General features: G+C 71.9%; 51 protein-coding genes (2 of these 51 only partly in view). 34 read left to right on the top strand and 17 right to left on the bottom strand.

Going from position 1 to position 57671, the window contains the following annotated elements; translation table 11 throughout:
* The 5 genes from pucD to AB0E14_RS06275 all read left to right on the top strand — a co-directional run.
* Positions 1-1453, top strand: the 3' portion of a protein-coding gene (gene pucD, locus AB0E14_RS06295; RefSeq protein WP_362412866.1) for a xanthine dehydrogenase subunit D. It extends 950 nt beyond the left edge of the window; 1453 of the gene's 2403 nt are visible here — the last part of the coding sequence; the start codon falls outside the window, past its left edge; it ends in the stop codon at positions 1451-1453.
* A gap of 286 nt (positions 1454-1739) precedes the next feature.
* Complete coding sequence (locus AB0E14_RS06290; protein ID WP_362412862.1) at positions 1740-3215, top strand: NCS2 family permease; 1476 nt, start codon at positions 1740-1742, stop codon at positions 3213-3215.
* Positions 3216-3258: 43 nt separating this feature from the next.
* Positions 3259-4395 (top strand): XdhC/CoxI family protein, encoded by a 1137-nt coding sequence (locus AB0E14_RS06285; protein ID WP_362412859.1) that lies wholly within the window; start codon positions 3259-3261, stop codon positions 4393-4395.
* Positions 4396-4501: 106 nt separating this feature from the next.
* Positions 4502-5887, top strand: a complete 1386-nt coding sequence (locus AB0E14_RS06280) for a glycoside hydrolase family 6 protein (protein WP_362412855.1) — start codon at positions 4502-4504, stop codon at positions 5885-5887.
* Positions 5888-5922: 35 nt separating this feature from the next.
* Complete coding sequence (locus AB0E14_RS06275; RefSeq protein ID WP_362412852.1) at positions 5923-7140, top strand: GNAT family N-acetyltransferase; 1218 nt, start codon at positions 5923-5925, stop codon at positions 7138-7140.
* Positions 7141-7153: 13 nt separating this feature from the next.
* On the opposite strand, the gene AB0E14_RS06270 is transcribed toward AB0E14_RS06275, so the two are convergent.
* The 3 genes from AB0E14_RS06270 to AB0E14_RS06260 all read right to left on the bottom strand — a co-directional run bounded on the left by AB0E14_RS06270 (position 7154) and on the right by AB0E14_RS06260 (position 8825).
* The gene (locus AB0E14_RS06270) at positions 7154-7384 is read right to left on the bottom strand and encodes a hypothetical protein (RefSeq protein ID WP_362412849.1); all 231 of its coding nucleotides are present in this window, start codon (positions 7382-7384) and stop codon (positions 7154-7156) included.
* On the bottom strand, positions 7381-8046 hold the full coding sequence (locus AB0E14_RS06265; protein WP_362412911.1) for a TNT domain-containing protein: 666 nt from the start codon (positions 8044-8046) through the stop codon (positions 7381-7383). The genes AB0E14_RS06270 and AB0E14_RS06265 overlap by 4 nt, the downstream gene beginning before the upstream one ends.
* Before the next feature lie 173 nt (positions 8047-8219).
* Entirely contained in the window at positions 8220-8825 is a 606-nt protein-coding gene (locus tag AB0E14_RS06260) for a TetR/AcrR family transcriptional regulator (protein WP_362412846.1), read from the bottom strand.
* A gap of 131 nt (positions 8826-8956) precedes the next feature.
* On the opposite strand from AB0E14_RS06260, the gene AB0E14_RS06255 reads away from it, so the two are divergent.
* The 7 genes from AB0E14_RS06255 to AB0E14_RS06225 all read left to right on the top strand — a co-directional run bounded on the left by AB0E14_RS06255 (position 8957) and on the right by AB0E14_RS06225 (position 19280).
* On the top strand, positions 8957-10111 hold the full coding sequence (locus AB0E14_RS06255) for an acyl-CoA dehydrogenase family protein (protein ID WP_362412843.1): 1155 nt from the start codon (positions 8957-8959) through the stop codon (positions 10109-10111).
* 266 nt (positions 10112-10377) lie between these two features.
* Positions 10378-16488: a DNRLRE domain-containing protein gene (locus AB0E14_RS06250; RefSeq protein ID WP_362412908.1), complete on the top strand. Its 6111-nt coding sequence runs from the start codon at positions 10378-10380 to the stop codon at positions 16486-16488.
* 67 nt (positions 16489-16555) lie between these two features.
* Positions 16556-16789 (top strand): hypothetical protein, encoded by a 234-nt coding sequence (locus AB0E14_RS06245; RefSeq protein ID WP_362412840.1) that lies wholly within the window; start codon positions 16556-16558, stop codon positions 16787-16789.
* Positions 16786-16992, top strand: a complete 207-nt coding sequence (locus AB0E14_RS06240; RefSeq protein WP_362412837.1) for a hypothetical protein — start codon at positions 16786-16788, stop codon at positions 16990-16992. The genes AB0E14_RS06245 and AB0E14_RS06240 overlap by 4 nt, the downstream gene beginning before the upstream one ends.
* Before the next feature lie 180 nt (positions 16993-17172).
* Positions 17173-17934 carry an SDR family NAD(P)-dependent oxidoreductase gene (locus AB0E14_RS06235; protein ID WP_362412834.1) on the top strand — a complete coding sequence of 254 codons (762 nt, stop codon included), beginning with the start codon at positions 17173-17175 and terminating at the stop codon, positions 17932-17934.
* A gap of 89 nt (positions 17935-18023) precedes the next feature.
* On the top strand, positions 18024-18740 hold the full coding sequence (locus tag AB0E14_RS06230) for a TetR family transcriptional regulator (protein WP_362412831.1): 717 nt from the start codon (positions 18024-18026) through the stop codon (positions 18738-18740).
* Between the two features lie 141 nt (positions 18741-18881).
* Positions 18882-19280 carry a hypothetical protein gene (locus tag AB0E14_RS06225; RefSeq protein WP_362412828.1) on the top strand — a complete coding sequence of 133 codons (399 nt, stop codon included), beginning with the start codon at positions 18882-18884 and terminating at the stop codon, positions 19278-19280.
* Between the two features lie 83 nt (positions 19281-19363).
* On the opposite strand, the gene AB0E14_RS06220 is transcribed toward AB0E14_RS06225, so the two are convergent.
* From AB0E14_RS06220 to AB0E14_RS06170, 11 genes are all read right to left on the bottom strand, one after another.
* On the bottom strand, positions 19364-20320 hold the full coding sequence (locus AB0E14_RS06220; protein WP_362412825.1) for an electron transfer flavoprotein subunit alpha/FixB family protein: 957 nt from the start codon (positions 20318-20320) through the stop codon (positions 19364-19366).
* Between the two features lie 33 nt (positions 20321-20353).
* The gene (locus AB0E14_RS06215) at positions 20354-21139 is read right to left on the bottom strand and encodes an electron transfer flavoprotein subunit beta/FixA family protein (protein ID WP_362412822.1); all 786 of its coding nucleotides are present in this window, start codon (positions 21137-21139) and stop codon (positions 20354-20356) included.
* 28 nt (positions 21140-21167) lie between these two features.
* Positions 21168-22319, bottom strand: a complete 1152-nt coding sequence (locus tag AB0E14_RS06210; RefSeq protein WP_362412819.1) for an acyl-CoA dehydrogenase family protein — start codon at positions 22317-22319, stop codon at positions 21168-21170.
* Positions 22320-22429: 110 nt separating this feature from the next.
* Entirely contained in the window at positions 22430-22822 is a 393-nt protein-coding gene (locus tag AB0E14_RS06205; protein ID WP_362412816.1) for a helix-turn-helix transcriptional regulator, read from the bottom strand.
* An 81-nt stretch (positions 22823-22903) separates the two neighbouring features.
* Positions 22904-23362, bottom strand: coding sequence for a molybdopterin-dependent oxidoreductase (locus AB0E14_RS06200; RefSeq protein ID WP_362412813.1), 459 nt, complete (start codon positions 23360-23362; stop codon positions 22904-22906).
* A gap of 157 nt (positions 23363-23519) precedes the next feature.
* Positions 23520-26273 carry a molybdopterin-dependent oxidoreductase gene (locus AB0E14_RS06195; protein WP_362412810.1) on the bottom strand — a complete coding sequence of 918 codons (2754 nt, stop codon included), beginning with the start codon at positions 26271-26273 and terminating at the stop codon, positions 23520-23522.
* Complete coding sequence (locus AB0E14_RS06190; protein ID WP_362412807.1) at positions 26270-27115, bottom strand: FAD binding domain-containing protein; 846 nt, start codon at positions 27113-27115, stop codon at positions 26270-26272. The genes AB0E14_RS06195 and AB0E14_RS06190 overlap by 4 nt, the downstream gene beginning before the upstream one ends.
* 134 nt (positions 27116-27249) lie before the next feature.
* A complete protein-coding gene (locus AB0E14_RS06185; protein WP_362412804.1) occupies positions 27250-28350 on the bottom strand; it encodes an aliphatic sulfonate ABC transporter substrate-binding protein in 1101 nt (366 codons plus the stop codon).
* Between the two features lie 160 nt (positions 28351-28510).
* Complete coding sequence (locus AB0E14_RS06180; protein ID WP_362412800.1) at positions 28511-28606, bottom strand: putative leader peptide; 96 nt, start codon at positions 28604-28606, stop codon at positions 28511-28513.
* A 165-nt stretch (positions 28607-28771) separates the two neighbouring features.
* The gene (locus tag AB0E14_RS06175; RefSeq protein WP_362412797.1) at positions 28772-29230 is read right to left on the bottom strand and encodes an Rrf2 family transcriptional regulator; all 459 of its coding nucleotides are present in this window, start codon (positions 29228-29230) and stop codon (positions 28772-28774) included.
* Positions 29231-29235: 5 nt separating this feature from the next.
* A complete protein-coding gene (locus AB0E14_RS06170) occupies positions 29236-30225 on the bottom strand; it encodes an amino acid ABC transporter permease (RefSeq protein ID WP_362412794.1) in 990 nt (329 codons plus the stop codon).
* Between the two features lie 642 nt (positions 30226-30867).
* On the opposite strand from AB0E14_RS06170, the gene AB0E14_RS06165 reads away from it, so the two are divergent.
* The 14 genes from AB0E14_RS06165 to allB all read left to right on the top strand — a co-directional run bounded on the left by AB0E14_RS06165 (position 30868) and on the right by allB (position 45912).
* Positions 30868-32031, top strand: coding sequence for an LLM class flavin-dependent oxidoreductase (locus AB0E14_RS06165; RefSeq protein WP_362412791.1), 1164 nt, complete (start codon positions 30868-30870; stop codon positions 32029-32031).
* Positions 32028-32618, top strand: coding sequence for a GNAT family N-acetyltransferase (locus tag AB0E14_RS06160; protein WP_362412788.1), 591 nt, complete (start codon positions 32028-32030; stop codon positions 32616-32618). Before AB0E14_RS06165 ends, AB0E14_RS06160 begins: the two co-directional genes overlap by 4 nt.
* 11 nt (positions 32619-32629) lie before the next feature.
* Positions 32630-33583, top strand: a complete 954-nt coding sequence (locus AB0E14_RS06155; RefSeq protein ID WP_362412905.1) for an ABC transporter substrate-binding protein — start codon at positions 32630-32632, stop codon at positions 33581-33583.
* 13 nt (positions 33584-33596) lie between these two features.
* A complete protein-coding gene (locus tag AB0E14_RS06150) occupies positions 33597-34649 on the top strand; it encodes an amino acid ABC transporter permease (protein WP_362412902.1) in 1053 nt (350 codons plus the stop codon).
* Positions 34646-35410, top strand: coding sequence for an amino acid ABC transporter ATP-binding protein (locus AB0E14_RS06145; protein WP_362412785.1), 765 nt, complete (start codon positions 34646-34648; stop codon positions 35408-35410). Before AB0E14_RS06150 ends, AB0E14_RS06145 begins: the two co-directional genes overlap by 4 nt.
* Before the next feature lie 38 nt (positions 35411-35448).
* Positions 35449-36438, top strand: a complete 990-nt coding sequence (locus AB0E14_RS06140; RefSeq protein WP_362412782.1) for an ABC transporter substrate-binding protein — start codon at positions 35449-35451, stop codon at positions 36436-36438.
* Positions 36439-36475: 37 nt separating this feature from the next.
* Positions 36476-37033: an NADPH-dependent FMN reductase gene (gene ssuE, locus AB0E14_RS06135; protein WP_362412779.1), complete on the top strand. Its 558-nt coding sequence runs from the start codon at positions 36476-36478 to the stop codon at positions 37031-37033.
* 56 nt (positions 37034-37089) lie between these two features.
* Positions 37090-38346 (top strand): LLM class flavin-dependent oxidoreductase, encoded by a 1257-nt coding sequence (locus AB0E14_RS06130; protein WP_362412776.1) that lies wholly within the window; start codon positions 37090-37092, stop codon positions 38344-38346.
* On the top strand, positions 38343-39776 hold the full coding sequence (locus AB0E14_RS06125) for an NtaA/DmoA family FMN-dependent monooxygenase (protein ID WP_362412773.1): 1434 nt from the start codon (positions 38343-38345) through the stop codon (positions 39774-39776). Before AB0E14_RS06130 ends, AB0E14_RS06125 begins: the two co-directional genes overlap by 4 nt.
* A complete protein-coding gene (locus AB0E14_RS06120) occupies positions 39773-40930 on the top strand; it encodes an LLM class flavin-dependent oxidoreductase (RefSeq protein ID WP_362412770.1) in 1158 nt (385 codons plus the stop codon). Before AB0E14_RS06125 ends, AB0E14_RS06120 begins: the two co-directional genes overlap by 4 nt.
* A gap of 13 nt (positions 40931-40943) precedes the next feature.
* Complete coding sequence (locus tag AB0E14_RS06115) at positions 40944-42080, top strand: LLM class flavin-dependent oxidoreductase (RefSeq protein ID WP_362412767.1); 1137 nt, start codon at positions 40944-40946, stop codon at positions 42078-42080.
* Positions 42081-42278: 198 nt separating this feature from the next.
* Complete coding sequence (locus AB0E14_RS06110) at positions 42279-43760, top strand: NCS1 family nucleobase:cation symporter-1 (protein WP_362412764.1); 1482 nt, start codon at positions 42279-42281, stop codon at positions 43758-43760.
* Between the two features lie 56 nt (positions 43761-43816).
* The gene (locus AB0E14_RS06105; protein ID WP_362412761.1) at positions 43817-44542 is read left to right on the top strand and encodes an aspartate/glutamate racemase family protein; all 726 of its coding nucleotides are present in this window, start codon (positions 43817-43819) and stop codon (positions 44540-44542) included.
* Positions 44543-44574: 32 nt separating this feature from the next.
* Positions 44575-45912, top strand: a complete 1338-nt coding sequence (gene allB / locus AB0E14_RS06100) for an allantoinase AllB (RefSeq protein ID WP_362412758.1) — start codon at positions 44575-44577, stop codon at positions 45910-45912.
* Positions 45913-45916: 4 nt separating this feature from the next.
* On the opposite strand, the gene AB0E14_RS06095 is transcribed toward allB, so the two are convergent.
* The 3 genes from AB0E14_RS06095 to AB0E14_RS06085 form a co-directional block, all read right to left on the bottom strand.
* The gene (locus AB0E14_RS06095) at positions 45917-46807 is read right to left on the bottom strand and encodes a DUF4436 domain-containing protein (protein ID WP_362412755.1); all 891 of its coding nucleotides are present in this window, start codon (positions 46805-46807) and stop codon (positions 45917-45919) included.
* Between the two features lie 2 nt (positions 46808-46809).
* Positions 46810-47973, bottom strand: coding sequence for an agmatine deiminase family protein (locus AB0E14_RS06090; protein WP_362412752.1), 1164 nt, complete (start codon positions 47971-47973; stop codon positions 46810-46812).
* A 333-nt stretch (positions 47974-48306) separates the two neighbouring features.
* Positions 48307-48948, bottom strand: coding sequence for a TetR/AcrR family transcriptional regulator (locus AB0E14_RS06085; protein WP_362412749.1), 642 nt, complete (start codon positions 48946-48948; stop codon positions 48307-48309).
* Positions 48949-49081: 133 nt separating this feature from the next.
* Here AB0E14_RS06085 and AB0E14_RS06080 point away from each other — a divergent pair, with 133 nt between their 5' ends.
* From AB0E14_RS06080 to AB0E14_RS06045, 8 genes are all read left to right on the top strand, one after another.
* Positions 49082-50659 carry a serine/threonine-protein kinase gene (locus tag AB0E14_RS06080; protein WP_362412746.1) on the top strand — a complete coding sequence of 526 codons (1578 nt, stop codon included), beginning with the start codon at positions 49082-49084 and terminating at the stop codon, positions 50657-50659.
* Positions 50660-50682: 23 nt separating this feature from the next.
* The gene (locus tag AB0E14_RS06075; RefSeq protein WP_362412743.1) at positions 50683-51264 is read left to right on the top strand and encodes a TetR/AcrR family transcriptional regulator; all 582 of its coding nucleotides are present in this window, start codon (positions 50683-50685) and stop codon (positions 51262-51264) included.
* 289 nt (positions 51265-51553) lie between these two features.
* On the top strand, positions 51554-52567 hold the full coding sequence (locus AB0E14_RS06070; RefSeq protein ID WP_362412740.1) for an agmatine deiminase family protein: 1014 nt from the start codon (positions 51554-51556) through the stop codon (positions 52565-52567).
* A 115-nt stretch (positions 52568-52682) separates the two neighbouring features.
* The gene (locus AB0E14_RS06065) at positions 52683-54389 is read left to right on the top strand and encodes an ABC transporter substrate-binding protein (RefSeq protein WP_362412737.1); all 1707 of its coding nucleotides are present in this window, start codon (positions 52683-52685) and stop codon (positions 54387-54389) included.
* On the top strand, positions 54386-55354 hold the full coding sequence (locus AB0E14_RS06060) for an ABC transporter permease (protein WP_362412734.1): 969 nt from the start codon (positions 54386-54388) through the stop codon (positions 55352-55354). The genes AB0E14_RS06065 and AB0E14_RS06060 overlap by 4 nt, the downstream gene beginning before the upstream one ends.
* Positions 55351-56211 carry an ABC transporter permease gene (locus tag AB0E14_RS06055; RefSeq protein ID WP_362412731.1) on the top strand — a complete coding sequence of 287 codons (861 nt, stop codon included), beginning with the start codon at positions 55351-55353 and terminating at the stop codon, positions 56209-56211. Before AB0E14_RS06060 ends, AB0E14_RS06055 begins: the two co-directional genes overlap by 4 nt.
* Positions 56208-57209, top strand: a complete 1002-nt coding sequence (locus tag AB0E14_RS06050; RefSeq protein ID WP_362412728.1) for an ABC transporter ATP-binding protein — start codon at positions 56208-56210, stop codon at positions 57207-57209. Before AB0E14_RS06055 ends, AB0E14_RS06050 begins: the two co-directional genes overlap by 4 nt.
* Positions 57202-57671: the 5' portion of an ATP-binding cassette domain-containing protein gene (locus tag AB0E14_RS06045; RefSeq protein ID WP_362412724.1), read on the top strand. The gene runs 367 nt beyond the window's last position; only the first 470 of its 837 coding nucleotides appear in the window; it begins with the start codon at positions 57202-57204; its stop codon lies beyond the right edge, outside the window. The genes AB0E14_RS06050 and AB0E14_RS06045 overlap by 8 nt, the downstream gene beginning before the upstream one ends.

The raw sequence follows: 57671 nt of genomic DNA, 5'->3' as shown, positions 1-57671 counted from the left end.
CGCCACCAAGGACGGCAAGCTCACGCACCTCAAGGCCCGGATCGTCCTCGACGGCGGCGCCTACGCCTCGGCCTCCCCGGCCGTCGTCGGCAACGCCTCCTCGCTCGGCGCCGGTCCGTACGTGATCGACGACGTCGAGATCGAGGCCGTCGCGCTGTACACCAACAACCCGCCGTGCGGCGCGATGCGCGGCTTCGGCGCGGTCCAGGCGTGCTTCGCGTACGAGGCGCAGATGGACAAGCTCGCCGTCAAGCTCGGCATGGACCCGGTGGAGTTCCGCCGGATCAACGCCATGGAGCAGGGCACGATCATGCCGACCGGCCAGGTCGTGGACTCCCCGGCCCCGGTATCCGAGCTGCTGCGCCGGGTCAAGGCCCGTCCGCTCCCGCCGGAGCAGCAGTGGCTCTCCGCCGGCGAGTCGGCTGACGTCCGCGCGCTGCCCGGTGGTCTGTCGAACACCACGCACGGCGAGGGTGTCGTCCGCGGTGTCGGCTACGCCGTCGGCATCAAGAACGTCGGCTTCTCCGAGGGCTTCGACGACTACTCCACCGCCCGCGTGCGCCTGGAGGTCATCAACGGCGAGCCCGTCGCGATGGTCCACACGGCCATGGCGGAGGTCGGCCAGGGCGGTGTCACCGTCCATGCCCAGATCGCCCGCACGGAACTCGGTGTCACCCAGGTGACCATCCACCCGGCCGACACCCAGGTCGGCTCCGCCGGCTCGACGTCCGCCTCCCGGCAGACGTACATGACCGGTGGCGCGGTGAAGAACACCTGCGAGCAGGTGCGCGAGGCCGTCCTGGAGATCGGCCGCCGCAAGTTCGGCTCGTACCACCCGGCGTGGGCCACCGCCGAACTGCTCCTGGAGAGCGGCAAGGTCGTCACCGACGGCGGCGAGGTCCTCGCGGACCTGGCCGACGTCCTGGAGGGCGAGGTCGTGGACCAGGAGCACGAGTTCCGGCACCGCCCGACCGTCCCGTTCGACCTGGTCACCGGCCAGGGCGACGGCCACGTCCAGTACACCTTCGCCGCGCACCGCGCGGTGGTGGAGGTGGACACCGAGCTCGGCCTGGTCAAGGTCATCGAGCTCGCGACCGCCCAGGACGTCGGCAAGGCGCTCAACATGCTCTCCGTCGTCGGCCAGATCCAGGGTGGCACCACCCAGGGCCTGGGCGTCGCGGTGATGGAAGAGATCATCGTGGACCCGAAGACCGCGAAGGTGCGCAACCCCTCCTTCACGGACTACCTGATCCCGACGATCCTCGACACGCCGACCATCCCGGTCGACGTGCTCGAACTGGCCGACCCCAACGCGCCGTACGGCCTGCGGGGACTCGGCGAGGCCCCGACCCTGTCGTCCACCCCGGCCGTCCTCGCGGCGATCCGGAACGCGACGGGCCTGGAGCTCAACAAGACGCCGGTCCGCCCCGAAGCACTCACCGGCACCCTCTAGGTCACTCCGGGCGGTGCGTGCCTCCCAGGAACGTCACACTTCCCCGCCCGCACCGCCCGGAGCAACCCACTCCGTGGGACCCAGCAGTACCGAGCAACACCAGTAACACCAGCAGTACTGAGCACCACCAGCAGTGCCGAGCAAGACCAGATCGACCTGTTCCACCCAGTTCGTCTCGGGCCGTCCCCCGGGTCGTGCAGCCAACGCACCATCCCAAATCCCGCAGCTTCTCTGACCTTCGAAAAGTCTTATGCGGGTGCCCCTTTGAACCTTGGGAGTAGGCCCCATGACCCAGTCGTCAGTGGAGCCCAAGACCGCCTCGGAGGACGCGGGCTCCGGCTCGAACGTCCCCGCCGGCCGCTCTTGGCTCGACCGGTACTTTCACATCTCGGAGAGAGGATCCACCGTCGCGACGGAGATCCGCGGCGGCGTCACCACCTTCATGGCGATGGCGTACATTCTCCTGCTCAACCCCTTGATCCTCGGCGGCAAGGATGTTGAGGGCAATGTCCTCAGCCAGCCCGCCCTCATCACGGCGACCGCTCTGGCCGCCGCGGTGACCACCCTGCTGATGGGCTTCTGGGGCAAGGTCCCGCTCGCCCTCGCGGCGGGGCTCAGTGTCTCCGGTGTGCTCTCCTCACAGGTCATCTCCGTGATGACCTGGCCGCAGGCGATGGCCATGTGTGTGGCCTACGGTGTGGTGATCTGCCTCCTGGTGGTCACCGGCCTGCGTGAGATGATCATGAACGCGATCCCGCTCGCCATCAAGCACGCGATCACGATCGGCATCGGTCTCTTCATCGCCATCATCGGCTTCGTCAAGGCCGGCTTCGTCCACGAGAACCCGTCTCCCGGCGGCGGCCCGGTCACCCTCGGCCCGCTCGGTGAGCTCCAGGGCTGGCCCGTCCTGATCTTCGCGGTCACCCTGCTCCTGATCTTCGCCCTTCAGGCCCGCAACATCCCCGGCGCCATCCTGATCGGCATCGTCGCCGGCACCGTCATAGCCCTCATCGTCAACGCCGTCGCCGACATCCCGGCGAAGGGCGCGGGCGCCTGGTTCTCCGGCGCTCCGGAACTCAAGGGCAGTGCCGTCTCCACGCCGGACTTCTCGCTCATCGGGCAGGTGTCCTTCAGCGGCTGGGGTGACGTCGGCTACATCACGATCACCATGATCGTCTTCACCCTGGTCCTGGCCGGCTTCTTCGACGCCATGGCCACGATCATCGGCGTCGGCTCCGAGGCCAACCTGGCCGACGACAAGGGCCGGATGCCGGGCCTCTCCAAGGCCCTGTTCATCGACGGCGCCGGCGGCGTCATCGGTGGCGGTGTCGGCGGCTCCGGCCAGACGGTCTTCGTCGAATCGGCCACCGGCGTCGGCGAGGGTGCCCGTACGGGTCTCTCCTCCGTCGTCACCGGCGCCTTCTTCGCGGCCTGTCTCTTCTTCACCCCGCTCACCGCGATCGTGCCGGCCGAGGTCGCCTCCGCGGCCCTGGTCGTCATCGGCGCGATGATGATGCAGAACGCCAAGCACGTCGACTGGAGCGACCGCTCCGTGGCGATCCCGGTGTTCCTCACCGTGGTCCTGATGCCGTTCACGTACACCATCACCACGGGTGTCGCGGCCGGTGTCATCTCCTACGCCGTCATCAAGGTGGCGCAGGGCAAGGCGCGCGAGGTCGGAGCCTTCATGTGGGGCCTGACCGCGATCTTCATCGTGTACTTCGCGATCCACCCGATCGAGAGCTGGCTCGGCGTCGGCTGACGCCACCCCGCCGCCCTCCACACACACATCTGAGGAGTTCGAGATGCTGGACATCGCCGAAGAGCTGAACCGGTGGGTCGAGCAGGGACGCGAGTTCGCCGTCGCCACGGTCGTGGCGGTCGGCGGCAGCGCGCCCCGGCAGCCGGGAGCCGCCCTCGCCGTCGACAGCGACGGCACGGCGATCGGCTCGGTCTCCGGCGGGTGTGTGGAGGGCGCGGTCTACGAACTGTGCCGGCAGGCCCTCGTGGACGGCACGACCGTCGTCGAGCGCTTCGGCTACAGCGACGAGGACGCCTTCGCCGTCGGCCTGACCTGCGGCGGCATCATCGACATCCTCGTCACCCCGGTCCGCGGCGAGGTCTACCCCGCCGCCCTGGCCGCCGCCGTCTCCGGAGAGGCGGCGGCACTCGCCAGGATCGTCGACGGACCCGCCGACCTGATGGGCCGGGTCCTCCTGGTCCGTCCGGACGGATCGTACGAAGGCGCCCTGGGCGGACACCCCGCCCTGGACCGCACCGCGGCCGGCGAGGCGCTCGCCATGCTGGACGCGGGCCGCACGGGCACCGTCGAGATCGGTGAGGACGGCAGCCGCTGCGGACAGCCGATCACCCTGCTCGTCGAGTCCTCCGTGCCCGCCCCGCGCATGATCGTCTTCGGTGCCATCGACTTCGCCTCCGCCCTCGTCAGGGTCGGCAAGTTCCTCGGCTACCACGTCACCGTGTGCGACGCCCGGCCGGTCTTCGCGACCGCCGCGCGTTTCCCCGAGGCCGACGAGATCGTCGTCGACTGGCCGCACCGCTACCTGGCGTCCACGGAGGTCGACTCCAGGACCGTGCTCTGCGTGCTCACCCACGACGCCAAGTTCGACGTCCCGCTCCTCGAAGCGGCCCTCAAGCTTCCCGTCGCCTACGTCGGCGCGATGGGCTCCCGCCGCACCCACGAGGACCGCAACAAGCGGCTGCGCGAGGTCGGTGTCACCGAGCTCGAACTCGCCCGTCTCCGCTCGCCCATAGGCCTCGACCTGGGTGCCCGCACCCCGGAGGAGACGGCCCTGTCGATCGCGGCCGAGATCGTCGCCAACCGCCGCGGCGGCACCGGCGTGTCGCTCACCGGCGCGCACACCCCGATCCACCACGATGGCCCACGCGCCCCCGACGGACGGATAGGTTCCGTCGCCTGACGGGCCGCCACGCCGGCCTTTCGCGTCAGGGACGGGCCCGGAGAGTGGTGGAGCGACGCTCCCGCGAGCGCTCCCGCTGACGGAGCGCGCCGAGAGGACGTCTTCCTTGCGCCATCACCGCTCCACCGCCGTCCCGTCCCTCCGCGCGCGGGGCCTGGTCCCCGCCGCCGCGGCCCTCGCCCTGCTGGCCGCCGCTCTGCTGCCCGTCGAGGCGGGCGGGGCCGCCCCACCGGTCGCTCCTCGGAGCGCCGCACCGGGCCTTCCCGGGAGCGTCGTCCCGGGCTCTTCCGGGAGCGCCGCCCCGAGCCTTCCTCGGAGCGCCGCACCGGGCCTTCCCGGGAGCGCTGCCCCCAGCCCTGCCGGGAGCGCCTCCCCGTCGGAGCCCGTCCGCTTCCACGTCCCCGCCGCCAACCCGGACGCGCTCGCCCAGTACCGCGACCTCACGGCGAGCGGCGACAGCCGTACGGCCGCCGGGCTGCTCGCCATGGTCCGTGCCCCGCACGCCGTCTGGCTCGGCGACAGCACCCCCGCCGAGGTGGAGCGCACCGCCCGCGCCACGGTCGAGGCGGCCGCGCGGGAGGGCACGGTGCCCGTCCTCGTGCTCTACAACACACCCGGCCGTGACTGCTCCCAGTACTCGGCGGGCGGCGCCGGCACCGACGCCGCGTACACCGACTGGACCGACGCCGTGGCCCGGGGCATCGGCGCCCACCGCGCGCTCGTCGTCCTCGAACCCGACTCCCTGGCCCTGCTGCCCTCCGACTGCGGCCAGGACGACAGCTCCGGGACTCGGACCGCCGCCCGCTACGCCGCCGTACGGCACGCCGTCGACGTACTCGAACCGCTCGCGGGCACCGCGGTCTACCTCGACGCCGGTCACCCCGGCTGGCACGCCGTCGAGACCGTCGTACCCCGGCTCGTCAAGGCCGGCGTCGACCGCGCCACCGGCTTCACCGTCAACGTCTCGCACTACCACCTCGACGCCGACAGCGCCTGGTACGGCACCCTCGTCTCCGGCTGCCTCGCCCACGTCGCCGGGGGCGGCGACCCCACCGCCTGCCCCGAGCGGAGCTGGAAGCAGGACGAGGCCCGGACCTGGCTGGGCGGGCACGCCGTCGGACCGGCCGCCGACCGCGCCCACTTCGTCACCGACACCAGCCGCGCGGGCCGCGGCCCGTGGACCCCGAAGCCCGGCGCCCACACCGACCCGCAGGAGTGGTGCAACCCGCCCGGGCGCGGGCTCGGCCCCCGGCCCACCGCCGAGACCGGCGACCCGCTCCACGACGCCAAGCTCTGGATCAAGACGCCCGGCGAGTCCGACGGCCCCTGTCTGCGCGGGACCGCGGGCCCCGAGGACCCCGAGCGGGGGACCGTCGCCCCCAAGGCCGGCGACTGGTTCCCGGCCCAGGCCCTGGAACTCGTACGGCTGGCCGAGCCGGCGATCATGCCTGCGTCGGCCTCCGGACAGGTGCGTGGCCGAGAATATTCGTGACGTACCCGCCCCGGCCGCCGGTTAGGGTCCCGATCATGGATATTCGTGACGTACCCGAAGCCCATATCGACCGTGCGCTCGACCTCTCCTACCTCGTCTTCCACGAGCGGCCCGAGGAGGAGCAGCGCAAGCACCACCGCGACATGGTCCGGCCCTGCGACCGGATCGGCGCCTACGACGGGGACCAGCTCGTCGGATTTCTCGCGGCGTTCCCCTTCACCGTCTCCGTCCCCGGCGGGGACCTCGCCTGTCCCGGCCTGACGCTCGTCTCCGTCGCCCCCACCCACCGGCGGCGCGGCGTGCTCACCGCCCTGATCGCGGAGGCGTTCCGGCGGTACGGCGAGCGGGGCGCGCCGATCGCCGCGCTCTGGGCGTCGGAGGACGCCATCTACGGCAGGTTCGGCTTCGGTCCGGCCACCCAGGGCGTGACCGTCGAGATCGACTCCAGGAAGCCCCTCGCCCTGCGGATCGACCCCGACGAGCGCCCGCTGCGGCTGGTCGACACGGCGGACGCGCCCGCCGTCGTCGGCCCGTACTTCGAGTCCACCCGCGCGCTGCGAGCGGGCCGCAACGCCCGCGACGAGCTGCGCTGGACCGGCGAGTGGCTGCGCGAGGAGGACGAGGAGGACGACGAGCTGTCGCCTGCCCGGGTCGTCACGCTCGGCGACCCCGTCGCCGGGTACGCCGTCTACCGCACCAAGGGTGAGGACGAGGACGCCCGTACCCCTGGCCTGGTCCGCGTCGACGAGCTGGAGGCCGACACCCCGGCCGTCGCCGCCGCCCTCTGGCGCTACCTGGCCTCGATCGACCTGACCGGCACCGTCCGGGCCTGGGGCCGTCCGCTCGACGACCCGCTGCTGCTCTTCGCGGCCGACCGCGACCAGGTGCGGGTCACCGGGCAGTTCCCGGCGCTCTGGCTTCGGCTGATCGACGTCCGCGCGGCGCTCACGGCCCGGTCCCTGGCCATGCCCGTCGATCTCGTCCTGGAGGTGCACGACAGCCACCTTCCCGCCAACTCCGGCCGCTTCCGGCTCACTTCGGGCGGCGCGGACGGCGTGCGGTACGAGCCGACCGGCGACCCGGTCGACCTCTCCTTCGACGTACGGGACCTCGGCGCCTGTTACCTCGGTGGGACGAAGGCCGTGGACCTGGTGGCCGCCGGCCTCGTGGAGGAGCACACGCCCGGCGCCGCGGCGACCCTCGACGCGGCGCTCGAGACCCCCCGACTGCCGCACACCTGCGACGAGTTCTAGGGTGTCCCGTCGCTCACGCCAGGTCGTGGACGTGGGCGCAGGCCTCCGCCTCGGTGGTGTGGACGGTGATCGGCTCGTGCCTGCCCCGCTCGTACACGCCCACCTCCCAGCGCCCGTCCGGCAGGGACCGGAGGTAGAGGAAGTCCGGGGGCGTGGGCGTCGGTTCGTGGACGCCCTCGATCCAGAACTGGTCCCCGGGCACTCCGGCGGCGCGGAGTGCCCGGGCCAGATCGGCGCGGTTCACGCGGGGACGCGCACCAGGTAGCCGTTGTCCAGGAGCCACTTGACGTTCAGGCGCTGCCCCTCGCCGGGGTTCAGGAAGGCCGCGTCCAGCTTGATCTGGCGGCCGCCGCCCGGCTGCTCGAACCAGGGCGCGATCCCGCCCTCCCAGACGGTGAACTCCTTGGTCACCTCGTAGAGGTGGTAGTCGCAGGGGAAGGCCGCGTCCCGGGTGTTCAGGTTCTGCGGGGGAAGCGCGCGCTTCGCGTACAGGTCGCCTGCCGGGGCGAGGTAGGCGCCGTACTCCGAGCCGAAGCGGTCCAGGCGCTCGCCCTTCTCCAGGAGGTCCGGCGCCTTGTCGAGTTCTCCGTTGACCGCGGCGAAGCCGTCGTTCGGCGGGTACTTCCAGCTGCCGGTGTCGGCCTCGCCCTCCCAGTACTTCTTCAGGAAGTCCGCGGAGGAGAGCTTCCCGGTCCGTTGGTAGTGGCGGAGCAGCGGGCCCACCGGCTCCTGCTTCTTCTTCGGCAGGTACTTCGGGCCGAGCCGCTTGTCGCCGTCGAACTCGCCGGTGCACGGCGCCGACGGAGTGGTGATCGCCGCCGGGGCCGCCGCCGGGGCTCCCGTGAGGGCTTCCGCCGGGGCGGCGTGCGCGGTGGGGGCGGTGGCGAGGGCCGCGGTGACGCCCATCGCGGCGAGTACGGCACGGATCCTCAGGTCGGTACGGCTGCGCTCCACGCGGAGATCTCCCTGTGTGACGGTCGGCTGGCAGTGCGCCGCACACAGTAATGGATCATCTGCGGAGAGTTACCGAACAGGGGTCGGTATCGGCCAGATGCCCGACGATGCCCGACCGGGGGCTCTCAGCTCTTGCGCAGGCCGTTCAGGAGCAGCTCGGCCAGTTGGCCGTACGCCTCCGCGTCCGCGAGTCCGGTCGCCGCGGCGACCTGCCGTCGCTGGATGCGGACCATGACCGAGGCGATGACGTCGGCCGCGAACGAGACGTGGACCTCGCGGAAGACACCCGCGCGCACGCCCTCCTCGATCAGCTGCTGCACGCGTCCGGCCGCCGCGCGGGTGTTGCGCTCGTAGACCTCGGCGGCCGGTTCGAAGGCGGCCACGTCGTCGAAGAACTGCGGGGAGACCGGGGCCAGTTCGGCCGCGACCGCGCGGAGGTAGGCGGCCAGTCGCTCGGCCGGGTCCTGCTCCGCCGCGAGGACCGCCTCGACCCGGGTCGTCGCGCGCCGGAAGAAGTGGACCACGGCGGCCCGGACGAGCTGCTCCTTGCTGTCGGCGAGGCCGTAGAGCGTGCGCTTGGAGCAGCGCAGCCGGGCGGCGAGATCGTCCAGGGTCAGCTGGGCGAAGCCCTCGCCGACCAGGAGGGCCACCAGCTCCTCGAACAGGGCGGACCGGCGGGCCGCGCCGCGGCCCGTCAGCTTGGGAGCGCCGGCGGCGGAAGTGTCGATCACTTGAACAGTATGCCGGTCGACCCGTTCGGGGGGTTACGGCGGAATCCTTCTGCGCTACGCTGAACGGTACTGCCGTACCGCCCACAGTACCGTTTCACTGGTGCTGGTGGCCGAGTGTCACTGGAGTCGCCATGGATGTCGACCGCCTGCTTCCCACCCCCGAGGCAGCGGACCTCATCGCCCTGACGCGGGAGATCGCCGACAAGGAGCTCTCTTCCCGCGTGGACGAGCACGAGGCCGCCGAGACGTACCCCGAAGGCCTGTTCGCCACGCTCGGCCGGGCCGGGCTGCTCGGCCTCGCCTACCCCGAGGAGTTCGGCGGCGGAGGCCAGCCGTACGAGGTCTACCTCCAGGTCCTGGAAGAGCTGGCGGCGCGCTGGGCGGCCGTCGCTGTCGCCACCAGCGTCCACACCCTCGCCTGCCACCCCCTGCACTCCTTCGGCACCGCCGAGCAGAAGGAGCGCTGGCTCCCCGCGATGCTCGCCGGCGAGACCATCGGCGGCTACAGCCTCTCCGAGCCCCAGGCGGGCTCCGACGCGGCGGCCCTGTCCTGCAAGGCCGAGCGCGTGGACGACGGCCCGAACGGCGCCGCGTACCGCGTCACCGGCACCAAGGCCTGGATCACCCACGGCGGGAAGGCCGGTTTCTACGCGCTCTTCGCCCGCACCGCCCCCGGCAGCCACGGCATCTCCTGCTTCCTCGCGCCCGGCGCGACCGAGGGCCTCTCCTTCGGCAAGCCCGAGCGGAAGATGGGCCTCCAGGCCGTCCCCACCACCTCCGCCCATTGGGACGGCGCCCTCCTGGACGCCGACCGGCTGATCGGCGACGAGGGCCAGGGCCTCCAGATCGCCTTCAGCGCGCTCGACTCCGGGCGCCTCGGCATCGCCGCCTGCGCCACCGGACTCGCCCAGGCCGCGCTCGACGCCGCCGTCGCGTACGCCAACGAGCGCACCACCTTCGGCCGCAAGATCGTCGACCACCAGGGGCTCGGCTTCCTGCTCGCCGACATGGCCGCCGCCGTCGACTCCGCCCGCGCCACCTACCTCGACGCGGCCCGCCGCCGCGACCTCGGCCGCCCGTTCAGCCGCCAGGCCAGCGTGGCGAAGCTGACCGCCACCGACGCGGCCATGAAGGTGACCACGGACGCGGTCCAGGTCCTCGGGGGGTACGGCTACACCCGCGACTTCCCGGTCGAGCGCTACATGCGCGAAGCCAAGATCATGCAGATCTTCGAGGGCACCAACCAGATCCAGCGACTGGTCATCAGCCGCCAGTTGTCTTTCTAGTCATCCGCCCCGCAGGCGGAGTTCACCGGCCGACCGCCGGGCGTGACGTACTTCACGCGCCCGAGCGGTCGGCCGTTGTCGATCTTGAACGGCATTGTTCCCGTTTCGCGTGATTTCCTCCCCGATAGCTTCGCTTATGCATCACATAAGTGATGCCTATGTGAGTAACCGACCGAGGAATCATGACGATTCACATATCCCCGCGCGACGAGCGCGGGAGGCTGTGGTCCGGGGGGAGCCTGCGCCATGTCGCGGGCGGACTGACCATGGCCCTGGCCGTCACGCTGCTCAACGGCGCGACGGTGACGGACGCTTCCGCCGAACCCGCCGCCGGGTCGCGGCAGGCGCCCGTGGTCGCGCAGGCGGTGGACATCGCCTCCGCGCGTGTCGCGGCCCGGCTGTCGGGCAAGCGCGTCGAGGCGCTGTCGGAGCGCACGGAGACGTCCACCACCTGGGTGAACAAGGACGGCTCGCTGACCTCCGAGATCTCCGCCGGGCCCGTACGGTTCAAGGACCCCGAGACCGGCCAGTGGCGCGACGTCGACCTGGGCCTCGTGGCCGGCTCCGACGGGACCGTGGAGCCCGTGGCGCACCCCGAGGGCCTGAGACTGGCCGGCAGGACCGGCACCCCGGCCGCTTCGCTCCGCGCGGGCCAGCAGGCCAAGGCCGTCGACCTGGTCACCCTCGGCGAGGGCGAGCAGCAGATCACCCTCCAGTGGAAGGGCGGCCTCCCCGCCCCGGAACTGAAGGGCACCCGAGCCGAGTACGTCAACGCGGTCCCGGGCGCGGACGTCGTCGTCGAGGCGACCCGCACGGGCTTCGAGCAGTTCGTCGAGATCAAGCAGAAGCCTGCCGGCGAGGGCTACACCTACACCCTGCCGCTGCGGGCCAAGGGCCTGAAGGCCACCGAACAGGCCGACGGCAGTGTGCTGTTCACCGACCGGAACAGCAAGAAGCAGGCCCTGATGCCCGCTCCGGTGATGTGGGACGCGACCGTCGACCCCGTCTCCGGTCGGCACACCCGCACCGTGCCGGTCGCGATGAAGGTCGTCCAGAAGGGCGCCACCGTCGACCTGGTCGTGACCCCCGACCCGGCGTTCCTCGCCGACCCGAAGACCAGGTACCCGGTGACGGTGGACCCTTCCACCTCCGCCCTGGGCAACCTCTTCGACACGTACGTCCAGCAGGGCGTCACGTACGACACCTCCGCCGAGACCGAACTCGACCTCGGCAACCCCGGCACCAAGAACCCCGACGGCACGCCGCGCACGGCGCAGACGTACATCACGTGGAACAGCGCCCCGGTCTCCGACGCGCTCGTCTCCGACGCCAGGCTGTCGCTGTGGAACTTCCACTCCGGCAACGTCGCCGACTGCGCGGCGAAGCCGTGGGAGGTCTGGTCGGCCAACAACGCGAGCACCGCCTCGCGGTGGACCAACCGGCCCACCATGGCCGCCAAGTACGCCACCTCCACCGAGACCCGGGGCAACGCGAGCTGCACCGCACAGCCCGACGGCTGGATCAACGCGAACGTCACCAGCCTGGTCCAGCACTGGGCCAACAACAAGTGGTCCACCGGCGGCATGGGCATCCGCGCCACCGACGAGAGCACCGTCGCCGGCTGGAAGCGGGTCAACTCCGCCAACGCCGCGTCGAACCCGCCGAAGCTGGTCGTCACCTACAACTACCGGCCCCGCACGGGCACCAAGCAGGAGGCCGGCCCGCCGTACTTCTCCTACGGCGGCGCCTACGTCGTCAACTCGCCGACGCCCACGCTGCGGGACACCTTCGTCGACGCCAACGGCGACAAGGTCAACGGCACCTTCCAGATCTTCGACGCGGCCACGGACACCCAGGTCGGTGACGTCCTCGTGTCGCCCTGGGTCTCCTCGGGGCAGGTCGCCTCGGTGACCGTCCCGGCCGGGGTGCTCACCAACGGCAAGACCTACAAGTTCCGCACCTCGCCGTACGACGGCGCGCACTACAACCTGGGCTGGTCGGCGTGGAAGACCTTCACGGTCGACACCTCCGCCCCCTCGGCCCCGGCCGGCGTCACGTCCACGGACTACCCGTCGAACGCCTGGGTCAAGGGCGCCGGCCAGGCCGGCACCTTCACCGTCACCCCGCCCGCCGCCGACCACAACTGGATCGAGTGGTCCCTGGACGGCGTGACCTGGACCAAGGTCCCCACCGGCGGTGCCGCGGGTGCCAAGGCGATCTCCGTCACTCCGCCGAAGAACGGCACGCACACCCTTCAGGTCCGGGCGGCCGACAGGGCGGACAACAAGTCCGAGACGATCGGCCACACCTTCCACGCGGGCCCCGGCGGCTTCGTCCAGCCCAGCGACGGTGAGCGCACCGCCCGTCGTCTCCCGCTGGTGGCCGAGGCCGACCCCGCCGCGTACGACCACGTGTCGTTCTCGTGGCGGCGCTCCGAGGCCGACGCCTGGGTGACCGTCCCCGCGGGGCAGGTGACCTCCGGCGGGACTCCCCTGACGGCGTGGCCCGTGCCGCTGACGGCCGGCAGGAACGCGGCGCTCGTGTGGAACGCCACCGACACCGTCGACCCCGACGGCACGGTCCAGATCAAGGCCGACTTCACCGGCCCCGGCGCGGCGACCGGTTCCACCGAGCCGCTGACGGTGATCGTCGACCGCGACGCGAGCGGCGCGGCCACCGACGAGATCGGCCCCGGCTCGGTGAACCTGCTGACCGGTGACTACGAGATCGCCGAGACCGACCTGTCCGCGTTCGGGCTCTCCGTCACGCGCACGGCCTCCTCGCGCGAGCCGCTCAAGGCCGGGAGCCAGGAGGGCCAGGCCCCGATCTTCGGCAAGGAGTGGGTCTCCGGGACGGTCGCCGAGTCGGTCGAGTCGGAGTACGCGCACATCCGCCGCACCTCCGACACCGCGCTCGCGGTGGTCGGCACCGACGGCCAGGAGACATACTTCACCGCCAACGCGGCGAAGACCGGCTGGATCCCCGAGCCGGGCGCGGAGACGCTGACGCTCACCGGCAGCATGGCGGGCTCGTTCACGCTCACCGACACCGAGGGCGCGGTCACCGAGTTCACCAAGTCCGGTGCCGGGGCTACGACCTGGCAGGTCTCGTCCACGCTCCTGGACGGCCTGGCCAACACCGCCACCACCGTGGTCTCCGAGAACGTGACCGTCGACGGCAAGACCCTGGCCCGACCCAAGCGGGTCGTCGCCCCGACCTCGGCGGTCTCCGCGAGCACCTGCACGGCGACCCCCGCCACCAAGGGTTGCCGCGCGCTGGAGTTCGTCTACGCGACCTCCACGACGGCGACCGACCTCGTGTTCGGTGACATCACCGGACAGGTGAAGGAGATCCGCCTCTGGTCCACCGAGCCCGGCGCCGCGTCCGCGACCGCCAAGGCCGTCCAGACGTACGCGTACGACGCGGCCGGCCGGCTGCGCCAGGCCTGGGACCCGCAGATCAGCCCGGCCACGAAGACCGAGTACGGCTACGACGCGGCGGGCCGGGTCACCGGCCTGACGCCGGCCGGTGAACTGCCCTGGTCCTTCACCTACGGCAAGGCGGGCAACGCCGCCACCGCCGGTGAGGGCATGCTCCTGAAGGCGGCTCGCTCCGGCCTCAAGCAGGGCACCGCGAACGTCGAGGAGGGCACGGCCGCCAGCTCCGTCGTCTACGGCGTCCCGCTGAGCGGCGGCACCGCCCCGTACGGCATGGGCGCGGCCGACGTGAAGGCCTGGGGCCAGCTCGACGCCCCGACCGACGCCACCGCGGTCTTCCCGGCCGACGCGGTGCCCGCCGCCCACGACGGGGCCGTCCTGACCGCCGGTTCCTACCACCGCGCCACGGTCACCTACCTGGGCGTCTCCGGCCGCCCGGTCAACATCGCCGAGCCGGGTGGGCACGTCTCCACCACCGAGTACGACCGCTTCGGGAACACCACGCGCACGCTGACCGCGGGCAACCGGGCCGTCGCACTCGGCACCACCGCCGCCGACCGGGCCGTCCAGGCCGAGCTCGGCATCGGTCAGCTCACCGGCGCCGGCCGCGCCGACCTCCTGAGCACCCGATCCGTCCACAACGGGACGGGCACGCGTCTCCTGGAGGAGTTCGGTCCGCTGCGCCGTACCGAGCTCACCGCCGACCTCAAGTCCGGCAGCACCACCCTGGTCCCGTCCGGAACGTCGGTGACGGCCCGGGAGTGGCGCGTCAACGAGTACGACGCGGGTCGCCCGACCGACGGCACCGCCAAGGTCAAGGACCAGATCACCAAGGCCACGTTCGGAGCCCAGGTGCGGGAGCACCCCACCGTCCTCGGTGAGGGCCGCTCCACCCAGACGGTCTACGACTGGGCCAAGGGCCTGCCCACCCGGACGGTCAAGGACCCGGGCGGTCTCGCGATCACCACGACCACCGAGTACGACGCCCAGGGCCGCCCCACCAAGGAGCTGCTGCCCGGTGCCGCCGGCACCGACGCCGGGACCCGGGTGACCACCTACTGGTCCGCCACCGGCTCCGGCGCCTGCCAGGGCCGCCCGGAGTGGGCCGACCTGGTCTGCTCCACCGGACCTGCCGGGGCCGTGACCGGGGGCGGCGCCAACCCGGCGCAACTGCCGACGTCCACCACCGAGTACAGCTGGTGGGGCACCCCCGCCAAGGTCACCGAGACCGCCAACGGCGTCACCCGTACGACCACGACCACGCAGGACGCCGCCGGCCGTGTCACGAAGGTGGCGCTCACCGGGGGCATCGGTCAGGCCGTCCCGGAGTCGACCACCGAGTACGACCCCGCCACCGGCCGGGCCGTCAAGTCGGTATCGCCCACCGGCGGGACGATCACCAGGGCCTTCGACAGGCTCGGCCGCCCGATCTCCTACACGGACGCCGACGGCGGCGTCACGACGACCGAGTACGACCTGCTCGACCGGCAGGTCAAGGTCGCCGACAGCGTCCCGTCGACCGTCACCTACAGCTACGACCACGGGGCCGAACGGCGTGGTCTCGCCACGACGGTCACCGACTCCGTCGCCGGTGTCTTCAAGGCCGTCTACGACGCCGACGGCTCCGTCAGCAGCGAGCGACTGCCCGGCGGTTACACCCTCAGCGTGCGCGAGGACACCACCGGCGCCCCGGTGAACCGGACGTACACCCGGGACAGTGACGGAACGGTCGTCGCCTCCGACACGGTCACCCGGTCCGTCCACCGCCAGGTGACCACGCACGCCGGATGGTCGGACCAGGTCTACCGCTACGACGCGGCCGGCCGCCTGGTCACCGCCGAGGACACCGCCGACACCCTCTGCACCCGGCGGACCTACGTCTTCGACGGCCGCGCCAACCGCAAGAGCCTCACCCGCGCGACCGGCACGCCCGGCGCGGACTGCCCGACCACCGGAGGGACCACCACCACCCACACCTACGACAGCGCCGACCGGCTCGTCGACACCGGCTACGCCTACGACGCGTTCGGCCGCACCACGGCCCTGCCCGGCGGCACGGTCGGCTACTACGCCAACGACCTGGCCCACCAGCAGACCGCGAACGGCGAGCGCCAGACCTGGACCCTGGACGCGGCGCTCCGGTTCCGCGGCTGGAAGACCGAGACGGGCGGCGGTTCGACGTGGACCCAGACCGGTTCGAGCGTCAACCACTACGACGGTGACGGCGACAACCCCCGCTGGATCACCGAGGACATCGCCTCCGGAGCGGTGACCCGGAACGTCGAGTCCGTCTCCGGCGACCTCGCGGCCGTCACGGGCAAGACCGGCGACACCGTCCTCCAGCTCACCACCGTCCACGGTGATGTCGCCCTTCAGCTCCCGCTGAACGCCGGCGAAGCACCCGTGGCCCTGGACAGCGACGAGTACGGCAACCCGCGCGCCGGCCAGGCGCAGGTCCGCTACGACTGGCTGGGCGCCAAGCAGCGCTCCAGCGAGACGCCCAGCGGTCTCACCCTGATGGGCGCCCGCCTGTACGACCCGGCCATCGGCCGGTTCCACTCGATCGACCCGGTCCACGGAGGCAACTCCAACGCGTTCGAGTACTGCGACGCGGACCCGGTCAACTGCCTCGACCTCGACGGGCGGGACGGTGGCCTCCAGGAGGCGTACGGCCTGGAGGGGCCCGAGACGCTCAGCAAGAAGGAAAAGGACGCCTACTATCGCAAGAACGCCGGTAAGCCGTACAACTCGTCGGATTACAAGAAGGCGATGAACAAGATCAAGAAGAACCAGAAGTTCAACGGCTCGCGGAACAAGCAGAAGCGCCAGAGCCACTACAAGGCCAACCGGAAGGTGGGCAAGGCCTTCATCCGGTCCCTGCGGGCCTTCAGGCGCTTCAGCCGGTGGGGCTGGCGTCTCGCCCTCTTCCTTCCCAGCTAGCCGATCCGTACGACCACCAGGCCTTGGAGGACCGATGGCTCGCAGGAGCCGTAACCACAAGCTGAGCATGAGAGCCACGAAGAAGGAGATGTGGACCGCTCATCACTTCAGCCTCGGCATTCCCGCCGGCAGCGACGAGACCGTCGCCGACCTGCTGCACGCCGCGGCGGACCGGATCGAGAAGCTGGGGGAGAAGTGGGACGTGTTCGCGATCGGAGTGGACGGGCTCGACTCGGCCGACCCGCGCTCGACCGCGCAGCTCACCGTGTTCGCCGACCCGGTGACCAGGGGTGGCGCATGAGCGGGGGTGCGGTCTCCGGCGAGGTGACCACCCTTCGCGTCGTGGTCCATGGGGACGTGGACGACGACAGCCCCGTCTCGGTGCTGCGCCGGGCCGCCGGCCGTATCTCCGAGCGGTCGGGGCGACGGCTCGTCGACATGGCGTTCGAGTACGACGTCCTGAACCTCCGGTGGAAGGGATCGCTGTACTTCACCGAGGAGTGAGCCGACGGTAGCCGTCGGAGCAGAGAGGGAGGGCCGGGCGGCCGAGTGCCGCCCGGCCCTCCCGCGTGTCGGCGGCCCTGTCGGTCCGCAGGCCCGCGGATCTATTGTGAGCGGCGCGGACCACGCACAGCTTCGAAGGCACACCCGCCGACAGCTCACGACCTTCCCACGAGGAGTTCCATGGACATCGCCGGCTCCGCCGCGCTCGTCACCGGCGCCGCTTCCGGTCTCGGCGCCGCCACCGCCGCCGCGCTCGCCGCCCGCGGCGCCACCGTCTACGGCCTGGACCTGGACAAGGCCGTCGCCGCCGCCGGGCCGCTGCCCGAGGGTGTCACGCTGCTCGCGGCCGACGTCACCGAGGAGGGGCCGGTCCGTGAGGCGCTCGCGCGGATCGAGGCCGACGGCGCGGAGCTGCGGCTCGCCGTCAACTGCGCGGGCATCGCCCCCTCCGCCCGCGTCCTGGGCCGCAAGGGCCCGCACGACCTGGACCTGTTCCGCACGGTCCTGAACGTCAACCTGCTCGGCACGTTCAACGTCATGCGGCTCGCCGCCGAGGTCATCGCCCGGCAGGAGGCGGACGAGCACGGTCAGCGCGGGCTCGTGGTCAACACCGCCTCGATCGCCGCCTTCGAGGGCCAGGTCGGCCAGATCGCCTACGCCGCCTCCAAGGCGGGCGTCGCCGGGATGACGGTCACCGCCGCCCGCGATCTCGCCCAGTTCGGCATCCGTGTCGTCACCATCGCGCCCGGCATCGTCGACACCCCGATGATGGCCGGTTTCAGCGAGGAGATCCGCGCCGGGCTCGCCGCGAGCGTCACCTTCCCGCAGCGGCTCGCCCACCCCGACGAGTACGCGCGGCTCGTCACGATGGTCGCCGAGCACGACTACCTCAACGGGGAGACCATCCGGATGGACGGCGCCCTGCGCATGGCCGCCCGCTGACCCTCCGGTAGCGCGCGGAGAGCACTTGGTGCCGGGCAGAGCTGGCACCAAGTGCCGTGGCGATGGCTTCCGGATGTTAGGTTCGGGCCATGGGAACAGCCTCGACGAACTCCACGAAGCCCGCGATGCGGGACTCCCTCATCGCCGCGGCCTTCCAGCTCTTCCTGGAGCGCGGATACGAGCAGACCACCGTCGACGACATCGTCACGCTCGCCGGGGTCGGCCGGCGGTCCTTCTTCCGGTACTTCCCGTCGAAGGAGGACGTGGTCTTCCCCGACCACGAGCAGAGCCTCGCCGACATGACCGAGTTCCTCGCCGCGAGCGCCGACACCGACGACCCGCTGGTCAGGATCTGCGACGCCACCCGCCTCGTCATGCGGATGTACGCCGAGAACCCCACCTTCTCCGTCCAGCGCTACCGCCTCACCCGCGAGGTGACCGGGCTGCGGACCTATGAGCTCTCGGTCGTCTGGCGGTACGAGAAGACGCTCGGCGACTACCTGCGGACCCGCTGGGCCGACCGCCGCGACGGCACCCTGCGGGCCAACGTGGTCGCCGCCTCCGTGGTCGCCGCCCACAACCACGCCCTGCGCCACTGGCTGCGCTCCGGCGGCGAGGGCGATCCGCTGGCCGAGGTGGACCGGGCCCTCGACCTGGTCCGCTCCACGTGGTGCGGCGAGCCCGTCGAGGGCGGCGCCGGGAGCGCGGCCGAGGACGCCGAGGACGTCGTGGTGGTGATCACCAAGCGGTCCACGCCGATGTGGCGGGTGGTGCGCGAGGTGGAGTCGAGTCTCGGCGAGAGCTGAGGGTCGCGCGGGGCTCGCCCGCGTTCTCCGAGGGATCTCAGTATCTTGAATTGAGGGAACTGAGGTCTTTATTTGATGGCACTCAGTGCCATATCTTAGCTCCATGCACGGTCGAGCCGCCGAGTGCAAGGAGAACGCATCGTGTTCCACACCGGGTCCATGGGGCTGAGGAACGGGAGCACCGCCGTCCGGACCGAGGAATCGGCCGCCGACGCCGAGCTCTACTACCAGCTCTGCCGCTGGTGCCACACCACGACCTTCCAGCGCCTGCTCTGTCCGACCTGCGGGTCGACCGACCTCGCGCCCGAACGCAGCGAGGGCGAGGGCGTGATCTCCGTACGGCGCGGGGTCACCGCCGCCGACAGCGACCTGTGGCCGGTCCACATGACCGAGGGCTTCGTCGTCCGCTGCCGGGTCGACGGACCGCCGCACGCGGTACGCCCCGGCGTCCGCGTCCGGCTCTCCTCGCGGGCCGCGGTCCAAGGGCACGAGCCGGTCGTCCGGCTCTGCGAGGAGGTCCCCCTGGACGGCTGGATCTGAACCCGGAAAGCGATCGGCCCGGTGGCACTCTGTGCCACCGGGCCGATCGCTTGCGTCGGGGGAGTGCCCCCTCGGGGGTGCCCCTACCGCGCGCCGATCTCGTCGGTCAGCTGCGGCAGGACCTCGAAGAGGTCGCCGACCACGCCGTAGTCCACCAGATCGAAGATCGGGGCCTCCGCGTCCTTGTTGACGGCCACGATCGTCTTGGACGTCTGCATGCCCGCCCGGTGCTGGATCGCGCCGGAGATGCCCGCCGCGATGTACAGCTGCGGCGAGACCTGCTTGCCGGTCTGGCCGACCTGGTTGGAGTGCGGGTACCAGCCGGCGTCGACCGCGGCACGCGAGGCGCCCACGGCGGCGCCCAGCGAGTCGGCGAGCTTCTCGACGACCTGGAAGCCCTCGGCCGCGCCGACACCGCGGCCGCCGGAGACCACGATCGCGGACTCGGTCAGCTCGGGGCGGCCGGTGGAGACGCGCGGGGTGCGCGAGACGACCTTGGCGGCGTTGCCGGTGAAGGCGACGGTGACGTTCTCGACCGTACCGGCGGCCGGAGCGGCCTCCGGGGCGGCGGAGTTGGGCTTGACGGTGATGACCGGCACGCCGTGCGAGACCCGCGACTTCACCGAGTACGAGGCGGCGAAGACGGACTGGGTCGCGACCGGGCCCTCGTCACCGGCCTCGAGCTCCACGGCGTCGGTGATCAGACCCGAGCCGAGGCGCAGGGCGACGCGCGCGGCGATCTCCTTGCCCTCGCCCGAGGAGGTCACGAGGACGGCGGCGACGCCCTTGTCCTTCGCGAGCTGGGTGAGCGCGTCGACCTTCGGCACGACGAGCTGCTCGGCGAACTCGGCGCCGTCCGCGACGTACACGGTCGCGGCGCCGTACTCGCCGGCGGTGGCGGCGATCGACGCGGCGGCCTCGCCGGCGCCGAGCACGACGGCCGTCGGCTCGCCGATCCGGCGGGCCAGCGTGAGCAGTTCGAGCGCCGGCTTGCGGACCGCACCGTCGGCGTGGTCCACGAGAACCAGGATCTCAGCCATGATTCCTTGCTCCTGAACGATAGTGACGGTGGATCAGATGAACTTCTGGGCCGACAGGAACGCGGCGAGCTGCTTGCCGCCGTCGCCCTCGTCGGTGACGATCGTGCCCGCGGTGCGCGCCGGGCGCGCGGCGGCCGACTCGACCAGGGTCCAGGACCCGGCGAGGCCGACCTCGTCGGCGTCGATGCCGAGGTCGTCCAGGTCCAGCTCCTCGACCGGCTTCTTCTTGGCGGCCATGATCCCCTTGAAGGAGGGGTAACGGGCCTCGCCGGACTGGTCGGTGACCGAGACGACGGCGGGCAGCGGGGCCTCCAGGAGCTCGGTGGCGGCGTCGCCGTCGCGGCGGCCCTTCACCGTGCCGTCCTCCACGGAGACCTCGGAGAGCAGGGTGACCTGCGGGAGGCTCAGCCGCTCGGCGAGCAGCGCCGGCAGCACGCCCATCGTGCCGTCCGTCGACGCCATGCCGCAGATGACCAGGTCGAAGCCGGTCTTCTCCAGGGCCTTGGCGAGGATGGCGGAGGTGCCGATGACGTCGGTGCCGTGGATGTCCTCGTCGTTGACGTGGACGGCCTTGTCGGCGCCCATCGACAGCGCCTTGCGGAGCGCGTCCTTGGCGTCGTCGGGGCCGACGGTGACGACGGTGACCTCGGCGTCGTCGGACTCCTCGGAGATCCGCAGCGCCTGCTCGACGGCGTACTCGTCCAGCTCCGAGAGCAGCCCGTCGACCTCGTCGCGGTCGACCGTCAGGTCGTCGGCGAAACCGCGGTCACCGGTCGCGTCGGGAACGTACTTCACACAGACAGCGATCCTCAGGGTCACGGCCTGGCTCCTTTCAAGTGGCGGGTGCTTACGGGAGGTTGCGGGCCATGACGATGCGCTGGACCTGGTTGGTGCCCTCGTAGATCTGGGTGATCTTGGCGTCGCGCATCATGCGCTCGACGGGGTAGTCACGGGTGTAGCCGTAGCCGCCGAGGAGCTGGACGGCGTCGGTGGTGACCTCCATCGCGACGTCGGAGGCGAAGCACTTCGCGGCGGCGCCGAAGAACGTCAGGTCGCCCTCGACGCGCTCGCTCTTGGCGGCGGCGGCGTAGGTGAGCTGACGGGCGGCCTCGAGCTTCATCGCCATGTCGGCGAGCATGAACTGCACGCCCTGGAAGTCGGCGATCGGCTTGCCGAACTGCTTGCGCTCCTGGACGTAGCCCTTGGCGTAGTCCAGCGCGCCCTGGGCGATGCCCAGCGCCTGCGCGGCGATGGTGATACGGGTGTGGTCCAGGGTCTTCATCGCGGTGGCGAACCCGGTGCCCTCGGCGCCGATCATCCGCGAGGCGGGGATACGGACGTTGTCGAGGTAGACCTCGCGGGTCGGGGAGCCCTTGATGCCGAGCTTCTTCTCCGGCGCGCCGAAGGAGACGCCCTCGTCGCCCTTCTCCACCACGAACGCGGAGATGCCCTTGGAGCGCTTCTCCGGGTCGGTGACGGCCATCACCGTGTAGAACTCCGACTCGCCGGCGTTGGTGATCCAGCGCTTCACGCCGTTGAGGACCCAGAAGTCGCCGTCACGGACGGCGCGGGTCTTCATCCCGGCCGCGTCCGAACCGGCGTCCGGCTCGGACAGGCAGTAGGAGAACATCGCCTCGCCCTTGGCCAGCGGGCCGAGGTAGGTCTTCTTCAGCTCCTCGGAGCCCGAGAGGATCACGGGCAGCGAGCCGAGCTTGTTGACCGCGGGGATCAGCGAGGACGAACCGCACGCGCGGGCGACCTCCTCGATGACGATCACGGTCGCCAGCGCGTCCGCGCCCGCACCGCCGTACGTCTCCGGCACGTGCACCGCGTGCAGGTCCGCCGCGACCAGCGCCTCCAGCGCCTCGCGCGGGAAGCGGGCCTCCTCGTCGACCGCCGCCGCGAACGGCGTGATCTTCGCCTCCGCCAGCGCGCGGACCGTCTCCCGGAGCATCTCGTGCTCCTCGGACATGCGGTACAGGTCGAAGTCCTTGCCCATGATGGTGAGCTCCCCTAAGGCTTGTGGCACTGAGTACCCTCAGCAAAACACACTCAGTGCCATGGGCGCCAGTGGCCAGGGGAGCGACGCGGCCGGGGAGGGGCGGAAGGTCAGGTGCGGTCGATGTGCACGCTGGTCGACTTCACCCGGGCGGTGGCCTGCATGCCGACTTCGAGGCCCAGTTCCTCCACGGCCTCGCGGGTGAGCAGGGACACCAGCCGGTGCGGGCCGGCCTGGATGGTGACCTGGGCCGCGACGTCGCCGAGCTTGATCGCCGTGACGATGCCGGGGAAGGCGTTGCGGGCCGAGGTGTAGGACGCGTCGTCCTCACCGCCGCCCTGGGCCAGCTCCACGGAGAAGGCGGCCAGGTCGCGGCCGTCGATCAGCCGGTGGCCGTTGTCGTCGCGATGGGTCACGACGCGGCCGGCGTCGGCCCAGCGTCGTGCGGTGTCGGGGCTCACGCCCAGGAGACGGGCTGCCTGCCCGATCGTGTAGGACTGCATGGGCGACACCGTAAGCGGTTCGGGCCGCCCTGTCGGCCTTGAGCCCTCCCTGTCGGCCTTCGGGGCTCCCCGTCTCGGCCTTCAGCCCTCCCCGTCCGCCGGCGGCCGGCATGTGCCGACCCAGATCCGCGTCACGGCGCTCACGTACCGCGCGCCGCAGCGGTCGGACGGGACGACGAGCTGGGCGCCCGCCGCGTCGAGGTCCATGTCGTCCATCCGCGTGGCCAGCAGCATCGGGGCGTCGCCGAAGTCCGCGTCGATCTCCGCCCACGAAAGGACGGTGTGGTGGCCGTCGCCGCCGCTCACCGCGAGCAGGAAGCGCGACCGGTCCTTGCGCCGCGCCGGGTCGAAGCCGGGCCGGGTGCCGCTCACCACCTCGCGCAGCAGCGGCCCCTCGAAGGTGTGGTGCCGCGCCCCGTCGGTCGCGCAGTCGAAGACGACCTCGGCCCGGTGCTGCTCCCAGCCCCGGCGCAGGTCCGCGACGGTCAGCGTGACCGGGCGGGCCACCTCTCCGTAGAGGTCGAAGGACCCACTGTTCATCGGTTTCCCCTCAGGACGTCGGGCCGGGCGCCGGTGCGGCGACTGCGCCCACTGGTACCCGGCCCTCGGCCCCGCGAACCGCGTCTGCTATGCGAATACGGCCCTTTCCCGTGTGATTGTGAGGTTGATACGAGACAGGGGTACGCATCTTCCGGTCTCAAGCACCAAGCTCCCGGTGGTGGATCGCCCGCCACACACGGTCCCGGGTCACCGGCAGCTCGGTGAAGCGGATGCCGGTGGCGTCGCGCAGCGCGTTGGCGAACGCCGGGGCGACCGGATTGAACGGACTCTCGCTCATCGACTTGGCGCCCAGCGGGCCGATCGCGTCCGTCGTCTCCGTGAAGTGCACCTCGGTGCGCGGGACGTCCGCGTACTGCGGCAGCCGGTACCGGCGGAACGCGGCCGTGGTGACCTCGCCCCGCTCGTCCACCCGCACGGTCTCGAAGAGGGTGGCACCCAGCGCCTGGGCGACACCGCCCTCGACCTGGCCCCTGCACTGCATCGGGTTCATCACCTTGCCCGCGTCGGCGGAGTGGACGCTGCGCAGGATCCGCATCTCCCCGGTGTGGGGGTCGACGGCGATCCGGAACCACTGGGCGTTGAAGGCGACCGACCGAGGGGACCCGCCCCAGTGGCCGTCCGCCGCGATCTCCTCCGTGGCGCCGCTCGCGTGCGCCGCCTCGTACAGCTCCTTCAGCGTCACCGTCCGGCCCGCGCAGTCGAAGGCCTCGGCCCCGAGCACGCACAGATGCCGGGCCACGCCCGTGTGCCGGGCGGCGAACGTCCGCAGCCGCTCGGCCAGCGCGTTCGCGGCCAGCAGGACCGCCTTGCCCGCGACGACCGTGCCGGCCGAGCCGAAGGCGCCCGTGTCGTGGCGTACGACGTCGGTGTCGGACTGCCGGATCGTGAGGCGGTCCTCGGTGGTGTTCAGGGCCCCCGCGGTGATCTGCTGGTGGACGGTCGTCGTGCCGTTGCCGAACTCGGCGGTGCCGACGGCGATGTCGTACGTGCCGTCCGAGAGGAGGGACACGCGCGCGTCGGCGTAGTGGCCTCCCGGCGGCCCGGTCGCGATCATCGCCATCGCCGTGCCCTGCCCGACGAGCCACCCCTCGGGCGCCTCGCTCGCGCTGGTGTCCTCGGCGAGGGCGGTACGGACGACCTCCAGGCACTGGTCGAGCCCGTACGAGGCGATGTGCAGGTCCTCCTCCTCGCCGATCGGGCTGTGCATGGCCTCCCCGGGGCCGATGATGTTCTTCTCCCGGAAGGCGAGCGGGTCCATGCCGAGCAGCCGGGCCAGCTCGTCCATCACCGACTCGACCGCGAAGGTGACCTGGCCGAGCCCGTACCCCCGGAAGGCGCCCGCCGGAACGACGTTCGTGTACACCGAATACGCGTCGACCTTCTTGTGCGGGGCGCGGTAGACCGCGAACGACTCGCCCACGCTGTGGAACATCACGGCCGGGCCGTGGTTCCCGTACGCGCCCGTGTTGGCCACGACCCGCATCTGCACGGCGGTCAGCGTGCCGTCGGCGCGCGCCCCGACCTTGATCCGGATCGTGAAGGGGTGGCGCGTGGTCGCGCCGTAGAACTGCTCGGCCCGGGTGTACTCCAGCTTCACCGGCCGGCGCAGCTTCAGCGCGGCCAGCGCCACGACGTCCTCCGTCAGCATCTCCTGCTTGCCGCCGAAACCGCCGCCCACCCGGCCCGCGACGACCCGGACGTCGTCCTCGTCCAGGCCGTACAGGGCGCACAGGGCGCGGCGGGTCAGGAACGGGGTCTGGGTGGAGGAACGGACGGTGAGCCGCTCGCCCGTGCCGTCCTCCTTCGGCTCGAAGTACGCGACACAGCCGTGGGTCTCCAGGCTGGCGTGCTGCACCCGCTGGGTGCGGAAGGTCTCCTCGTACACGACGTCCGCCTCCGCGAACCCCGTCTCCACGTCGCCGATCTCGCCGTGCACCTCGCCCGCCACGTTCTCGGCCGCGCGCGCGATCCTCGCCTCGGGCCCCTTGTCGCCGTGCAGCGCGGGCGCGCCGGGCGCCATCGCCTCCTCGGGGTCGGTGACGTACGGGAGTTGCTCGTACTCCACCTCGATCCGCCGGCAGCCCTCCTCGGCCGCCTGCTCGCTGTCGGCGACCACGGCCGCGACCCGCTGCCCGACGAACCGGACGGTGGAGTCGAGGACGCAGGTGTCGTCCGGGTCCTCGGTGGGGTGCTCGTGCCGGGCGCTGGAGTACAGGACGTCCGGGGCGTCCTCGTGGGTGAGGACGGCGTGCACCCCGGGGACGCGCAGCGCGGCGGAGGTGTCGAGGGAGACGATCCGGGCGTGCGGGTGCGGGGAGCGCAGCAGCTTCATGTGCAGCAGGCCGGGGACCTCGACGTCGAAGGTGTAGCGGGCGGTGCCGGTGACCACCAGCGGACCGGCGGGCGCGCCGAGGTTCTTGCCCACCGCCTTGCCCGCGCACGGGCGTTCGGTGTGCCGCACACCGCGCACGGCGTCCTCGATGGCCCGGTAGCCCGTGCAGCGGCAGATGTTGCCCTTGAACGCGCGGGGCAGATCGGTGAGCTGCTCCTCGTCCAGGGCGGCGGTGGTCATCAGGAACCCGGCGGTGCAGAAGCCGCACTGGAAGCCCTGGGCGTCGAGGAACTGCCTCTGCACCGGGTGGAGTTCACCCTCGGGGGAGGCAAGGCCCTCGACCGTCGTGACGGATCGCCCCTCGGCCCGCACGGCCGGGTAGAGGCAGCTGTGCACCGGCTGCCCGTCGACGTGCACGGTGCACGCCCCGCAGTCACCGGCGTCGCACCCCTTCTTCACCCCGAACCAGCCGCGCTCACGGAGATAGGTGCGCAGGCACTGGCCGGCGCGCGGCTCCTGGTCGAAGGTACGCCGGTTGATCTCGATCTCGTACGTCATCGGTCCCCCTCCGGGAGCGGCGGTGCGGTGGTCGCGCGCAGGTCGCGGCGGATCTCCTCGGCGAGGCGGAAGCCCATGTGCCGCCGCCACTCGGGCAGTCCGTGGATGTCGTCGAACCAGTCGTCGGCGCCGACGGCGGCCTCGATGGCCCGGCGCAGCTCCGCCCGGTCCGGCGGCAGCGGGAACCAGAGGCGGAACGGCCGTACGGTCGCCGCGCTGATGGTGACCGCGAGCGAGCCGTCCACCGGGTCGAGCGCCCCGACGACCAGGGCGCCGGAGCGGCCGAGGCCGTACAGCGAGGCCTGCCGGAACGCCGTGCGCGAGGCCAGCGCCCGGGCCGGCAGGGTGATCGAGCGCAGCAGCTCGCCCTCGTCGAGGTCCTTGAGCCCCGCGCCGGTGACGAAGTCCACGACCTTCACCCGGCGCACCGTCCCGGCCTGCGACTGGAGCAGACACTCCCCGTCGAGCGCCGCGGTCAGCGAGATCATCGGCCCGGCCGGCAGTCCGTTGCAGAGGTTCCCGCCGACGGTCGCCATGTTCCAGATCTTGAACGAGGCGAGGAACGCCCGGCAGCACTGCTCGAACAGCGGCGCCGCCTCGGCGCGGAGCGTCCGCGCGAACCGGGACAGCTGCGCGATCGTGCAGGTCGCCGCGATCTCCAGCGAGCCGTCCGGGTGGAGCACGAGCGGCTCCCAGCCCATCCGGCTCAGATCGACGAGGCGGCGCAGGTGCGGCTGCGGCTCGGAGAACAGGTACGTCCCGCCGCCCAGCCACGCGTCGCCCGGTCGCCAGGGCTCACGCCGCCGGGCGTCGCGCACCTCCGTCACGGTGTTCAGGTCCATGTCTCCCCAGCCCTTCGACCACTGCTTCCACGCCAGTGAAGCCCGCGCGGAAGGCCGAAAACGACTGGTGCGCCACACGGAATGCCTTCCGTGTGGCGCACAGGGTCCTGGAGGATCGACCTAGGGGGTGGCCGCTACTTCGTGCCGAGTCCGGCGTCGGAGATCTCGGGCTTGCCCGCGGCCTTGAGGATCTTGTTCAGGGGGCGCAGGTCGTAGATCCCGGCGAGGTCGGGCTGCTTGAGGAGCCCGGCCTTCACCGCGTGGTCCGCCTGGGCCTGGAGGGTCGCGGCGAGTGGGTCGTTCGTGAACTGGATGGAGGGCCAGGCGGCGTCGATGACCTTGGCGCCGAGCGGCTTGCCGGTGAGTTCCTTCAGCTTGGCGTTGGCGGATTCCTTGGCCTTGTCGGGGTTGGCGTTGATCCACTCGTTGGTCTTGGTCGATCCGCGCAGGACGGCCTCGACGACGTCGGGGTGCTCGGCGAGGAACTTCTGGGAGACGATGATGTTGGTGATGACGAACTTGTTGTCCGGCCAGAGGGTGGACTCGTCGAGGAGCACCTTCGCGCCCTCGCTGACCAGCTTCGACGCCGTCGGTTCGGGGACCCAGGCGCCGTCGATGGAGCCGGACTTGTAGGCGTCGGGGGTGACCTTGTTGTCGGTGCGCAGGACGGAGACGTCGCCCTTGCCGGACTGGGCGTCGACCTTCCAGCCCTTTTCGGAGATCCAGTTGAGGAAGGCGACGTCCTGGGTGTTGCCGAGCTGCGGGGTGGCGATCCGCTTGCCCTTGACGTCGTCGAGGGTCTTGATCTTGGCGGGGTTGACGACGAGCTTCACACCGCCCGACGCCGAACCGCCCACGATGCGGAGGTTCTTGCCCTTGGACTTGGTGTAGCCGTTGATGGCGGGCGAGGGGCCGATGAAGCCGATGTCGATGGAGTCGGCGTTCAGTGCCTCGATCTCGGAGGGGCCGGCGTTGAAGGTGGAGACCTTCAGCTGCGTCCCGCCCAGTTCCTTCTGGAGGATGCCTTCCTGGTCGCCCACGAGCGCCGTGGCGTGGGTCAGGTTCGGGAAGTAGCCGAGCCGGACCGTGTCCGCGGAGAGCTTCGCGCCCTCGGCGGCCACCTTCTTCTCGTCGGTCTTGGTCTCGGAGCCGTAGCCGCACGAGGCGAGCAGAAGGGGGAGCGCCGCGATGACGGCGACGTTACGCAGGGTGGTGAGCGGTCTGGCGGCAGACACGGAGGTGTCCTCTCGGGAGCTGGGTGATCAGGAAGGTGCGTACGGAGCTGTACGGATATGTACGGAGCTGTACGGAAACGGGTGTGACGGTGCGTACGCGCGACAAAGCGCGACGGACGTCTCAAAGGGTGGACGGATCCGCGCAGAGTGCGGACGGGTCTCAGGCGGTCCGACAGATGGCGCTGGAGTGGCGGCCGAGGTCGATGTGGCGGCGGGAGGTCAACAGGGGCGTGACGTGGACCGCACGGTCGGACATTCGCTTGCACACGTCGGCCACCCCCGCGGATCCCTAGTTCTCCTACCTGGTTGATAGGGATCGTGGCAGAAGGTGGCGCGCGCCCCAAGGGGGTGTTCACATGACGGACGGCCTGGTCTCGCTCGATGAGACCAGGCCGTCCGTCAGGGGTGTGTCACGCCTTCCTCAGGGGTTCGTCCAGGCGTCCGGTGTGCTCGCCAACTCGGTTACTTCCAGGGGGAGTTCCGCAGCCGCCACATCGGCGAGCGACACACCTTCGAGGATCTCGCGCACATTGGACCGCAGCGCGACCCACAGCGGCAGCAGCGACTCGGCGGCCCCGGTGTACGAGAGGTCCGGTGGGCGGACCCCGCGTACCGACACCAGCGGCCCGTCCACGACACGTATGACGTCCGCGATGCTGATGGACCCCGCGGGTCTCGCCAGCCGGTAGCCCCCGTTGCCGCCCCGCCGGCTGACGACGAGGCCGCCACGGCGCATGTCGTTCAGGATGCCTTCGAGGAACTTGTGGGGGATGTCCTGGGCCTCGGCGATGGCCTCCGTCTTCAGAGGTTCGTCGTCCCGTTCCGCTGCGAGCTGCAGTGCGGCACGTACCGCGTAGTCCGCCCTGGCCGATATCCGCATGCCCGTCAGTATCGCGTACGGCCCCGGACGCGCCGCAGGGCGGTGAGCCGGACCCGGAGCCGCTGCAGCGGGGTCGGCGGCAGGGCGCGGGCGGACCCGCGCGCGTAATGGCGTTCGACGTAGAACTGCGCCGTGCTGAGCACGGTCGTGACCGCGACGTACCAGACCGTGGCGACCATGAGCAGGGGGATGACCTGGTACGTCTGGTTGTAGACCAGCTGTACCGAGTACAGCAGGTCGTGCACGGCGAGGACGCTGACGATGCTCGTGCCCTTCAACGTGCCGATCAGCATGTTCCCGGCCGTCGGCACGATCGAGCGCATCGCCTGCGGGACGACGATCCGGAGCAGGGTGCGCCGTCTGCCGATGCCGAGCGCCTGCGCGGCCTCGGTCTGGCCCGCGTCCACCGACAGGATCCCGCCGCGCACCACTTCGGCGGCGTACGCCGCCTCGTGCAGGGTCAGTCCGATGACGGCGGTGAGCGTGGGGCCGAGCAGGTTCACCGTCTTGACGGTGAGGAACTCCGGGCCGAAGGGGATGCCCAGGCCGAGCGTCGGGTACAGGGCGCCGATGTTGAACCAGAACAACAGCTGGACCAGCAGCGGGGTGGATCTGAAGATCCACACGAAGCCCCAGCTCAAGGTGGACAGGACCAGGTTGGAGGAGAGGCGCATCACGGCCAGCGGGGTGCCGAGGAGGAAGCCGAGCACCATCACGACGGCGGTCAGCCAGAGGGTGAGCAGCAGCCCGTCGAGCACGGCGGCCGTGGTGAAGTACTGGCCGACCACGTCCCACTGGAACGCACGGTTGCGGACGACGGAGTTGACCACCAGCGCGAAGACCAGCAGCGCGACGACCGCGGTCACCAGTCGGCCGACGCGCCGGCGGGGGACGATGCGCGGCAGATCGGGATCGGTATCGGGGCCGGGGGAGGGGGTACCGAGGCCGGTGCCGGTGGCCTTCAGCGTTGTCGAGGGTGCGGAGGGCGGGACCATCGGGGGCTCCTGGAGAGGGAGGCGCGGGTGGGCGGACCCTCGGACACGGCGTCATCACACGCACCGCGTCCCTCAACGCGGCGGGGCGGCGGCAGCACGAGGCGGAGCCGCTCCTGGCTCGATCGTAGGCGGCCGCTTCTCGTTTGTGTCAACCACGCAAACGTTTCGCCCAACTCCGGCCGTGGAGCCGGGCCATGGTTGACGAGAGTCGCGATGTGCTGCTGAATGGGTCGCATGGATGCCGATCAGCGCCTGGTCACTCGCGACCACATCGACTTCGGTCGTGTGTGGTCCGCCGCGTGTTGCGCCTGACGCGGCAGCGGGCCGTCCGACCGGCCCATTCCCTCCCTCGGTAACCCCGTCGCGGGCCGTTCTCCCACGTCGTCGCACGACCGCCGTACGGCCGCCCCGTACGGCAGGTCCCGCGTGACGGCGACGTGACGCGCGCCGCCGCCGCTGCCACCACCGAACCACCACCTCGGCCGAGGCCCACCGGGCCCCGGGCGTCATCACCCCTGCTCACCCTCCCGCTTCTGCCCCGAAGCGCCGCCGTACCCGGCCGCGCCCAGGGCCCGCCCCGGCGTGCCCAGGCGCTGTCCGACGGGTGGCGGCCGCCGAGGACCCGAGGAAAGGCCATCTCCCATGCCAGTGGAGTTCCTTGGCATCGCCGCCACCCATGACGGCTCCGAGACCACCGCGCGTTCCGGCGCCGCGTTCGACAAGGAGTACACGCTCCGGCTCGCCCGGGCGCACGAGGACCACGGCTGGGACCGGGTCCTGTTCGCGTACGGCTCCGGGTCGCCGGATCCCGCGCCGGCCGCCGCGTACGTCGCGAGCCGACTCGACCGACTGCAGATCCTGCTCGCGCACCGGCCCAACGTCTCCTACCCGACCTTCGCCGCGAAGACCTTCGCCACCCTCGACCAGATCAGCGAGGGCAGGCTGACCGTCCACTTCATCACCGGCGGCAACGACCACGAGCAGGGGCGGGAGGGCGACACCCTCGGCAAGGACGAGCGCTACGCCCGCACCCGCGAGTACATCCGGATCGTCAAGAAGATCTGGACCACGCACGAGCCCTTCGACCACGAGGGCGAGCACTACCGCTTCCACGACTTCGTCAGCGATGTCTTCCCCGTCCAACAGCCCAGGCCCGGCGTCTCGTTCGGCGGCTCCTCGCCCGCCGCGTACGCGGCAGGGGGCGCCGAGGCCGACATCTACTGCCTCTGGGGCGAACCCCTCGCGGAGACCGCCGCGCAGATCGAGGCGGTCAAGGCCGCCGCGAAGGCCGCGGGCCGCGCCGACGTGCCGCGCATCCAGGTGGCGTTCCGTCCGATCATCGCCCCGACGGAGGAGCTGGCCTGGGAGAAGGCGCACCGCACGGTCGGCGCCATCCGCGCCCGGCGCGCGCAGGGCGTCGTCCGGCACCACCGGGGCGACGCGCCGCAGAACACCGGCTCGCAGCGGCTGATCGCCATCGCCGAGGCGGGGGAGCGGTACGACCGCGCGCTGTGGACCCCGACGGCGGCCGCGACCGGCGGCGCGGGCAACTCCAACGCCCTGGTCGGCACCCCCGAGACGGTCGCCCAGGCGCTGCTCGACTACTACGACCTCGGCGTCGACATCCTCTCCGCGCGTGGCTACGACCTGCTGGGCGACGCGGTCGACTTCGGCCGGTTCGTGATCCCGATCGTCCGCGAGGAGGTCGCCAAGCGCGACGCCGAGCGCGCCGCCGCGCGGGGTGCGCAGGGCGCGCGGGGCGAGAAGCCGGCGGAAGATCCGACGCTCGCGGCGGTGTGGGCATGACGTACGTCGACGAGACCGTCCCACCCCTCACCTCGAACGGCGAGGTGACGGTCATTCAGGTCCCCGTCTCCGATCCGCGCGTGGAGCCGCTCATCCGCGAGCTGGGCGAGGAGTACAGCGCCCGTTACGGCAAGGACGCCCACACCGAGCTCTCCCGCTATCCCGACGAGGAGTTCACCGAGCCGCACGGCGGCGCGCTGATCCTCCTCCTGGAGCGGGGCGAACCGGTCGCGGGCGGCGCCTTCCGCCGGTACGACCCGGAAACGGCCGAACTGAAGCGGATCTGGACGCACTCCGCCCACCGGCGGCGCGGCCTGGCCCGCCGCGTCGTCGCCGAACTGGAGCGCGCGGCGGGCGACCGCGGCTACCGGCGGATCTACCTGACCACCGGCCCGCGCCAGCCGGAGGCGCGCGGCCTCTACCTGGTCACCGGCTACACACCGCTGTTCGACACCGAGGCCCACCCGGAGACCCTCGGCCTCCTGCCCTTCGAGAAGAACCTCCCCGCGGCCGTCCCCGAGGACCTCGCCTCGGACCTGCGCGAACACCTCCCCTCGGACCTCCCCGGAAAGGCCGCCGACCAGTGAACCTCCCGCCGATACGCGCGCTCTCCACCCGGCTGCGCGTCGCCGTCCCCCTCGCGCTGTTCCCGGTCCTCGCGCTGACCGCCTGCGGGTCCGGCTCCACCGCCGCCACTCCGGCCGGCGCGCGGGCGTCCGCCCCGCCGGCCGACGACCCCGTCGCCGCCGTACGGAAGGTCGACAAGGCCGCGGCCCTGCTCCCCGGCGACGTCCGGGCGGCGGGCACGCTCCGGGTCGGCAGCTCGGTCGGCTTCCCGCCCGGGGCGTACTACCCGAACGGCCCGGACAAGCCGCCCGCGGGCCAGGACATCGACCTCGCCGACGCGGTGGCCAAGGTCCTCGGGCTGAAGCTGGAGCGGCAGGACGCCTCCTTCGAGACGATCCTGCCGGCGCTCGGCAGCGGCAAGTACGACGTGGGCACCGGCAACTTCGGCGTCACGACGGAACGCCTGAAGACCATCGACTTCGTCACGTACATCAATGACGGCCAGGGCTTCGCCGTGAAGAAGGGCAACACGGCGCTCGGCACCGGGGTCACCGACCTCACCCAGCTCTGCGGGCTGACCATCGGCACCGGCGCGGGCACCACCTTCGAGGCCACCCTCACCGCGCGCAAGGGGGTCTGCGCGGAGGCGGGGAAGAAGCCGTACGACGTGAAGGTCTACTCCGAGAACGGGGCCACGCTCACCGCGCTCCAGCAGGGCCGGATCGACGTCGTGATGTCGACCATCAACGGGCTGCGCCACCAGGCCGCGCAACCCGCCTCGCAGACCACCTTCCTGGGCGAGTTCCACCGCCTCGACGTCGGCTTCGCCTTCAAGAAGGGCTCCCCGCTCACCCCCGCCTTCCAGGCCGCCGTCGACGAGCTGATCAAGGACGGCACGTACGCCCGGATCCTGAAGAAGTGGGGCACCTCCGAGTCCGCGATCGAGACCTCGCGGATCAACCCTCCCGAGCACAAGAAGAGTTGAGCAGGTGACCACGATGGGACTCACCACCGACCCGGCCCCCGCCGCGAGCGCCCCGCCCTCCGGCCCTGGCCCCCACGCCCCACCCGGCAGACCGGCCCGGCCCGACCCGTCCGCCCTCAAGGTCGTCCCCGTCCGCCACTACGCCCGCTGGGCGGCCGCCGTCGCCGTGGCGGTCCTGGTCGCCCAGTTCATCCACGGACTCGCCACCAACCCGGTCTGGGAATGGCACGTCTTCCGCGACTACATCCTGTCCGAGACCATCGTCCAGGCCGTCTGGGTCACCCTCCAGCTCACCGCGTACGCCACGGTCCTCGGCTTCCTCCTCGGTACCGTCCTCGCCTTCATGCGGCTCTCGCACAGCCCGGTGCTGCAGACCGTGGCCTGGACGTACATCTGGATCTTCCGGTCGATCCCGATGATCGTCCAGCTGGTGTTCTGGTTCAACCTCAGTGCCCTGTACGAGCGGTTGGGCGTCGGCATCCCCTTCGGCCCGGTCTTCTGGTCCGTCGACAGCAACAGCCTGATCGGCACCATCGGTGCCGCGATCATCGGTCTTACGCTGCATCAGGCCGCGTACGCCGCCGAGATCGTCCGGGGCGGCGTGCTCGCCGTCGACCACGGGCAGCTGGAGGCCGCGGCCGCGCTCGGGATCCCCCGGCTGAGGCAGATCCGCCGGATCGTGCTGCCGCAGGCCATGCGGGCCATCCTGCCCACCGCGGGCAACGAGATCGTCGGGCTGCTGAAGGGCACCTCGGTGGTCTACGTGATGGCGATCGGCGAACTCTTCTACCAGGTGCAGGTGATCTACGGCCGCAACGGCCGGGTGATCCCGCTGCTGCTCGTCGCCACCGCCTGGTACGTCGTCCTCACCAGCGTCCTCTCGGTGGCCCAGTACTACGTGGAGCGCCACTTCGCCCGGGGCAGCAACCGCACCCCTCCGCCCACCCCGCTCCAGCGGTCCCGGCGCTTCCTCCACGACCTGAGGACGGCGGCGGCCCGGCGCGACCTGCCCGCCCCGCCCCTCGAACACCCGAAAACCGCAGAGCCCCTGGGAGGCACCCGATGAGCGAGGTGATGGTCGACGTCCACGGCGTCCACAAGAGCTTCGGCCCGCTGGAGGTGCTGCGCGGAGTCGACCTCCAGGTGCGGGCCGGCGAGGTCACCGTGATCCTCGGGCCGTCCGGCTCGGGCAAGTCCACCCTGCTGCGGACCGTGAACCACCTGGAGAAGGTCGACCGGGGCTGGATCGCCATCGACGGCGAACTCATCGGCTACCGCCGCTCCGGCGACAAGCTCTACGAGCTCCGCGAGAAGGACGTCCTGCGCCAGCGCACCCACATCGGGTTCGTCTTCCAGAACTTCAACCTCTTCCCGCACCTGACCGTGCTCGGGAACCTCGTCGAGGCGCCCGTCTCCGCGCTGCGCCGCCCCCGCAAGGAGGCGGAGGAGACCGCCCGGCGGCTCCTGGAACGGGTCGGCCTCGCCGACAAGGCCGACGCCTATCCGCGCCAGCTCTCCGGCGGTCAGCAGCAGCGGGTGGCGATCGCCCGCGCCCTCGCCCTCGAACCGAAGGTGCTCCTCTTCGACGAGCCCACCTCGGCGCTCGACCCCGAGCTGGTCAGTGAAGTCCTCGACGTCATCAAGGACTTGGCGAGCACCGGCACCACGATGGTCGTCGTCACCCACGAGATCGGCTTCGCCCGAGAGGTCGCCGACACCGTGGTCTTCATGGACGGCGGCGTCGTCGTGGAGCAGGGCCCGCCCTCGGCCGTTCTCGACGCCCCGCGCCACGAGCGCACCCGCGCCTTCCTGTCCAAGGTCCTCTGAACTCCGCACCACCCCCTCGACCCGTAAGGAGCACCACCGTGTCCACCACCTCGCTCACCCGCCGCACCTCCCTCTCCGCTGCGCTCGGCCTCGTCCTGACCCTCGCCCTCACCGCCTGCGGCAACCCCTCCGACGGCGGCACGACGGAGGTCGCCGGAGCGACCGGCACCACGACGAAGATCAACCTCGGCCCGGACCAGAACCGCGTCACCACCGCCAAGGTCGACTCCATAGCCGCCAAGGTCCCGGAGAAGATCCGCGAGAGAGGCACCCTGGAGATCGTCGACTCCTCCGGCTCGGCGGCGCCGCTGACCTTCTACGCGACCGACAACAAGACCGTCATCGGAGTCGAGACCGACCTGGCGTATCTGGTCGCCGATGTCCTCGGGCTCAAGCCGAAGATCAACACGGTGTCGTGGGAGAACATCTTCGTCGGCCTCGACAGCGCCAAGTACGACGTCGGCTTCTCCAACATCACCGTCACCGAGGAGCGCAAGGACAAGTACGACTTCGCGACCTACCGCAAGGACGACCTCGCCTTCGAGGCGAAGAAGGGCAGCGGACTGAAGGTCGCGGGACCGGCGGACGTGGCCGGCAAGAAGGTCGCGGTGAGCAGCGGCACCAACCAGGAGAAGCTGCTCGTCGAGTGGAGCAAGGAGAACGAGAAGGCCGGTCGCCAGAAGGTCGACATCGCCTACTACCAGAACGCCTCCGACACCTACCTCGCCCTCCAGTCCGGCCGCATCGACCTCTTCCTCGGCCCCAACCCGACCGCCGCCTACCACGCCGCGAGCACCGGCAGGACGGAGGTCGTGGGCACCTACTCCGGCGCCGGCGCCTCCCTCCAGGGCCTCATCGCGGCCACCACGAAGAAGGACAGCGGACTCGTCGAGCCGCTCGCGGACGCCCTCAACCAGGTCATCGAGAACGGCACGTACGCCGAGGTGCTGAAGCGCTGGGGGCTCTCCGCCGAGGCTGTGACGCGCTCGGAGATCAACCCGCCCGGCCTGCCCAGGACCAACAAGTAGCGCCGTCCCCACTCCACGCCTCTCCGAAGGGTCCGCCATGGCCACCGTCCTGTCCGTCTCCGGAAGCCCCTCCGCCACCTCCCGCACCGCCCGGCTCCTGCGCCACCTGGACGCGCGCCTCACCGCCCAGGGCCACGAGGTCGTCCCGCTGGACGTCCGCACCCTGCCCGCCGAGGCCCTGCTCGGCGCCGACTTCACCCACCCCGCGATCGTCGAGGCGACCGCGCTCTTCGACCGCGCCGACGGCGTCGTCATCGGCACGCCCGTCTACAAGGCGGCCTACTCCGGTCTCCTCAAGTCCCTGCTCGACCTGCTCCCGCAGTACGCGCTCACCGGCAAGACGGTGCTGCCGCTGGCGACCGGCGGGACGACGGCCCACGTCCTGGCCATCGACTACGCGCTCCGCCCGGTGCTCAGCTCCATGGGCGCCGCGCACATCGTCCAGGGCTGGTTCACGCTCGACAAGGACATCGCGGTCGGCGGCGACGGCGCCCTGACCGTCGCCCCGGGCCCGGCGCGGGCTCTCGGCCAGGTCGTCGACCGGTTCTCCGAGGCGCTCGGAGGCCGTACGGCCGTCCTCGCGGCAGCCGGTTGACGGTGGGCCCGCAGGCCTGCCCCGTACCGTCGCCCGCGCAGAAAGGCACCCCCGCCGTGTCCGCACCCCCGTCCACCGTCTCCGAGTCCTCCGCCCCCGACCCCCTGCACCTCGCCGTCGCGCTCGACGGCGCGGGCTGGCACCCGGCCGCCTGGCGCGAGCCGGGCGCCCGCCCCCACGAGCTGTTCACCCCCGGCTACTGGGCCGACCTCGTCGCCGAGGCCGAACGCGGCCTGCTCGACTTCGTGACCATCGAGGACGCGCTCGGTCCCCAGTCCTCGCACCCCACGGACCCCGACGACCGCACCGACCAGGTGCGCGGCCGGCTCGACGCCGTGCTCCTCGCCGCCCGGATCGCGCCCCTGACCCGGCACATCGGTCTCGTGCCGACCGTGATCGCCACCCACACCGAGCCCTTCCACATCTCCAAGGCGATCGCCACCCTCGACCACGTCAGCAACGGCCGCGCCGGACTGCGGATCCAGGTCTCGGGGCGGCCCCACGAGGCCGCGCACTTCGGCCGCCGCACCCTTCCACGGCTCGGCGTCGAGGAGTACGGCACCCCCGCCGGACAGGACCTCCTCACCGAACTGTTCGACGAGGCCGCCGACCACGTCGAGGTGGTGCGCAGGCTCTGGGACAGCTGGGAGGACGACGCGGAGATACGGGACGTCGCCACCGGGCGCTTCGTCGACCGCGAACGGCTCCACCCCGTCGACTTCGAGGGCCGGCACTTCAGCGTCCGAGGGCCCTCGATCACACCCCGCCCGCCGCAGGGCCAGCCCGTCGTGAGCGCCCTGGCGCACCGGAGCATCCCCTACGGGCTCGTCGGCCGCGCGGCGGACATCGGCTACGTCACCCCGCGCGACGCCGAGCACGCCCGCGCTCTCGTCGGCGAGATCCGTACCGCCCAGAGCGCGGCCGGGCGCGCCGGGGACATGGTGCACGTCTTCGGCGACCTGGTCGTCCTCCTGGACGCCGAGCCCGGCGCGGCCGAGGCCCGCAAGGCCCGCCTGGACGCGCTCGCGGGCGAGGCCCTCACCAGCGACGCCACGATCTTCACGGGGACGCCCGCCGAGCTGGCTGACCTGCTCCTGGAGTGGCGGGCGGCGGGCCTGACCGGATTCCGGCTGCGCCCCGGCGTGCTCGCCCACGACCTGGAGCGGATCACCCGGGAGCTGGTGCCGGAGCTCCAGCGCCGGGGCGCCTTCCGCACCGCGTACGAGGCGGACACCCTGCGCGGGCTGCTCGGGCTCGCCCGTCCGGACAACCGCTACACGACCGCGCGAACAGCAGGAGCCGTACGACGATGAGCAGTTCGAGTACGGGCAAGCCCCGTAAGCAGATCCATCTGGCCGCCCACTTCCCCGGCGTCAACAACACCACCGTGTGGAGCGACCCGCGCGCCGGGAGCCACATCGACTTCAGCTCCTTCGTCCACTTCGCCAGGACCGCCGAACGCGCCAAGTTCGACTTCCTCTTCCTCGCCGAGGGGCTGCGGCTGCGTGAACAGGGCGGCCGGATCTACGAGTCGGACGTCGTCGGGCGGCCCGACACCTTCACCGTCCTGTCGGCGCTCGCCGCCGTCACCGAGCACCTCGGCCTCACCGGCACCATCAACTCCACCTTCAACGAGCCCTACGAGGTGGCCCGCCAGTTCGCGAGCCTCGACCACCTCTCCGGCGGGCGCGCCGCCTGGAACGTCGTCACCTCCTGGGACGCGTTCACCGGCGAGAACTTCCGGCGCGGCGGCTTCCTCCCGCAGGAGGAGCGCTACTCCAGAGCCAGGGAGTTCCTGGCCACGGCCCGCGAACTCTTCGACTCCTGGCGCGGCGACGAGCTCGTCGCCGACTCGGCGGCCGGGATCTTCCTGAAGGACGCGGAGGCGGGCGCCTTCGCCCACCGGGGACGGCACTTCGACATCGCGGGACGGTTCAACGTGCCGCGCGGCCCGCAGGGTCGGCCGGTGATCTTCCAGGCCGGTGACTCGGAGGAGGGCCGCGAGTTCGCCGCGGCGGACGCGGACGCGATCTTCAGCCGGCACGGCGACCTCGACGCGGGACGCGCCTTCTACGCCGACGTCAAGGGGCGGCTCGCCCGCCACGGGCGCACGCACGACGAACTGCTCGTCCTGCCCGCCGCGACCTTCGTCCTCGGCGACACGGACGCCGAGGCGCGGGAGCTGGCCCACGAGGTGCGCCGGCAGCAGGTCAGCGGCCGGACGGCCCTCGCGTACCTGGAACAGGTCTGGAACCGGGACCTGTCGGGCTACGACCCGGACGGTCCGCTCCCCGACATCGACCCCGACCCCGGCGAGCACACGGTGGTCCAGGGCCGGGCGAGCGTCCGGATGTTCCGCGATCCGCTCGCGGTCGCCCGGGAGTGGCGTGCCCGCGCTGAGGCGGAGAAGCTGTCCATCCGCGAGCTGGTCATCGAGACCACCTCCCGGCAGACCTTCGTCGGCTCCCCGGCCACCGTCGCCGGGACCATCGACTCCCTCGTCCAGGCGGACGCCGCCGACGGCTTCATCCTGGTCCCGCATCTGACCCCCGGCGGCCTGGACGCGTTCGCCGACACCGTCGTGCCGCTGCTCCAGGAGCGCGGCGTCTTCCGCCACGCGTACACCGGCAGCACGCTCCGGGACCATCTCGGTCTCGCCCACCCGGACGCCCGCCCCCGCCCCGACGGCCGCGCGCGGGCCGAGGACCGCGCGCATGCGCGGAACGGGCGGGCCGCGTCGTGAAGTTCCTGGCCATCACCCTCGTCGTGCACGCCCCGGATCCCGTCACGGGCGTCAAGAAGTCGACGCGCGAGCGCTTCCGCGAGGTGATCGACAACGCCGTGCTCGCCGAGGAACTCGGCTTCGACGGCTTCGGCGTCGGCGAGCGCCACGAGCGGCCCTTCCTCTCCTCCTCGCCGCCGGTCCTCCTCAGCCACATCGCCGCCCGCACCTCCCGGATCCGGCTCTTCACCGCCGTCACCACGCTCAGCCTGCTCGACCCGGTGCGCGCGTACGAGGACTACGCGACCCTGGACCACCTGTCGGACGGCCGGCTCGACCTGATCATCGGCAAGGGCAACGGCACCGCCCAGCGCGAGCTGTTCCACGTGACGCCCGAGGACCAGTGGGACCGCAACGCCGAGGGGTACGAGCTGTTCCGCCGGATCTGGCGCGAGGACCGGGTGACCGCCGCCCCGCGCTTCCGGCCGGGCCTGGACGAGGCCGAGGTGTGGCCGCGGCCGCTCCAGCGCCCGATCCGCGTCTGGCACGGCAGCGCGACCAGCGAGGACTCCGTCGACCTGGCCGCCCGCTACGGGGACCCGCTCTTCTCCGCCAACGTCACGCACCCCATCGAGCCGTACGCCGCGCTCGTCCGCCACTACCGCGAGCGCTGGGAGCACCACGGCCACGACCCGGCCCGCGCCGTCGTCGGCGCGGGCACGGCGGGCTTCCACACGGCCCGTACCTCGCAGGAGGCGATCGCCGCGTACCGGCCGGTGTTCGAGGCGAGCCTCGCGTTCCAGAAGCAGCAGGGCGTCGAGCCGGTGTTCCGGACGCTTGACGACTTCGTCGAGCGCAGCTCGGCGCTCATCGGAAGCCCGCAGCAGATCATCGACAAGGTGCACCGCTACCACGAGCGGTTCGGGCACAGCGTGCTCCATCTGCAGGCCGACGCGGGCGGACTGACGGACGCTCGGCACCGCGCGTCCCTCGAACGCTTCCAGTCCGACATCGCGCCGGTGCTGCGCCGGGAGATCCCCGACCCGCCGTTCCCGTGGGCCCCGGTCCTCGGCGCCGACGTCACCCCGGCCGACGTCACCCCGGCCGTCGCCGTCCGGGCCGAGGCCGGCGCGGCCGATGCCGGCCCGGCCACCCCCGCCCCCGACCACAGCTAGAGGAGCACCGTTCATGCCCGCCATCCCGCTGGGGGTCCTCGACCTCGTCCCGATATCGTCCGGTTCGACCGCGGGCGAGGCGCTGCGCAACACCATCGACCTGGCCCGGCAGGCCGAGCGGTTCGGCTACGCCCGCTACTGGTTCGCCGAGCACCACCTCAACCCCGGGGTGGCCGGCGCCTCGCCCGCCGTGGTTCTGGCCCTGACCGCCTCCGCCACCTCGACGATCCGGATCGGTTCGGGGGCCGTACAGCTCGGTCACCGTACGGCCCTGTCCACCGTCGAGGAGTTCGGTCTGATCGACGCCCTGCACCCCGGGCGTCTCGACCTTGGCCTCGGCCGTTCCGGTGGGCGCCCTTCGGGTCCGCCGCCCGGGTCCGCCGACACCGCCACGGGGGTGGTCGCCGGGCGCGCGCCCAACGGCCTCGCGATCCCGCCGCGGTTCTCCTTCGAGCACCTCGTCGACTCGCCGCGCTTCCGCGCCCAGCACCAGCTCCTGCACCTGCCCGGCGCCCGCTCCCAGGAGTACGGCGAACAGGTCGACGACATCCTCGCGCTGCTGCGCGGCGAGTACCGCTCCGCCGACGGGGTCGAGGTGCACGCCGTGCCCGGCGAGGGGGCGGAGGTGGAGGTCTGGATCCTCGGCAGCAGCGGCGGGACGAGCGCCGAGGTCGCGGGCCGCAACGGGCTGCGCTTCGCCGCGAACTACCACGTCAGCCCGGCGACCGTCCTGGAGGCGGCCGAGGGCTATCGCGCCGCCTTCAAGCCGTCCGAGCGGCTCGACCGGCCGTACGTCAGCGTCTCCGCCGATGTCGTCGTGGCGGAGGACGACGAGACCGCGCGCGAGCTGGCCACCGGCTACGGCCTCTGGGTCCGCTCCATCCGCTCCGGCGAGGGCGCCATCCCGTTCCCGACCCCGGACGAGGCCTTGGACCACGACTGGACCGAGGCGGACCTGACGCTCGTCGCCGACCGCGTGGACACCCAGTTCGTCGGCTCTCCCGCCCGGGTCGCCGACCACCTGGAGCAGCTCCAGGAGGCGACGGGCGCGGACGAGCTGCTGATCACCACGATCACGCACGACCACGCCGACCGGGTCCGCTCGTACCGGCTCCTCGCGGAGGAGTGGTATCGCCGGCACCCGCGCTGAATCGGCGTCCGCTCCACCGGAGGGCCCGCTTCCGCCCCGCCCATGGGGCGCGGAAGCGGGCCCTCCGCCCATTCAATCAGACGATCCTACGAAGAATGCCCCGGCTGTTGACGCTCTCTTTGGCGAAAACTACGTTCTGTCTCGCGGAATTCAAGTTCCACTCTGTGGAAACTCCCTATGATCTGCGAGGCCTGCTCGATGACTGCCGTGGAGGACCGGTCGCACCCGACGACCACCGGAGCCGCTAGCTCCGTTCTGTACACCTACGACCTGGCCCCCACGAAGAGGGAAGGCCGCCGCTGGGGCGCGTACAACGTCTTCACCCTCTGGGCCAACGACGTCCACAGCCTCGGCAACTACGCGTTCGCCATCGGCCTCTTCGCGCTCGGACTGAACATCTGGGGCATCCTGGCCGCCTTCGTCCTCGCGTCGGTCCTGCTCTTCCTGCTGCTGACGCTCTCCGGGTTCATGGGCCACAAGACGGGAGTCCCCTTCCCCGTCATGAGCCGCATCGCCTTCGGCATCAGGGGCGCGAAGATCCCGGCGGCGGTCCGCGGCATCGTCGCCATCGCCTGGTTCGGCATCCAGACCTACCTCGCCTCCGCCGTCCTCAGCGCCCTGCTCCTGGCGATGTTCCCCGGCATGGCCGGCCTCGACGGGAACTCCTTCCTCGGCCAGTCGACCCTCGACTGGATCACCTTCCTGTCCCTCTGGGCGCTCCAGCTCCTCATCGTCAGCTACGGCATGCAGATGATCCGGAGGTACATGGCCTTCGCCGCGCCCACCACCTTGATCACGATGTGCGCCCTCGCCGTCTGGATGTTCGTGCGGGCCGACGCCTCGATCTCCGTCTCCGTCGACGCACCGCTCACCGGCGGAGCGATGTGGCTCCAGATCCTCCAGGCGGCGGCGCTCTGGGTGGTGATCTACGGGACGTTCGTCCTGAACTTCTGCGACTTCACCCGGTCGGCCACCAGCCGGAGTTCGATCGTGCGCGGCAACGTGATCGGCATACCGGTGAACATGCTGTTCTTCGCGGTGATCGTCGTGGTCCTCAGCGGCGCGCAGTTCACCCTCGACGGGCACGTCATCACCAGCCCCACGGACATCGTCCGCACCATCCCGAACATGGCGCTCCTCGCGACGGCCTCGCTCGCCCTGATCGCCCTCACGATCGCGGTGAACCTGCTGGCCAACTTCGTGGCCCCGATCTACGCCCTCATCGACCTGTTCCCGCGGCGGCTGAACTTCCGCCGCGCCGGAGTGGTGAGCGCGGTCATCGGCCTCGCGATCCTGCCCTGGAACCTCTACGACAGCCCGATCGTCGTGAACTACTTCCTCGGCGGGCTCGGCGCCCTGCTCGGACCGCTCTTCGGCGTGATCATGGCCGACTACTGGCTGCTGCGGAAGTCCCGGGTCAACGTGCCCGACCTCTACACGGAGGACCCGCGGGGCGAGTACCACTACTGCGGCGGCTTCAACCCGCGGGCCGTCGCCGCCTTCGTGCCCAGCGCCGGCATCGCCGTGGTCGTCGCCCTGGTGCCCTTCTTCCACGCGGTGGCCGGGTTCTCCTGGTTCGTCGGCGCCGTCCTCGCCGCCGTCGTGTACGCGCTGATCGCGGACCGCACGGCCCCCATCCAGGACGTGGACGGCGAGTCCATCGCCGTCGCCGCCGAATGAGCCACCGCGTCGAACCGGTCCAGCAGATCCGTCGGAACGTACGGAAGACAACAGCCATGCGCATCCTCGTCGCCAACGTCAACACCACGCCGTCCATCACCGCGTCCATCGGCGAGCAGGCCGCCTCCGCCGCCTCGCCCGGCACCGAGATCGTCCCGCTGACCCCCGCCTTCGGGGCGGAGTCCGTCGAGGGCAACTACGAGAGCTACCTGGCCGCCATCGCCGTGATGGAGACCGTCCGCGCCTACCCCGAGCCCTTCGACGCCGTGATCCAGGCGGGCTACGGCGAGCACGGCCGCGAAGGACTCCAGGAACTGCTCGACGTCCCGGTCGTCGACATCACGGAGGCCGCCGCGAGCACCGCCCAGTTCCTGGGACGCAGCTACTCCGTCGTCACGAGCCTCGACCGCACGGTCCCGCTGATCGAGGAGCGGCTGCACGCGGCCGGCCTCAGCGCGCGCTGCGCCTCCGTGCGGGCCAGCGGGCTCGCCGTGCTCGACCTGGAGCGGGACGAGAAGGCGGCGGTCGACGCCATCGTCGAACAGGCGGCGAGGGCCGTGGAGGACGACCGGGCCGAGGTGATCTGCCTCGGCTGCGGGGGCATGTCCGGCCTCACCGAACGCGTCGTGGAACGCACGGGAGTCCCCGTGGTCGACGGGGTGACGGCGGCCGTGACGATCGCCGAGTCCCTCGTCCGCCTGGGCCTGTCGACGTCGAAGGTCCGCACGTACGCGCCGCCGCGCCCGAAGCGGATCGTCAACTGGCCCCCGAGGTCCCGCTGATCCCGCAGCCCCTTCCAGGAGAGGAACGTCCGTTGCCCGAAGTACAGCTCGTCCTGCGCTCGACCCGTGTGATCACCCCGGAGGGCACGACCCCCGCGTCGATCGCGGTGTCCGACGGCACGATCGCCGGTGTGCTGCCGTACGACGCCGAGGTACCGGCCGGCGCCCGGCTCGAGGACGTCGGCGACGACGTCGTCCTGCCCGGACTCGTCGACACGCACGTGCATGTGAACGATCCCGGCCGCACGGAGTGGGAGGGCTTCTGGACCGCCACCCGCGCCGCGGCCGCCGGTGGCATCACCACGCTGCTCGACATGCCGCTGAACTCGCTCCCGCCCACCACGACCGTGGAGCACCTGCGGATCAAGCAGGAGGTGGCCCGTACGAAGGCGCACATCGACGTCGGCTTTTGGGGCGGCGCGCTGCCGGACAACGTGAAGGACCTGCGTCCCCTCTTCGACGCCGGTGTCTTCGGCTTCAAGTGCTTCCTGTCTCCGTCCGGCGTGGACGAGTTCCCGCAGCTCGACCAGGAGCAGCTGGCGAACTCGCTGGCCGAGATTGCCGGCTTCGACGGCCTGATGATCGTGCACGCCGAGGACCCGCACCACCTGGACGCGGCTCCGCAGAAGCCGGGGGAGAAGTACGCGGACTTCCTGGCCTCCCGGCCGCGCGACGCGGAGAATACGGCGATCGAGAACCTGATCGACCAGGCCCGCAGGCTCAACGCCCGTGTCCACGTGCTGCACCTGTCCTCCTCGGACGCGCTGCCGCTGATCCGGGCCGCGAAGGCCGAGGGCGTCAAGATCACCGTCGAGTCCTGCCCGCACTTCCTGACGCTGACGGCGGAGGAAGTGCCGGACGGGGCGACGGAGTTCAAGTGCTGTCCGCCGATCCGGGAGGCCTCGAACCAGGACGCGCTGTGGGACGGGCTCATCGACGGCACGATCGACTGCGTAGTGTCCGACCACTCGCCGTCGACGGCCGATCTCAAGACCGCCGACTTCGCCTCCGCCTGGGGCGGCATCTCCTCGCTCCAGCTCGGCCTGCCCGCGATCTGGACCGAGGCACGGCGCCGCGGCCGGAGCCTGGAGGACGTCGTCCGCTGGATGGCGGAGGGCCCGGCCCGGCTGGCGGGCCTGGACCGCAAGGGAGCGATCGAGGTGGGCCGCGACGCCGACTTCGCCGTCCTCGACCCCGAGGCGACCTTCACCGTCGACCCGGCCGACCTGGAGCACCGCAACCGGGTGACGGCGTACGCGGGCAAGACCCTGCACGGTGTGGTGACGTCGACCTGGCTGCGCGGTGAGCGCATCGCCGACCGCGGCAACCTGGCCGAGCCCACCGGCCGCCTCCTCGCGCGGGGCGACTGAACGTCTACGGCTGCGCGGGCGCGGGCGCGGGCTCCGACGGCACCGGGCCCTCCGCCCGCACGGCGCCGACGACCACCACGATCACGCAGAACGCGATCAGTATCTCTGCCCAGAAGAAGGCGAGATAGTCGAGCAGGCTCCCGATCGGCGGAGCGCCCGGGGCGGTGTTGCGGAAGGCGGCGAGGGCGAAGAGCGTGGCCGCCATCCAGCCCAGGGCGGGCCAGGTCAGGCCCTTGCGGCGGCGTACGAGGTACCAGCCGCCCATGAGGACGGCGACCGTCAGGGCCCACATCGCCACCATCATGAACACGGCGAAGACGAGGGCGCTGCCCGACCGGGCGGCCTCGACCGAGAAGACCGCGGCGCCCCGGATCTCCGAGGCGTCGGCGGCGAGGGAGAACAGGGTGTCGCCGTTGGAGAGCCGCATCCGTACGGGCACGCTCTCACCACCCTGGACGGCGGCGAACTCCAGCTCCGTGGCGTACGTGTCGAAGGGGTAGTCCGTGATCGGGCCGCCCGACAGCGCGACGGGCACGTCGACGGTGGCGATGCGGCCGTGGGCGGGGAAGGTGAGGTCGCCGCGGACGGCGGGCGAGGTCTGCAGCGTCAGGTTCTCGGCGGGCGAGAGCCCGCCCGCCTCGGCGAGGGCTCCGCGCGGTGTCACCAGGACCCGCAGCACCAGCTCCCGGCCGGCCGCGTCGACGCGCTGCACGGTGGCGTCGATGTCGATCCGGTCGGGAGCCGCGCTGCCTGCCTCGTAGCGGGTGTCCAGGTCCTGGCGTTCGCCGTACTGGAGCCAGAACCCGCAGACGACGGCCGCCGCGACGGCGAGGAGGACGAGCAGGGCGCCGAGGAGTGCGCCGCGAGGCCGCGACGGGGGTCGTCTGCGGGTCACGGTCAGGCCGCGGGCTTTCCGGGCTGCTCGTGCGTCGCGCAGTGGATGCCACCGCCGCCGGAGGCGATGGTGTCGATCTGCAGCTGCACGATGTCCCGCTTCGGGAAGTGCTCCTGGAGGATCGCCTTGGCCCGGGCGTCGGCCTTGCGGTCGCCGAACTTGGGCAGGAACACGGAGTCGTTGGCGATGTAGAAGTTCGCGTAGGTGGACAGGAAGTCGTCGCCCTCGCCGGTGATCCGGTCGGGGTCGGGCTGCTGGAGGTCGATGATCTCGAAGGGTCGCCCCTTCGCGTCGGTCGCCGTGTCGAGCACCGAGCGGGCCTGGTCGGCCGAGCGGGACCAGGAGTCCGGGGGAGTGCCCGGGAAAGCCTGGTCGAGCAGGACGACGCCGGGCGCGACGAAGCGGACGAGGCTGTCCACGTGCGCGTCGGTGATGTCCTCGCCGCGGACGCCCTTCAGCCAGATCACCTTCTCCACGCCGAGGTACTCGACGAGCTCGTCCTCGATCTGGTCCCGGCTCTTCCCGCGATTGCGGTTGTCGTTGACGATCGAGCTCTCGGTGATGAGGAGGGTGCCCTCGCCGTCGGTCTCGAAGGAACCGCCCTCGGCGACGAGCGGCGCCACCTCGCGCGGGATGCCGTACTTGGCGAGCAACTTGCGGCCCACCTGGGAGTCGTTGGCGTGCTCCTGCTTGTTGCCCCAGCCGTTGAAGTTGAAGTCGACCCCGACGAGCTTGCCGTCGTCCTCGACGAAGACGGGGACGGTGTCGCGGGTCCAGAGGTCGTCGACGGCGAGCGGGATGACCTCGACCTGCGACCCGCACGCCCGCTGGGCCGCCGCCACCTGGTCGGGGCGGGCCATCAGCACGACCGCCTCGTACTCCCCGATGGCCCGCGCGATCCGGGCGATGTCCTCCCGGACGTAGGGCAGGTCGTCCTCCCAGACCGAGGCGAGGGCCGGCCAGGACATGAACGTACGCGTGTGGCTCTCCCATTCGGCGCCGAAGCGGCGCTCGCCACCGGCGGCCGGGGTGCGGCCGGGGGCGGTGGTGGTGTCTCCGCTGACGGGCGCCTCCGGTCCGCAGGCTGCCGCACCGAGGCCGAGGGCGGCGCCGATGCCGGCGAAGGCACGCAAGGCGGTGCGGCGGGAAGGGAGGAAGTGGGACACAACGTACTCCGTTCGTGGGCTGGCGAGACTATCCGGCGGCGGCCTGACGGGTCGCGGTGACGCGGCGCGGCGGCGGAATCGCGGGCCTTGGCTTCACGCGGATGGCGGCCGGTGTGACGGCTGGGCCGGGCGTGAGTGGGGGTGGCCGTGAACGCCACTGTGGCACTGACTGGATTTTCAGTCAAATGGCGAGGGCGGGTGGCTGGGCGTCTGTGGCCCCCGTCCGCGGTCCATGTCCGCGGTCCGTGTCTGTGGCCCTGTCCGCGGTCCGTGTCCGCGGTCCGTGTCTGTGGCGCCCGTCCGCGGTCCCTGGCCCGGTGCGGTCGCGTCTCGTCAGCCGACGGGGCAGGCGGTACGCGACCCGGGCCGGTGCGGCCGCTCGGCCTCCTGCGCGTCTCCGGGCCGCCGCAACGCCTCGACCTCCGCCGTGATCGCCTCCCGCATCAGCTCCGAGGCGTGGCCGACCGGCAGCAGGCCGATCAGCCACCGGGTGCTCAGGCCCTCCAGGAGGACCGTGAGCCGCTCGGCGGCGCCGACCAGGGCGGCGTCGGGGGCCGCCGGGGTGGTCCCGCCCAGGAGGTCGGCGATCTCCCGGACCCACTCGTGGCCGGCCCGCGCCAGCTCCTCCCGCAGCTCCGGTTCGAAGACGGCGCTGGCCCGCAGCTCCGCCCAGGCCGTGCTGTTCTCCCGCACCTCGGGAGTGTCCTGGAGTTCCAGGAGGAGTCGGCGCTCCAGGGGTTCGTCGCGGGTGTACCGCTCCGCCCGGTCGCCGATGAAGCGCAGGGTGTGGCGCAGGAGGTCGGCGCGGTCCCCGAAGTGGTAGTAGACGAGCGCCTTGGAGACGCGGGCCTCGGCCGCCAGCTCCTCCATCCGCAGTCCGCGCACCCCGCGCCGTGCGATCACCCGGGCCGCGGCCTCCAGGATCGCCGTCTTCCTGTCCTTCGTCGCGCGCTGTGCCGTCCTGCGCTCCGCCATCGTCTGCTCCTTCACCGGGTCCGAGATCGACCGTCGAGATTGACTGAAACTTTAGTCAACAGGCACTCTCGGGCGCAGGGCGTGCCGTGCGCCCCATCGGCCCCGCCGTTCCGTACCGCCGAAAGAGCAGCCCATGTCCTCGACCCAGCCGCCCGTGGCGCAGCCGGTCCACCCGCCGCTGACGCCCGACGACCCGCACGAGATAGGTGGCTACCGGCTCCAGGCCCGGCTGGGCTCGGGTGGCATGGGGGTCGTCTACCTCGCCCACACACCGGGCGGGCGGCCCATCGCGCTGAAGGCCGTCCGCGAGGACTTCGCGGCCGACCCCGAGTTCCGCCTGCGCTTCGCCCAGGAGGTCGCGAGCGCGCGCCGCATCCACGGCCTCTTCACCGCGCAGGTGGTGGACGCCGACGCCGACGACGCCGTGCCCTGGCTCGCCACCGCCTATGTGGCGGGTCCCTCGCTGCAGCAGGTGGTCGAGCGTCACGGCCCGCTCCCCGCGCCCACCGTCCTGCTGCTCGTCGCCGGGATCGCCGAGGCCCTCCAGGTCATCCACGGGGCCGGGGTGATCCACCGGGACCTCAAGCCCGCCAACGTCCTCGTGGCCGAGGACGGCCCGCGCGTCATCGACTTCGGCATCGCCCGCGCGGCCGACGCCACCGGGCTCACCGGCACCGGACTGAGGATCGGCACCGCCGCGTACATGGCCCCCGAGCAGGCGCTCGGGCACGCCGTGACGCCCGCCACCGACGTCTTCGCGCTCGGCGCACTGGCCGCCTACGTGGCCGGCGGAGCCCTGCCCTTCGGGGCGGGGCCCGAGTCGGCGGCCCTCTACCGCGTGGTCCACGAGCCGGCCGACCTCTCCCGCGTACCGGAGGAACTGCGCGAGATCGTGGGGCGTTGCCTGACCAAGGCGCCCGAGCGGCGCCCCACTCCGGCCGAGCTGATCGCGGCCGTCCGCGCGCACCCCGCCGTGGGCGCGACGCCCGAGTTCGGCGCGGTCGGGCGGGAGGTCATGCGCCGGTCCGGCACCCCCGCCGCCGCGGACGAGCGGGCCGCCACCCCGGTCCCCACGCACCGCGTCCGCACGGAGCACGTCCGTACCGAGCACGTCCGCACGGAGCACGCCCGTACCGCGCACGTCCCCACGCAGCACGCCAGGACGGACCGACCTTCGCCGGGCCACGCCCCGCACGGCAGAGGCCGCCGCGGATCGCGGCGGGGCCGTACGGCGCTGGTGGCCGCGACCGCCGTCCTCGCCGGGCTCGCGGTGACGGCCGGGGCCGTGTACTGGCTCGGGGACCCGGGAGACGCCGGGGCGGGCGTCGCGTACGACCCGGGCTACGCCGACGTGGAGCTGACCGCCCCCGACGACGGTTACGAGTTCGACCTGGCGGCCGGGAAGGTGGCGCCCGCCGAGACCGCCGCCTGGTATCTCGCCCGCGACAAGGGCGGGTTCGTGCTTCCCGAGGACACCGACGCCTTCGTCGCCTCCGGGTACGCCCTCGGTCCTGCCGACTGCGAGCGCGGGATCGACGCGGAACCCGTGACGAGCCTGCCGTACGAAGAGCTCGCCGACGAGCGGCCGTTCTGCGTGCGCAGCGCCGACGGCAAGCGGCTCGTCGTGGCCCGGCTGGTCGACGCGGCCCCCTCGGCGGCCGGCGGCGGGCCCGTCACGCTCGTCCTGAGCCAGTACCGGCGTCAGGGCTGACCGGGCCGGATAGGGTTCGTGGCATGGCGTCTCGTAGTACTCAGATCCTGGAAGCGGCCGCACGGGTGATCGCCCGGCGCGGTGTCCGCGGGCTGCGCGTGGAGGAACTGGCCGAAGAGGCGGGGGTCTCCACCGGTCTGATCTACTACCACTTCAAGGACCGCACCGGGATCCTGCGCCACACGTTGGAGTTCATCAACGACCGGGCCGAGCGCTACACCACCGTGCAGGAGGCCGGAGCGGAGCCGCCGAGTCCGCGTGAGGAACTCGACCAGGTCCTGCTCCTCGAACTCCAGGACACCCCCGAGGTGCGGGAGAACAGCACGGCCTGGGGCGAACTGAGGGCGAGCGCCGTCTTCGACCCGGTCCTGCGCGAGGACCTCGCCCGGGCGACCCTGGTGTGGGTGCAGGAGGTGGCCGGGCTCCTGGGCCAGGTGCAGCCCCTCACGCCGGCCGTCAGGCTCGCGGCGGCCGCGGAACGGCTCACGGCGCTCCTCGAAGGGCTGAGCATGCGCTGGCTGAGCGGCGGCCTCGCGATCGAGCACGCGCGCACCCTCCTGTCGGAGGCCGTCGAGGTCGAGCTGGCGCGGTTGCGGCAGCCGTAGCGGGCCCCCTCCGTCCCTGCGGTAGGGGGCGGGCTCCCTCCGCCCCTGCGCCTGGAGGTACGGGCGCGCCCCCGGCCCAGGTGCCCCCAGGCCATTGACTGAAATTTCAGTCAGTGTCACAGTGAGTTCATCGCAGAGCCCTCCGGGCCGACCGTGCACCCCGCGTCCGAGTGGCTCGGCCCCGCCTCGGGAGCCTCGCCGTGATTCCCCGGCCTCCTCTCGCCCAGAGCCTTGACTGAAAATTCAGTTAAGACCATCATCCTCTCCAACGACCGAAAAGAGACCTCTCATGACCGGTTTCCGTATGCCCGCCGAGTGGGACGAGCACGAGGGCTGCCTGATGGCCTGGCCCACCCGCGAGGAGCTGTGGGGCGGCGTCCTGTCCGCCGTGAAGTGGGAGTACTCCGAGGTCGCCCGGGCGATCTCGCGCTTCGAGCCCGTCACGATGGTCGCCCCGCCCGGCTACGGCGGCGAGGCCCGCACCCACTGCGGTGACGACGTCACCGTCATCGAACTGCCCCTCGACGACTCCTGGTTCCGCGACTCCGCGCCCCTCTTCGTCCTCGACGAGGACGGGAACCGGGCCGGTGTCGACTTCCGCTTCAACGCCTGGGGGCGCAAGCACCACCCCTACGACTCCGACGACCGGATCAGCGCCCTGCTCCTGGACCACCTCGGCGTCGACCGCATCGCCTCCGACATGATCCTCGAAGGCGGGGCGATCACCGTCGACGGCGAGGGCACCCTCATCACCACCGAGCAGTGCCTCCTCCACCCCAACCGCAACCCGGACCTGACCCGGGACGAGATCGAGGCCGAGCTGAAGGCACGGCTCGGGGTCGAGAAGGTGATCTGGCTCCCGTACGGCGGACTGCTCGACACCGAGACCGACGGGCACGTCGACGGCGTCTGCGCCTTCGCCGCCCCCGGCAAGGTCGTCGTCTCCCTGCCCGCGGACCCCGCGCACCCCGACCACGCCCGGATGCGCGCCAACCGCGCCGTCCTGGAGGTCTCCACCGACGCCAAGGGCCGGGCCCTGGAGATCGTCGACGTGCCCCAGACCGCGTTCGGCGAGGTCGCCGGCGTGCAGATCGAGGTCTCGTACCTCAACTACTACCTGGCCAACGGCGGCCTCGTGGTCCCCGTGGCCGGCGTGCCCCAGGATCTGGCCGCCATGGAGGTGCTCGCCGCTGCCCACCCGGACCGCAAGGTCGTCGGCGTCCCCGCCCCGGTGATCGCGTACGGCGGTGGTGGCGTCCACTGCATCACCCAGCAGCTCCCGGCGCCCCGCCCCCGCGCGTAGGGCCACCGGGCCGCGGCGGCGACGCCCCCGCCGCACCCTCACCCCTCCCTCTCACCCCTCCCTCCCCTCGGCACCCACCCTCTCCCCACCCGCCGTACCGAAAGAGAGCGCGACGATGAGCACCGCACCGCCCCCGCCCCGCGTCCCCGGACGCCGTAAGGCCAGGACCGCGCTCGCGGCCCTCGCCTCGCTCGCCGTGCTCACCGGCCTCGCGGCCTGCGCCGGTCCGCCCCGTGCCGGGGCGGACGGAACCGGTGCCTCGTTCGCGCTCTCGGCCGGTACGCCCGAGCCCACGGGCGAGATCGACTCCTTCACCTGGGCGCTCTACGCCGAACCGCCCACGCTCGACCACACGATGGCGTTCGACTACCCGCAGAACACCATCCTCTCCAACGTCTGCGAGAGCCTGATGCGCTGGACGCCCCGGCTCACCCTCGAACCGGGACTCGCCCGCAAGGCCACCAACCCCGACCCGAACACCTGGGTGTACGACCTGCGCGAGGGCGTACGGTTCCACGACGGCCGGACGATGACGGCGGACGACGTCGTCTTCAGCCTGGGCCGGCAGACGGACCCCGCGAACGCCGCCGCCTGGGCGCAGAACTTCCAGAACGTCGCCTCCGTGCGCAAGACCGGCCCCCTCCAGGTCACCGTCAAGCTGAAGAAGCCCGACTCGCAGTTCCCGCAGTACATGGCGACCGCCGCCGGTGTCGTCGCCTCCAAGGCGGGCGTCACCGCGGCCGGCGCCGACTACGGCACCTCCGGCGGCCTCGCCTGCACCGGCCCCTTCACCCTCGGCGCCTGGCAGAAGGGCCAGTCGCTCGAACTGAAGCGCTTCGACGGCTACTGGGGCACCCGGGCCAAGGCCGGAAAGGTCGTCTTCCGCTTCCTCACCGACCCCTCCGCCCGCACCAACGCGCTGCTCAGCGGCGAGGCCGACGGCGGCTACCTCATCCCCACCGAGAGCTACGGACGCCTCAAGGACAGCGGCGTCGGCACCCTCTGGTTCGGCGAGGGGCTCAGCACGGTCAACCTCGGCATCACGAACATGCGGGGCGCGCTGGGTGACGTCCGCGTCCGCCAGGCGCTCTCCCTCGCCCTGGACCGCTCCGGCTTCGTCAAGGCCGGGCTCGGCGGCGCCGGTACGGCCACCAGCTCTCTGACCACCCGCGCCGCCTGGGCGGCGGGCTCGCCGGACGTGCGCAAGGCCGCCTTCGCCGGACTGCCGTCCACCGAACGGGACGTCGAGAAGGCCCGCGCGCTCGTCAAGGAGGCCGGCGCCGAAGGCAAGACGCTGACCGTCGCCACCAGCTCCATCGGCCAAGACGTCTCCCTGCTCGCCACCGCCGTGCAGGCCGCGGGCAGCGAGATCGGGCTGCGGATCCAGCTCAAGTCCGTCGCCCCCAACGCCTTCACGGCGCTCTTCACCGACCCGGAGGCGCGCGAGGGCATCGACATGTTCCCGCTCACCTACTACGACTCGATCACCGACCCGCTGGACCTGCTGACGAACTTCAGGACCGGCGCGTACCTCAACTTCGCCGGGTACAGCGACAAGCGGTACGACGCCATCGTCGAGGAGGCCGTCTCCACCTACGACGAGGACCGGCGCCTGCGCATCGAGAGCGAGCTCCAGCGGCACGCCGCCGAGCAACTGCCGTGGATCCCGGTGGCCGAGTGGCCGACCGCCCTCTTCCTCAACAAGAGGATCACCGGGGCCCCGACCACCATCGCCTACATGTACTACCCGTGGGCCGCCGACGTCGGCGCCTCCGGAGCCGCCGGGGCCGAGCCCGCCACCCAGCCGGGGGCCGCGCCGTGAGATCCGCAGCATTCCTCAGGTTCGCCGCCCGACGGATCGCCGAGATGGCGGCCACCCTCCTCGTCGCCTCCTTCGTCGTCTTCGGCGCCATGTACCTGGCGCCCGGCAGCCCCGCGAGCTTCCTGCTCTCCGGCCGCTCCGCCTCGCCCGAGGCGCTCGCCGCCATCAACGCCCGCTACCACCTCGACGACCCCTTCGCCGAGCGCTACCTCCGCTGGCTCGGCGACATCGTCCAGGGCGACTTCGGGCGGTCCCTCACCTATCGCACCGACGTCTCGCGGCTCCTCGCCGACCGGCTGCCCACCACGCTGCTCCTGATCACCATGGCGCTCACCGTCGTGGTCGTCGTCGGACTCGTGCTCGGCAAGGTCGCGGCCGTACGCGGCGGCAGGACGGACACCGCCGTGCTCGTCGCCACCGCGCTCGCCGTCGGCACCCCGTCCTTCGTCGCGGCCGTCCTGCTCCAGGGCCTCTTCGCGGTCGGGCTCGGCTGGTTCCCCAGCGGCGGCGCCGGCGACGGCTTCCTCGACATGGTGTGGCACCTGACCCTGCCCGCGATCGCCCTCGCGCTCTACCTGATCGGCATGCTCGCCCGGGTCACCCGGGCCGCCATGCTCGACGCCCTCGACAGCGAGCACGTCACCGTGGCCCGCAGCCGGGGCGTCCCCGAACGCCAGGTCATCCGGCGCCATGTGCTGCGCAACTCGCTCGGCACCGTGCTCACCACCGGAGGCCTGATCGTCTCCACGCTCCTGGTCTGCACCGTCCTCGTGGAGACCGCCTTCAGCATCGGCGGCATCGGGCAGCTCCTCGAACTGGCCACCACGACCAAGGACTTCCCGACCGTGCAGGCCGTCTCCCTGATCATCGTGGCCCTGTTCATGGCCGTGAACCTCCTCGTCGACCTGCTGCTGCCGCTGGTCGATCCCCGGATCACCCTCGGCACGAGAGGGGCCACCGCATGACCGCCGTCCTGACCCGGCGCCCCGGACTCTCCCGGATCACCGCGCGCTCCGGCCGCTCCCCGCTCCACCTGGCCTGCCTGGGCTTCGTCGGGCTCGTCGTCCTCGCGGCGCTCCTCGCGCCCTTGCTGGCGCCCCACGACCCCAACGCCGTCGACCTCGGCGCCGCCCTCGCGGGCCCCTCCGCCGACCACCCGCTCGGCGCCGACACCGCCGGCCGCGACACCCTCTCCCGGCTGCTGCTCGGCGCCCGCACCTCCCTGCTCGGCCCGCTCGGCGTCGTCGCCCTGTCGACCCTCGCGGGAGTGGCCGTCGGCACCGCCGCGGCCTGGCGCGGCGGCTGGCTCGACTCCGTCCTCTCCCGGTCGACCGAACTCGTCTTCGCCTTCCCCGGCATGCTCCTGGCGATCCTCGTCGTCTCGGTGTACGGGGAGGGGCTGCTCGCCCCGGTCGCTGCGCTCGGCCTCGCGTACCTGCCGTACGTCAGCCGGCTCACCCGCACCCTGGTCCTCGCCGAACGGGCCCGCCCGTACGTCAGCGCCTACCAGGTGCAGGGGCACTCGGCGCTCCAGATCTGCCTGCGCCACATCCTGCCCAACATCGCCCCCGTCGTCCTCGCCCAGTCCACCATCAACTTCGGCTACGCCCTCATGGACCTCGCCGGTCTGTCCTTCCTCGGCCTCGGCGTGCCCCCGCTCACGCCCGACTGGGGCCGCATGGTCTTCGACGGCCAGACCGCCATCCAGCACGGCTACCCGCTCTCCGCGATCCTGCCGTGCGTCCTCGTCGTGCTCACCGTCGTCGCGTTCAACGTGGTCGGCGAGCGCTGGGCCGACCGCGTAGCCAGGAGAGCCCGATGAGCCCCAAGAGCCCGCCGCCCACGCTCGACATCCGCGGCCTGCGCCTCGAACTGCCCGGCACCGCCCGCCCCGTCCTCGACGGCGTCGACCTCACCGTCGGCCCCGGGGAGACCGTCGCCCTCGTCGGCGAGTCCGGCTCGGGCAAGTCCCTCACCTCACGCACCGCCCTGGGGCTCCTGCCGCCCGGCGCCGCCACCGAAGGCACCGTCCAGGTCGAGGGCCGTGACGTCCTCACCGCCTCCGCCGACCGGCTGCGCGCGCTGCGCGCCGGCACCGTCGCCATGATCTTCCAGGACCCGCGTGCCACCCTGAACCCGCTCCGCCGCATCGGGGACTTCCTCACCGAGGGCGTCCGCTCGACCGGGCTCATGGACGGGCCGAGGGCCACCGCGCGGGCGACCGAACTCCTCGACGCCGTGGGCCTCGACGCCGGCACGCTCCAGAAGTATCCGACGCAGGTCTCCGGCGGCATGCTCCAACGGGTCGTGATCGCCGCCGCGTTGATGGGCGACCCCGCCCTCCTCCTCGCCGACGAACCCACCACCGCGCTCGACGTCACCACCCAGGCCGAGGTGATCGCCCTGCTCGCCCGGCTCCGCGCGAGCTTCCGCACCGGGCTGCTCTTCGTCACCCACGACCTCGACCTCGCGGCGGCCATCAGCGACCGCGTCTACGTCATGTACGCGGGCCGGATCGCCGAGACCGGCCCAGCCGAAGCCCTCTTCGAGCGCCCCCGCCATCCGTACACCGCGGCCCTGCTCGCCTCCACACCCCGCCTGACCGCCCCCGGCGGCCGGCTCTCCGCCATCCCCGGCCAGCCGCCGGACCTGCGCACCCCGCTCAGCGGCTGCGCCTTCGCCGACCGCTGCCCCCTCGCCACCGGGATCTGCCGGGAGACCGCCCCGGAGGCCAGGCCCGCCCCGGGCCGTACCGAACACACCGCCGCCTGCCACCACAGCGACCGGCTCGCGGAAGAAGGAGCGGTCGTCGATGCCTGAAAGCGAACCCCTGCTGAGCGCGGCCGGCCTGAGCAGAACCTTCGGCGCCGTCAAGGCCGTCGACGACGTCTCCTTCACCCTGCCCGAGGGCGGCTCTCTCGGCATCGTCGGCGGATCGGGCTCCGGCAAGACCACGACCGCCCGCATCGTCGTCGGCCTGGAACGGGCCGACACCGGAGACGTACGGGTACGGGGCCTGGCCCGGCCCGCCCGGGCGCGCGGCCGGGCCCAGCGCCTCGCCCGGGCCCGCGAGGTCCAGATGGTCTTCCAGGACCCGTACCTCTCGCTCGACCCCAGGACGAGCGTCGAACGGGTCCTGCGGGAGACCCTGCGGCTGCACTTCCCCGACCGCGACCCCGAGCCCCGCATCAGGGAACTCCTCGACCAGGTCGGCCTCGGCACCCGCGCCGCCGACGCCCTGCCCCGGCAGCTCTCCGGCGGACAGCGCCAGCGCGTGGCCAT

It is taken from the genome of Streptomyces sp. NPDC047981, from assembly GCF_040653315.1.
In the GTDB taxonomy this organism is placed as follows: Bacteria; Actinomycetota; Actinomycetes; order Streptomycetales; family Streptomycetaceae; genus Streptomyces.
Note: the sequence above shows the minus strand (reverse complement) of the source record. Positions and strands in the feature narration are given on the sequence as shown.

What these genes read in the sequence shown, in the direction of transcription:
- AB0E14_RS06195 (WP_362412810.1), bottom strand. Translation starts at nt 26,273, where the DNA reads ATGACGTACGAGATCGAGATCAACCGGCGTACCTTCGACCAGGAGCCG.
- AB0E14_RS06255 (WP_362412843.1), top strand. Translation starts at nt 8,957, where the DNA reads ATGGATGTCGACCGCCTGCTTCCCACCCCCGAGGCAGCGGACCTCATC.
- AB0E14_RS06265 (WP_362412911.1), bottom strand. Translation starts at nt 8,046, where the DNA reads ATGGGCGTCACCGCGGCCCTCGCCACCGCCCCCACCGCGCACGCCGCC.
- AB0E14_RS06190 (WP_362412807.1), bottom strand. Translation starts at nt 27,115, where the DNA reads ATGGACCTGAACACCGTGACGGAGGTGCGCGACGCCCGGCGGCGTGAG.
- AB0E14_RS06165 (WP_362412791.1), top strand. Translation starts at nt 30,868, where the DNA reads ATGCCAGTGGAGTTCCTTGGCATCGCCGCCACCCATGACGGCTCCGAG.
- AB0E14_RS06065 (WP_362412737.1), top strand. Translation starts at nt 52,683, where the DNA reads ATGAGCACCGCACCGCCCCCGCCCCGCGTCCCCGGACGCCGTAAGGCC.
- AB0E14_RS06290 (WP_362412862.1), top strand. Translation starts at nt 1,740, where the DNA reads ATGACCCAGTCGTCAGTGGAGCCCAAGACCGCCTCGGAGGACGCGGGC.
- AB0E14_RS06200 (WP_362412813.1), bottom strand. Translation starts at nt 23,362, where the DNA reads ATGAACAGTGGGTCCTTCGACCTCTACGGAGAGGTGGCCCGCCCGGTC.
- AB0E14_RS06250 (WP_362412908.1), top strand. Translation starts at nt 10,378, where the DNA reads ATGGCCCTGGCCGTCACGCTGCTCAACGGCGCGACGGTGACGGACGCT.
- AB0E14_RS06230 (WP_362412831.1), top strand. Translation starts at nt 18,024, where the DNA reads ATGGGAACAGCCTCGACGAACTCCACGAAGCCCGCGATGCGGGACTCC.
- AB0E14_RS06205 (WP_362412816.1), bottom strand. Translation starts at nt 22,822, where the DNA reads ATGCAGTCCTACACGATCGGGCAGGCAGCCCGTCTCCTGGGCGTGAGC.
- AB0E14_RS06050 (WP_362412728.1), top strand. Translation starts at nt 56,208, where the DNA reads ATGAGCCCCAAGAGCCCGCCGCCCACGCTCGACATCCGCGGCCTGCGC.
- AB0E14_RS06160 (WP_362412788.1), top strand. Translation starts at nt 32,028, where the DNA reads ATGACGTACGTCGACGAGACCGTCCCACCCCTCACCTCGAACGGCGAG.
- AB0E14_RS06210 (WP_362412819.1), bottom strand. Translation starts at nt 22,319, where the DNA reads ATGGGCAAGGACTTCGACCTGTACCGCATGTCCGAGGAGCACGAGATG.
- AB0E14_RS06235 (WP_362412834.1), top strand. Translation starts at nt 17,173, where the DNA reads ATGGACATCGCCGGCTCCGCCGCGCTCGTCACCGGCGCCGCTTCCGGT.
- AB0E14_RS06275 (WP_362412852.1), top strand. Translation starts at nt 5,923, where the DNA reads ATGGATATTCGTGACGTACCCGAAGCCCATATCGACCGTGCGCTCGAC.
- AB0E14_RS06180 (WP_362412800.1), bottom strand. Translation starts at nt 28,606, where the DNA reads ATGTCCGACCGTGCGGTCCACGTCACGCCCCTGTTGACCTCCCGCCGC.
- AB0E14_RS06075 (WP_362412743.1), top strand. Translation starts at nt 50,683, where the DNA reads ATGGCGTCTCGTAGTACTCAGATCCTGGAAGCGGCCGCACGGGTGATC.
- AB0E14_RS06070 (WP_362412740.1), top strand. Translation starts at nt 51,554, where the DNA reads ATGACCGGTTTCCGTATGCCCGCCGAGTGGGACGAGCACGAGGGCTGC.
- ssuE (WP_362412779.1), top strand. Translation starts at nt 36,476, where the DNA reads ATGGCCACCGTCCTGTCCGTCTCCGGAAGCCCCTCCGCCACCTCCCGC.
- AB0E14_RS06240 (WP_362412837.1), top strand. Translation starts at nt 16,786, where the DNA reads ATGAGCGGGGGTGCGGTCTCCGGCGAGGTGACCACCCTTCGCGTCGTG.
- AB0E14_RS06055 (WP_362412731.1), top strand. Translation starts at nt 55,351, where the DNA reads ATGACCGCCGTCCTGACCCGGCGCCCCGGACTCTCCCGGATCACCGCG.
- AB0E14_RS06220 (WP_362412825.1), bottom strand. Translation starts at nt 20,320, where the DNA reads ATGGCTGAGATCCTGGTTCTCGTGGACCACGCCGACGGTGCGGTCCGC.
- AB0E14_RS06080 (WP_362412746.1), top strand. Translation starts at nt 49,082, where the DNA reads ATGTCCTCGACCCAGCCGCCCGTGGCGCAGCCGGTCCACCCGCCGCTG.
- AB0E14_RS06110 (WP_362412764.1), top strand. Translation starts at nt 42,279, where the DNA reads ATGACTGCCGTGGAGGACCGGTCGCACCCGACGACCACCGGAGCCGCT.
- AB0E14_RS06115 (WP_362412767.1), top strand. Translation starts at nt 40,944, where the DNA reads ATGCCCGCCATCCCGCTGGGGGTCCTCGACCTCGTCCCGATATCGTCC.
- AB0E14_RS06150 (WP_362412902.1), top strand. Translation starts at nt 33,597, where the DNA reads ATGGGACTCACCACCGACCCGGCCCCCGCCGCGAGCGCCCCGCCCTCC.
- AB0E14_RS06285 (WP_362412859.1), top strand. Translation starts at nt 3,259, where the DNA reads ATGCTGGACATCGCCGAAGAGCTGAACCGGTGGGTCGAGCAGGGACGC.
- AB0E14_RS06175 (WP_362412797.1), bottom strand. Translation starts at nt 29,230, where the DNA reads ATGCGGATATCGGCCAGGGCGGACTACGCGGTACGTGCCGCACTGCAG.
- AB0E14_RS06085 (WP_362412749.1), bottom strand. Translation starts at nt 48,948, where the DNA reads ATGGCGGAGCGCAGGACGGCACAGCGCGCGACGAAGGACAGGAAGACG.
- AB0E14_RS06125 (WP_362412773.1), top strand. Translation starts at nt 38,343, where the DNA reads ATGAGCAGTTCGAGTACGGGCAAGCCCCGTAAGCAGATCCATCTGGCC.
- AB0E14_RS06245 (WP_362412840.1), top strand. Translation starts at nt 16,556, where the DNA reads ATGAGAGCCACGAAGAAGGAGATGTGGACCGCTCATCACTTCAGCCTC.
- AB0E14_RS06145 (WP_362412785.1), top strand. Translation starts at nt 34,646, where the DNA reads ATGAGCGAGGTGATGGTCGACGTCCACGGCGTCCACAAGAGCTTCGGC.
- AB0E14_RS06170 (WP_362412794.1), bottom strand. Translation starts at nt 30,225, where the DNA reads ATGGTCCCGCCCTCCGCACCCTCGACAACGCTGAAGGCCACCGGCACC.
- AB0E14_RS06105 (WP_362412761.1), top strand. Translation starts at nt 43,817, where the DNA reads ATGCGCATCCTCGTCGCCAACGTCAACACCACGCCGTCCATCACCGCG.